General features: G+C 71.5%; 46 protein-coding genes (2 of these 46 cut by a window edge). 16 read left to right on the forward strand and 30 right to left on the reverse strand.

Annotation, left to right across the window (positions count from 1 at the left end):
• Positions 1–641: the 5' end (the start) of a Xaa-Pro dipeptidyl-peptidase gene (locus tag I4Q55_RS29740; RefSeq protein ID WP_206792239.1), read on the reverse strand. The gene continues 1,159 nt to the left of window position 1, outside the view; 641 of the gene's 1,800 nt are visible here — the first part of the coding sequence; the start codon lies at positions 639–641; the stop codon falls past the left edge of the window.
• Positions 642–725: 84 nt separating this feature from the next.
• Between I4Q55_RS29740 and I4Q55_RS29745 the strand changes: the two genes are divergently transcribed.
• Both I4Q55_RS29745 and I4Q55_RS29750 read left to right on the forward strand, forming a co-directional pair.
• Positions 726–2,270, forward strand: a complete 1,545-nt coding sequence (locus I4Q55_RS29745; protein ID WP_206792241.1) for a mucoidy inhibitor MuiA family protein — start codon at positions 726–728, stop codon at positions 2,268–2,270.
• Complete coding sequence (locus I4Q55_RS29750; protein ID WP_206792243.1) at positions 2,267–2,416, forward strand: hypothetical protein; 150 nt, start codon at positions 2,267–2,269, stop codon at positions 2,414–2,416. The genes I4Q55_RS29745 and I4Q55_RS29750 overlap by 4 nt, the downstream gene beginning before the upstream one ends.
• Here I4Q55_RS29750 and I4Q55_RS29755 read toward each other — a convergent pair.
• The 3 genes from I4Q55_RS29755 to I4Q55_RS29765 all read right to left on the reverse strand — a co-directional run bounded on the left by I4Q55_RS29755 (position 2,398) and on the right by I4Q55_RS29765 (position 4,787).
• Positions 2,398–2,829 (reverse strand): CBS domain-containing protein, encoded by a 432-nt coding sequence (locus I4Q55_RS29755; RefSeq protein WP_206792245.1) that lies wholly within the window; start codon positions 2,827–2,829, stop codon positions 2,398–2,400. The genes I4Q55_RS29750 and I4Q55_RS29755 overlap by 19 nt on opposite strands.
• 102 nt (positions 2,830–2,931) lie before the next feature.
• Positions 2,932–3,378, reverse strand: a complete 447-nt coding sequence (locus I4Q55_RS29760) for a hypothetical protein (protein WP_206792247.1) — start codon at positions 3,376–3,378, stop codon at positions 2,932–2,934.
• Positions 3,375–4,787, reverse strand: a complete 1,413-nt coding sequence (locus I4Q55_RS29765) for a PLP-dependent aminotransferase family protein (RefSeq protein ID WP_206792249.1) — start codon at positions 4,785–4,787, stop codon at positions 3,375–3,377. Before I4Q55_RS29765 ends, I4Q55_RS29760 begins: the two co-directional genes overlap by 4 nt.
• Positions 4,788–4,869: 82 nt before the next feature.
• On the opposite strand from I4Q55_RS29765, the gene I4Q55_RS29770 reads away from it, so the two are divergent.
• Positions 4,870–5,442, forward strand: a complete 573-nt coding sequence (locus I4Q55_RS29770; RefSeq protein ID WP_206792251.1) for a TIGR03086 family metal-binding protein — start codon at positions 4,870–4,872, stop codon at positions 5,440–5,442.
• On the opposite strand, the gene I4Q55_RS29775 is transcribed toward I4Q55_RS29770, so the two are convergent.
• A complete protein-coding gene (locus tag I4Q55_RS29775; protein ID WP_206792253.1) occupies positions 5,435–6,412 on the reverse strand; it encodes a neutral zinc metallopeptidase in 978 nt (325 codons plus the stop codon). The two genes, I4Q55_RS29770 and I4Q55_RS29775, sit on opposite strands and share 8 nt — an antisense overlap.
• 112 nt (positions 6,413–6,524) lie before the next feature.
• Here I4Q55_RS29775 and I4Q55_RS29780 point away from each other — a divergent pair, with 112 nt between their 5' ends.
• Complete coding sequence (locus I4Q55_RS29780) at positions 6,525–8,537, forward strand: prolyl oligopeptidase family protein (RefSeq protein WP_206792255.1); 2,013 nt, start codon at positions 6,525–6,527, stop codon at positions 8,535–8,537.
• A 25-nt stretch (positions 8,538–8,562) separates the two neighbouring features.
• Here the strand turns inward: I4Q55_RS29780 and I4Q55_RS29785 are convergent, their stop codons facing one another.
• Positions 8,563–9,237 (reverse strand): ferritin-like domain-containing protein, encoded by a 675-nt coding sequence (locus I4Q55_RS29785; RefSeq protein WP_206792257.1) that lies wholly within the window; start codon positions 9,235–9,237, stop codon positions 8,563–8,565.
• A 109-nt stretch (positions 9,238–9,346) separates the two neighbouring features.
• Entirely contained in the window at positions 9,347–10,030 is a 684-nt protein-coding gene (locus I4Q55_RS29790; protein ID WP_206792259.1) for a DNA-processing protein DprA, read from the reverse strand.
• Positions 10,031–10,372: 342 nt separating this feature from the next.
• Here I4Q55_RS29790 and I4Q55_RS29795 point away from each other — a divergent pair, with 342 nt between their 5' ends.
• Positions 10,373–11,197, forward strand: a complete 825-nt coding sequence (locus I4Q55_RS29795) for a ComF family protein (RefSeq protein ID WP_206792261.1) — start codon at positions 10,373–10,375, stop codon at positions 11,195–11,197.
• 1 nt (position 11,198) lies between these two features.
• Here I4Q55_RS29795 and I4Q55_RS29800 read toward each other — a convergent pair whose 3' ends face one another.
• The gene (locus I4Q55_RS29800) at positions 11,199–12,131 is read right to left on the reverse strand and encodes a LysR family transcriptional regulator (protein ID WP_206792263.1); all 933 of its coding nucleotides are present in this window, start codon (positions 12,129–12,131) and stop codon (positions 11,199–11,201) included.
• Between the two features lie 76 nt (positions 12,132–12,207).
• Between I4Q55_RS29800 and I4Q55_RS29805 the strand changes: the two genes are divergently transcribed.
• Positions 12,208–12,999, forward strand: a complete 792-nt coding sequence (locus I4Q55_RS29805; RefSeq protein ID WP_206792265.1) for an oxaloacetate decarboxylase — start codon at positions 12,208–12,210, stop codon at positions 12,997–12,999.
• 34 nt (positions 13,000–13,033) lie between these two features.
• Here I4Q55_RS29805 and I4Q55_RS29810 read toward each other — a convergent pair whose 3' ends face one another.
• The 3 genes from I4Q55_RS29810 to I4Q55_RS29820 all read right to left on the reverse strand — a co-directional run bounded on the left by I4Q55_RS29810 (position 13,034) and on the right by I4Q55_RS29820 (position 18,381).
• On the reverse strand, positions 13,034–16,915 hold the full coding sequence (locus tag I4Q55_RS29810) for a vitamin B12-dependent ribonucleotide reductase (RefSeq protein WP_206792268.1): 3,882 nt from the start codon (positions 16,913–16,915) through the stop codon (positions 13,034–13,036).
• Positions 16,916–16,945: 30 nt separating this feature from the next.
• Positions 16,946–17,440, reverse strand: a complete 495-nt coding sequence (nrdR, locus tag I4Q55_RS29815) for a transcriptional regulator NrdR (RefSeq protein ID WP_206792270.1) — start codon at positions 17,438–17,440, stop codon at positions 16,946–16,948.
• 467 nt (positions 17,441–17,907) lie between these two features.
• Positions 17,908–18,381: a LysM peptidoglycan-binding domain-containing protein gene (locus I4Q55_RS29820; RefSeq protein WP_206792272.1), complete on the reverse strand. Its 474-nt coding sequence runs from the start codon at positions 18,379–18,381 to the stop codon at positions 17,908–17,910.
• Positions 18,382–18,739: 358 nt separating this feature from the next.
• Here I4Q55_RS29820 and lexA point away from each other — a divergent pair, with 358 nt between their 5' ends.
• Complete coding sequence (lexA, locus tag I4Q55_RS29825) at positions 18,740–19,399, forward strand: transcriptional repressor LexA (protein ID WP_167384977.1); 660 nt, start codon at positions 18,740–18,742, stop codon at positions 19,397–19,399.
• Between the two features lie 78 nt (positions 19,400–19,477).
• Here lexA and I4Q55_RS29830 read toward each other — a convergent pair whose 3' ends face one another.
• From I4Q55_RS29830 to I4Q55_RS29840, 3 genes are read right to left on the reverse strand one after another with little or no spacing between them, the layout of a single operon-like run.
• Complete coding sequence (locus I4Q55_RS29830) at positions 19,478–20,491, reverse strand: hypothetical protein (RefSeq protein WP_206792274.1); 1,014 nt, start codon at positions 20,489–20,491, stop codon at positions 19,478–19,480.
• 52 nt (positions 20,492–20,543) lie between these two features.
• The gene (hflX, locus tag I4Q55_RS29835) at positions 20,544–21,986 is read right to left on the reverse strand and encodes a GTPase HflX (protein ID WP_206792276.1); all 1,443 of its coding nucleotides are present in this window, start codon (positions 21,984–21,986) and stop codon (positions 20,544–20,546) included.
• 42 nt (positions 21,987–22,028) lie between these two features.
• Positions 22,029–22,532: a transcriptional regulator gene (locus I4Q55_RS29840; protein WP_206792278.1), complete on the reverse strand. Its 504-nt coding sequence runs from the start codon at positions 22,530–22,532 to the stop codon at positions 22,029–22,031.
• Between the two features lie 64 nt (positions 22,533–22,596).
• Between I4Q55_RS29840 and I4Q55_RS29845 the strand changes: the two genes are divergently transcribed.
• Positions 22,597–23,850, forward strand: a complete 1,254-nt coding sequence (locus I4Q55_RS29845) for an MFS transporter (RefSeq protein WP_206792280.1) — start codon at positions 22,597–22,599, stop codon at positions 23,848–23,850.
• A gap of 9 nt (positions 23,851–23,859) precedes the next feature.
• Entirely contained in the window at positions 23,860–26,373 is a 2,514-nt protein-coding gene (gene valS, locus I4Q55_RS29850; protein ID WP_206792282.1) for a valine--tRNA ligase, read from the forward strand.
• Positions 26,374–26,392: 19 nt separating this feature from the next.
• Here valS and dapF read toward each other — a convergent pair whose 3' ends face one another.
• Positions 26,393–27,220 (reverse strand): diaminopimelate epimerase, encoded by an 828-nt coding sequence (gene dapF / locus I4Q55_RS29855; RefSeq protein ID WP_206792284.1) that lies wholly within the window; start codon positions 27,218–27,220, stop codon positions 26,393–26,395.
• Between the two features lie 10 nt (positions 27,221–27,230).
• Positions 27,231–28,142, reverse strand: a complete 912-nt coding sequence (gene miaA / locus I4Q55_RS29860) for a tRNA (adenosine(37)-N6)-dimethylallyltransferase MiaA (protein ID WP_206792286.1) — start codon at positions 28,140–28,142, stop codon at positions 27,231–27,233.
• Positions 28,143–28,360: 218 nt separating this feature from the next.
• Between miaA and I4Q55_RS29865 the strand changes: the two genes are divergently transcribed.
• Together I4Q55_RS29865 and I4Q55_RS29870 are read left to right on the forward strand one after the other, a co-directional pair.
• A complete protein-coding gene (locus I4Q55_RS29865) occupies positions 28,361–29,674 on the forward strand; it encodes a DUF349 domain-containing protein (RefSeq protein ID WP_206792288.1) in 1,314 nt (437 codons plus the stop codon).
• Between the two features lie 152 nt (positions 29,675–29,826).
• The gene (locus I4Q55_RS29870) at positions 29,827–30,285 is read left to right on the forward strand and encodes a hypothetical protein (RefSeq protein WP_206792290.1); all 459 of its coding nucleotides are present in this window, start codon (positions 29,827–29,829) and stop codon (positions 30,283–30,285) included.
• A 21-nt stretch (positions 30,286–30,306) separates the two neighbouring features.
• Here the strand turns inward: I4Q55_RS29870 and I4Q55_RS29875 are convergent, their stop codons facing one another.
• The 3 genes from I4Q55_RS29875 to I4Q55_RS29885 form a co-directional block, all read right to left on the reverse strand.
• Complete coding sequence (locus I4Q55_RS29875; RefSeq protein WP_206792292.1) at positions 30,307–30,780, reverse strand: hypothetical protein; 474 nt, start codon at positions 30,778–30,780, stop codon at positions 30,307–30,309.
• Positions 30,777–32,270, reverse strand: a complete 1,494-nt coding sequence (gene miaB, locus I4Q55_RS29880) for a tRNA (N6-isopentenyl adenosine(37)-C2)-methylthiotransferase MiaB (RefSeq protein ID WP_206792294.1) — start codon at positions 32,268–32,270, stop codon at positions 30,777–30,779. Before miaB ends, I4Q55_RS29875 begins: the two co-directional genes overlap by 4 nt.
• A 66-nt stretch (positions 32,271–32,336) precedes the next feature.
• A complete protein-coding gene (locus I4Q55_RS29885) occupies positions 32,337–32,636 on the reverse strand; it encodes a hypothetical protein (RefSeq protein ID WP_206792296.1) in 300 nt (99 codons plus the stop codon).
• A 233-nt stretch (positions 32,637–32,869) separates the two neighbouring features.
• Between I4Q55_RS29885 and I4Q55_RS29890 the strand changes: the two genes are divergently transcribed.
• Entirely contained in the window at positions 32,870–33,046 is a 177-nt protein-coding gene (locus I4Q55_RS29890) for a hypothetical protein (RefSeq protein WP_206792298.1), read from the forward strand.
• A 4-nt stretch (positions 33,047–33,050) separates the two neighbouring features.
• Here the strand turns inward: I4Q55_RS29890 and I4Q55_RS29895 are convergent, their stop codons facing one another.
• Positions 33,051–34,016 carry a LuxR C-terminal-related transcriptional regulator gene (locus tag I4Q55_RS29895; protein ID WP_206792300.1) on the reverse strand — a complete coding sequence of 322 codons (966 nt, stop codon included), beginning with the start codon at positions 34,014–34,016 and terminating at the stop codon, positions 33,051–33,053.
• Between the two features lie 76 nt (positions 34,017–34,092).
• A complete protein-coding gene (locus I4Q55_RS29900; RefSeq protein ID WP_206792303.1) occupies positions 34,093–35,202 on the reverse strand; it encodes an NAD(P)/FAD-dependent oxidoreductase in 1,110 nt (369 codons plus the stop codon).
• A 67-nt stretch (positions 35,203–35,269) separates the two neighbouring features.
• Between I4Q55_RS29900 and I4Q55_RS29905 the strand changes: the two genes are divergently transcribed.
• Positions 35,270–35,947 (forward strand): TetR/AcrR family transcriptional regulator, encoded by a 678-nt coding sequence (locus I4Q55_RS29905; protein WP_206792305.1) that lies wholly within the window; start codon positions 35,270–35,272, stop codon positions 35,945–35,947.
• Here I4Q55_RS29905 and I4Q55_RS29910 read toward each other — a convergent pair whose 3' ends face one another.
• Positions 35,948–37,051, reverse strand: coding sequence for an NAD(P)/FAD-dependent oxidoreductase (locus I4Q55_RS29910; protein WP_206792307.1), 1,104 nt, complete (start codon positions 37,049–37,051; stop codon positions 35,948–35,950).
• Positions 37,052–37,134: 83 nt separating this feature from the next.
• Between I4Q55_RS29910 and I4Q55_RS29915 the strand changes: the two genes are divergently transcribed.
• Positions 37,135–37,791, forward strand: a complete 657-nt coding sequence (locus I4Q55_RS29915) for a TetR/AcrR family transcriptional regulator (protein WP_206792309.1) — start codon at positions 37,135–37,137, stop codon at positions 37,789–37,791.
• Positions 37,792–37,854: 63 nt separating this feature from the next.
• Here the strand turns inward: I4Q55_RS29915 and I4Q55_RS50260 are convergent, their stop codons facing one another.
• The 3 genes from I4Q55_RS50260 to I4Q55_RS29930 all read right to left on the reverse strand — a co-directional run bounded on the left by I4Q55_RS50260 (position 37,855) and on the right by I4Q55_RS29930 (position 42,522).
• Positions 37,855–39,606 (reverse strand): cellulase family glycosylhydrolase, encoded by a 1,752-nt coding sequence (locus I4Q55_RS50260; RefSeq protein ID WP_206792311.1) that lies wholly within the window; start codon positions 39,604–39,606, stop codon positions 37,855–37,857.
• Between the two features lie 80 nt (positions 39,607–39,686).
• On the reverse strand, positions 39,687–41,123 hold the full coding sequence (locus I4Q55_RS29925; RefSeq protein ID WP_242547002.1) for an RICIN domain-containing protein: 1,437 nt from the start codon (positions 41,121–41,123) through the stop codon (positions 39,687–39,689).
• Positions 41,124–41,145: 22 nt separating this feature from the next.
• Positions 41,146–42,522, reverse strand: a complete 1,377-nt coding sequence (locus tag I4Q55_RS29930) for a glycoside hydrolase family 43 protein (protein ID WP_242547003.1) — start codon at positions 42,520–42,522, stop codon at positions 41,146–41,148.
• A gap of 268 nt (positions 42,523–42,790) precedes the next feature.
• Between I4Q55_RS29930 and I4Q55_RS29935 the strand changes: the two genes are divergently transcribed.
• A complete protein-coding gene (locus I4Q55_RS29935; RefSeq protein WP_206792314.1) occupies positions 42,791–46,837 on the forward strand; it encodes a family 43 glycosylhydrolase in 4,047 nt (1,348 codons plus the stop codon).
• 211 nt (positions 46,838–47,048) lie between these two features.
• On the forward strand, positions 47,049–47,747 hold the full coding sequence (locus tag I4Q55_RS29940; RefSeq protein WP_206792315.1) for a serine/threonine protein kinase: 699 nt from the start codon (positions 47,049–47,051) through the stop codon (positions 47,745–47,747).
• Here I4Q55_RS29940 and I4Q55_RS29945 read toward each other — a convergent pair.
• The 5 genes from I4Q55_RS29945 to I4Q55_RS29965 all read right to left on the reverse strand — a co-directional run.
• Entirely contained in the window at positions 47,732–49,060 is a 1,329-nt protein-coding gene (locus I4Q55_RS29945; protein WP_206792317.1) for a jacalin-like lectin, read from the reverse strand. The genes I4Q55_RS29940 and I4Q55_RS29945 overlap by 16 nt on opposite strands.
• On the reverse strand, positions 49,057–50,907 hold the full coding sequence (locus tag I4Q55_RS29950) for an autotransporter-associated beta strand repeat-containing protein (RefSeq protein ID WP_206792320.1): 1,851 nt from the start codon (positions 50,905–50,907) through the stop codon (positions 49,057–49,059). Before I4Q55_RS29950 ends, I4Q55_RS29945 begins: the two co-directional genes overlap by 4 nt.
• Before the next feature lie 158 nt (positions 50,908–51,065).
• Positions 51,066–55,472, reverse strand: a complete 4,407-nt coding sequence (locus I4Q55_RS29955) for an NEW3 domain-containing protein (protein ID WP_206792322.1) — start codon at positions 55,470–55,472, stop codon at positions 51,066–51,068.
• Positions 55,473–55,480: 8 nt separating this feature from the next.
• Positions 55,481–56,794 carry an ABC transporter substrate-binding protein gene (locus tag I4Q55_RS29960; protein ID WP_206792324.1) on the reverse strand — a complete coding sequence of 438 codons (1,314 nt, stop codon included), beginning with the start codon at positions 56,792–56,794 and terminating at the stop codon, positions 55,481–55,483.
• Positions 56,795–56,829: 35 nt separating this feature from the next.
• Positions 56,830–57,501: the 3' portion of a carbohydrate ABC transporter permease gene (locus I4Q55_RS29965; protein WP_206792326.1), read on the reverse strand. The gene runs 177 nt beyond the window's last position; the window shows 672 of its 849 coding nt (coding positions 178–849); its start codon lies off the right edge, out of view — the gene reads right to left on this strand; it ends in the stop codon at positions 56,830–56,832.

A 57,501-nucleotide genomic window follows, 5' to 3' on the forward strand; every position in this document is an offset into this window, starting at 1 on the left:
AGCGTCCCGTTGTAGGAGACGCCCATCATGCCGGTCTTGCCCGTCGTCCAGTCCGCCTTCGCCGCGGCGCCATTGGCGTCCTTCGCGGCGGCGCGGCCGTTGAGCCAGTCGACGACCGAGCGGGCGCCGATCGTCTCGTTGACGTCGCCGGTCGTCGGGCAGCCGGTCGAGAACCCGGTGCCGAGCGACTCGCCGTAGACGACGGCGAACCCACGCGCGGTGAAGTAGTTCTGATAGCGCCAGCCGATCGGGACGGCCGGGCCGACGCCGTGCCCGGCGACGCGCGGGCCTTCCGGGCCGCGGGCGTACCCGGGCGCGTAAAGCTCGACGTCGACGTTGTGGTTGGCGATGTCGTTGCCGCCGGCGTAGTACGGGCTGGCCTGGTAGACGACGGGCACCTTCAGGCCCTGCTCGGTCGCCCGCGGGCGCACGACCTGGGCGTGCACGAGGTCGTCGGCGCCGTCGTGGTCGCTGTCGACGGGCGCGGTGACCCAGACGTCTTCGCGGATGATGTCGGCCGGGTCGAACACCGGCTGTGCCTGGCCGTCGGTGAACACCGGGGCCGGCGGGGCGGCGGCTTCCGCGGTGACCGCGGTCAGCGGAAGGGCGAGGACGGCGGCGAGCAGGACTGCGGCTTTCACTCAAACCCCCAAGCCGGGCGAAGCGGACGCTTCAAGACACTTCCGGTCCGCCCGCGGGGGTGTCAAGAGACTAACGTCGGAGGCATGCCGACCGTGGATGCGCCGATCACCGCCGTGACCGTCTACCCGCAGCAGGCGCGGATCACCCGCCGGGGCACCACCCCGCTCGACGGCGGGCCGCGCCTGGAGTTCGCCGGGCTGCCCCCGGCGCTCGACCCGGGCTCGGTGCGCGTCACCGGCAGCGGGCCGGCGCTGATCACCGGCGTCGACGTGCGCACCGCATGGCACGCCGCCCCGGCGAGCGCGGAGCTGGAGGCGCTCGTCGAGCGGCGGCGGACCGATCAGGCCACGCTCGACGGCGTCCTGGACGACGAAGCGGCCGAAACGATGAAGGTGGATCTGCTGACTTCGCTCGCGAAGCGCAGCGGCGGCAGCTTCGCGAAGGCCCTGGCCGCCGGCACCGCCGACCCTTCGCGCGTTGCCGAAGTCACCGACGCGCTGAGTGCGCGGCTGGCGTCGGCGTTGAAGGCGCGCCGGGTGCTGAGCGAGCGGATCGCGCGGCTGCGCGAGGACCTCGCCGCGCTCGACCGGCGGATCGAGGCGCACCGCGCGCAGTCCGGGCAGGACAGCACGTCGGTGATCGTCGAGCTGGAGATTTCCGACACCACCGCGGAAGCCGAGCTGGAACTGTCCTATGTGGTCCCCGGCGCGAGCTGGGAACCGGGCTACGACATCCGGGTGCGCGGCACCGACGTCACCGTGGTGTCGTACGGGCTCGTCAGCCAGCACACGGGCGAGAACTGGCCGGAGTGCGAGCTGGCGCTGTCGACGGCCCGGCCCGCGGTGTCGGTGGTGGTGCCGGAACTCCAGCCGTGGTACCTGGACCGCGTGCTCCCGCAGCCGGGCGAGTGGGTGGCCTCGGCGGCGTACGGCGGGGCTCCCGAAGGCGCACGGCAGTTCGCGCCGGCGGCTCCGGCCATGGTGAACAAGGTGGCGACCGTCGAGCAGGGCACGACGGCGGTCACCTACCGGCCTTCGCGGCCGGTCGCGGTGCCGTCCGGGGCTTCCGGCCATCGGACGACGCTGGCGCAGCTTTCGCTGACGGCTTCGCTCGGGTACGTCACCGCGCCGGTCCTGGCGGAGGAGGCGTACTTGCGCGCCACGGTGGTGAACACGTCGGAGCAGGCCCTGCGGCCCGGGCGCGCTTCGGTGTTCCACGACGCGGAGTTCGTCGGGACGACGGTGCTCGAACCGTGGGCGCCCGGGGAGGAGCTGGAGCTGGCGCTGGGGGTCGACGACCGGATCCGGGTGGAGCGCGAACTGGTGCGGCGGACGGCTTCGAGGGCAACGCTGTCCGGGCAGAAGCGGCGGGAGGCGGAGTACCGGATTTCGATCGGCAACCACGGGCCGCGGCCGGCGGTGGTGACGGTGCTGGACCAGGCGCCGGTGTCGCGGGACGACACGATCACGGTGCGGGACGTGAAGACTTCGCCGGAGCCGGTGGAGACGTCGGCACTGGGCGAGTTCACGTGGCGGCTGGCGCTGGAGCCGGGTGAGACCGGCAAGGTGACGCTTTCGTATCGGGTCGATGTCGCGAAGGGCGTGGAGCTGTCGGGCTGGCGGGAGTGAGCCTCAAGCGCCCCAATGTGGCCTTCGGTGCGTTCAACGCACCCAATGTGGCCTTCGGTGCGTTCAACGCACCCAAGGCGGCCTTCGGTGCGTTCAACGCAACCAAGGCCACCTTGGGGCGCTTGGCTCAGCCCTGGGAGATGTAGGCCTGCAGCTGTTCCTGGCTCTGCTCCAGCTGTTCCATCCGGTTCTTCACCACATCCCCGATGGACACGATCCCGGCCAGCCGGCCGCCGGCGAGGACGGGGACGTGGCGGATGCGGCGTTCCGTCATCAGGACCGACAGCTGGTCCACCGAGTCGTCCGGGGTGCAGCTCGCCACCAGTTTCGTCATGATCTCCGACACCGGGCCGTCGAGGAGGGCCGGGCCGCGTTCGTTCAGGCGGCGGACGACGTCGCGTTCCGAGACGATTCCCGCGATCGTCCCGTCCGGCGCGACCACCACCATCGCGCCGACGTTGTGTTCGGCCAGTCCGGCCAGCAGCGTGGTCACCGTCGTGTCGGGGGTGACCGTCGCGACCGCCGACCCCTTCTTGCGCAGCAGATCCGCAATCCGCATGGCGATCCTTCCCGTCGGTGAGCTGGATCACCACAGGTTAGGGCCCTCCGGCGCCCCGCGAAAGTCCGGCAAACGGGGCGTCTTCGTGGTATTTGCACCGATTCAGCCGAGCCGTTCGGCCAGCCCGTCCAGCGCCAGCCGGATCCCGGCCGCGTAGTCGTCGTCGCCGAGGGCGTCCAGGCGCGCCCGCGCCAGGGCCAGCTGTTCGCGGGCCGCCGCGAGGTCGCCGAGCTTGCGGTAGTCCTCGCCGAGGTTGAGGTGCAGGGACGGGTAGAACCCGCGCACGGCCAGGGACGAGTGGTACTCCTGGGCCCGCGAGTCGGTCAGCGAATCGGCCGCCGCCAGGGCGCGCAGGTCCCACTCGAGCTCTTCGGCGGGGTCGTCGCAGACGTCGGCCATGTGGTGGGCCAGCGCGACGCGGTGCAGCGGGTCGCCGTCTTCGCCGATCGAAGACCACAATTCGGTGAAGGTTGCGTACGCGCCGGCGCGGTCGCCGCCGATGTGCTGCCGCAGACCGGCGTCGATCGCCACCATCACGTCGTCGGTCATGCCGCTCCTTCGTCCGCCAGTGCCCGCAGCCGGGCCAGTCCGGGCTCGATCCGCTCGGTCGCGACCGCACCGTAACCGAAGACGAGGCCGTGCCGCCGCTCCCCCACCCCGAAGTCCGCCAACGAGTACAGCCGGACGCCGTGCCGCCGGGCCGCCCGGACCAGTCCCCCGCAGTCGGTCGCGGCCACCGCGCTCAGGTGCAGGCCCGCGGACGACGGCAACGGCGTCAGGAAGTCCCCGAACGAAGCCAGCGAGCGGGACAGGATCTCGTGCCGGGCGCGGTAGACCTTCCGCATCCGCCGGACGTGCCGGGCGAAGCCGCCTTCGGCCATGAACGCCGCCAGCGCCGCCTGCTCGACGTTCGGCGCGTGCCAGTCGGTCAGGTAGCGGGCTTTGACCAGGGCGGGCACCAGCGACGGCGGCGCGATGAGGAACCCCAGCCGCAGGGCCGGCGAAAGCACCTTCGAAAATGAGCCGACGTACACGACTCGGCCGCGGGAATCCAAGCTGTGCAACGGCTCCAGTGGCCGTCCGGTGTAGCGGAACTCGGTGTCGTAGTCGTCCTCGACGAGCACGGCGTCGTTCCGCTCGGCCCAGTCGAGCAGCTCCAGCCGGCGGTCGAGCGACATCGGCAGACCGAGCGGGTACTGGTGCGACGGCGTCACGTACACCAGCCGCGTCCCGGCCGGGATGGCGTCGACGACGATCCCGGATTCGTCCACCGGAACCGGGGCGACGCGGACGCCGCGCGCGCCGAGCACCAGCCGCGGCGGCGGGTACCCGGGGTCTTCGACGGCGGCGAGGTCGCCGGCCCGCAGCAGCACCCGCGCGACGAGGTCGGTCGTCTGCTGGGCGCCGGCGGTGACGACGACCTGCGCCGCGCTCGCGCGGACGTCCCGCGAAATGCCGGCGTGCCGGGCGATTTCCGCACGCAGCGCAGCGTGGCCCTGCGGGTCGCCGTACGTCATCAGGTCGGCCTGGCCGACCCGCAGGCGCTGCGTGACCAGCCGCCGCCAGGTGTCGAACGGGAACCGCGAGAGGTCGGGGACGCCCGGCCGGAAGTCGAACTCCGGCGCCGGGGCGAACGGCGCGGGCGGCGGCGGGACGGCGTCCCACTCCGGCAGCGGCCGCACGCCCGCGCCGTCCGGGGCCGGCGAAGGGTGCTCCGCCGGCGAAGCCGTGACGAACGTGCCCGCGCCGACGCGCCCGGCGAGGAACCCCTCGGCGGTAAGCCGGTCGTAGGCCGCGCTGACCGTCGTCCGGGAGACCGCCAGCCGCTGCGCGAGCTCGCGGGTGGGCGGCAGGGCCTCGCCGGGCCGGATCCGGCCGGCCAGGATCGCCGCGCGGAGCTGCCGGTAGATCGCGTCGCGGTGGCCACGCGTCCCGGTCAGGTCGATGTGGATCTCCACGGCGCCAGTCTAGATTGGCCCACGAAGGTTGCCGCGATTTTGGCACTGTTCGTGATCCGCTGGCCCGCCTAACGTGCCCGGCATGGATCTTCGCGAACTCGACCGCCGCACCCTGCTCGTCCTCGACAAGATGGTCGCCGGCGTGACACCCGCCGACCTCGCCCGCCCCACCCCGTGCGCCGGCTGGACGCTCGCCGACCTCCTCCGCCACCAGGTCAGCGAGAACCACGCCTTCGCGACGGCGGCCCGCGAAGGGGCGGCCCCGGACTGGGACGCCGGCGTCCTCGGCGACGACGCCTACGCCGCCTACCGGACGTCCGTCGACGACTTCCTCGACGCCTTCGCCGACGACGCCGTGCTGAACCGGCCGCTCGTCATCAACCACTTCGGCACGTTCCCCGGCGCGATCGCCGCGCACATGCACCTGGTCGACACGGTCGCGCACGGCTGGGACCTGGCCCGCACGCTCGGCCTGCCCTACGAGCCCGACGCCGAAGCCGTGTACATCGCCACGAAGCTGGCCGAGCGGATCCCGGACGAAGGCCGCGAGCAGCACGGTTCGTTCGCCCCCAGCGTCGAGGTGCCCGCGGACGCGAGCGAGCTCGACCGGTTCCTCGCTCTCCTCGGCCGCGACCCCGCCTGGACGCTCAGCTGACCTCTTCGACCGGGGCGCTCCACGTGTTGCACGCCTTCGTCGCCTTGCCGTCGTACCCGGCCTTCGCCCAGGACAGCTGGTGCTCGCGCGAGCCGTGGGTGTCGCTGTCGTTGGCCCGGCCGTAGTCGGCGACCGCGGCGTTCGCCAGCGACCGGCTGATCGAACCCGAGCCGGCGACGGCGGTCAGGAACAGCGCGCCGAAGCAGTTGGCCTGCAGCTCGATCCGGCGGACGACCTCCTTGTCGGCCGCGCTGTTCTCGTCCGGCGAGGTCATCTTGTCCGCCGCCGCGGAGAGGATGCCGCTTTCGCGCTGCACGTGGTGGCCGTACTCGTGGGCGATCGTCGCGATGTGCCGCGCCTTGTTGAGCCCGGCGTCCGAGAGCATCCAGTCGGTCGGGGCGTAGATCGTCGTGTCGCCGCCGCAGTAGTAGGCGACGGCTTCGTTTTCCGCGGGCGCCTCGCCGCACGCGCTGTGCTCCGGCAGCGTCACCGACACGGTCGCGGTCAGCGTCGGCTCGTTCGCCTTCTCCAGCGCCGGGCGCCACGACTGCTCCAGGCAGCTGACGAGCGCGCTGTAGTAGGCCTTGAGCTGCTCGGGGGCGCGGCCGAGGTCGGGCAGGGTGCACGTGGCGGGCCCGGGGCTGATGCCGTCGCCGAGCAGCGGGTTGGCCGCCAGCTCCGGCACGGCCTTCGGGGGCTTGCCGCTGTCGCCGTAGGCCCGGCCGGCGTCGGCGCCCGCCGCGGCGAACGCCTGGCCGTCCACCCGGCGCGGGATGGTGGCGGCGATCAGGGAGAACGACACCACGACGATCAGCACCCCGGTGACGGCACCCCAGAGCCGGTTGCGCGGCGGCGCGACCGGGACGGGCGGGGCCGCGGCCCAGGTGGGCGCCCACGGGTTCGGCTCCGGCGCCCACGCGGGCTCCGGCGGCCGACCCGGCCCCGGCCAGGACGGCTCGGTGTCGTTCACGTTCTCCCCCTGCTGTGTGGCACCAGCATACGGACACCCCGGGAGGCAGGGATCACGAAACGAAAACGCCACCGGGTGGCCTTGATGCCGTCAACCAGGCAAGACTGAGGGCATGAGTGTGGAGGATCCCTACCTGTGGCTGGAAGACGTGACCGGCGACGACGCCCTGGACTGGGTGCGCGCCCGCAACGACGAGACGCTGGCCGAGCTGACCGGCGGCGCGCGGTTCGCCGAACTGCGTGACCAGCTGCGCGAGGTGCTCGACGCCGACGACCGGATCCCGTACGTGCGCCGCCGGGGCGCCTACTTCTACAACTTCTGGCAGGACGCGAGCCACCCGCGGGGCCTGTGGCGGCGGACCACGCTGGAGTCCTACCGCACCGACGAACCCGACTGGGAGCTGCTGCTCGACGTCGACGCGCTGGCCGAGGCCGAGGGCGAGAACTGGGTCTGGCAGGGCGCGACCGTGCTGCGGCCGGACTACCGGCGCGGCCTGGTCGAGCTGTCCCGCGGCGGCGCGGACGCCACGGTCGTCCGCGAATTCGACCTCGACGCGCACGAGTTCGTCGAGGACGGCTTCACGGTCCCGGAGGCGAAGACGCGGATCGGCTGGATCGACGAAGACCGCGTCTACATCGGCACCGACTTCGGCGAAGGCTCGCTGACCAGCTCCGGGTACCCGCGGCTGGCCAAGGAGTGGCGCCGCGGCACGCCGCTCTCCGAAGCCGTCACGGTCTTCGAGGGCAAGCCCGACGACGTCTCGATCGGCGCGTCCCACGACCCGACCGAAGGCTTCGAACGCGACTTCGTCAGCCGCGCGATCGACTTCTACCGCTCGGAACTGCACCTGCGGACGCCCGGGGGGCTGGTCAAGATCGACATCCCGGACGACGCGAGCGCGTCCGTGCACCGCGAGTGGCTGCTGGTGCGGCCGCGGACGGCGTGGACCGTGGGGGGCGAGGAACGCCCGGCCGGTTCGCTGATCGCCATCCTCTTCGACGCCTTCCTGGCCGGAGACCGGGACTTCACGACGCTGTTCACCCCCGACGAGCACACCTCGCTCGAGTACTGGGCCTGGACGCGGCACCACCTGCTGCTCGGCACGCTGCGTGACGTCCGCAGCGAGCTGCGCACGCTGACGCCGGGCCCGGACGGCTGGCAGGAGGCGCCGCTGACCGGCGGGCCGGAGTTCGGCAGCGCGGACATCTTCGACACCGACCCCGACACGAGCGACGAGTACCTGATCGACTCCAGCAGCTTCCTGCAGCCGTCGACGCTCAGCTACGGGCACGTCGGTGACGAGGTCGAAGTGCTGAAGCAGGCTCCGGCGTTCTTCGACGCTTCGGGCATGAGCGTCGCGCAGTACTTCGCGACGTCGGAGGACGGGACGAAGATCCCCTACTTCGTCGTCCGGCCGTCCGGCGCCGAAGGCGGCCCGACGCTGCTGACCGGCTACGGCGGCTTCGAGATCTCGCTGACGCCGTCCTACAGCGGCATGATCGGCCGCGGCTGGCTGGCCCGCGGCGGCACGTACGTCGTCGCGAACATCCGCGGCGGCGGCGAGTACGGGCCCGGCTGGCACACCCAGGCCATCAAGGCCGAGCGGCACCGCGTGTACGAGGACTTCGCCGCGGTGGCCGCGGACCTGGTCTCACGGGGCATCACGACGCCGGCGCGGCTCGGCATCCAGGGCGGCAGCAACGGCGGGCTGCTGATGGGCGTCATGCTGACGCGCTACCCGGACCGGTTCGGCGCGATCGTCAGCCAGGTGCCGCTGCTGGACATGCGCCGCTACCACCTGCTGCTGGCCGGCGCGTCCTGGATGGCCGAGTACGGCGACCCGGACGACGCCGCGGAGTGGGAGTTCATCTCGCGGTACTCGCCGTACCAGAACGTCCACAGTGGACGTACATACCCACCGTCGCTGTTCGTGACGTCGACGCGCGACGACCGCGTGCACCCCGCCCACGCCCGCAAGATGGTGGCACGGATGCGTGAGCAGGGGCACGACGTCCGGTACCACGAGAACATCGAGGGCGGCCACGGCGCCGCGGCGGACAACGAGCAGCTGGCGTTCAAGTGGGCGCTGGTGTTCGAGTTCCTGTGGGAGCAGCTCACGAAGTGACCCGCGCGAGCACGACGCCGCCGAGCTACTCGAGTGTCACGAGGGCGGCGTCGAAGGCGGTCAGGACGTCCGCGACGAACTCCTTTCGCCGGACGCCGAGTTCCCGCAGCGCGGGCCCGTGGTCGACGGCGACGGTGATCGCGACGCCGAGCAGCAGGGCCCGCCACGCGCCGAAGACGAGCCCACGCACGGCTTTCGGAAAACGGCCGCGGAGCCGGTGGCAATGGAACGGCACGTGCCGCTGTTCGTCGGCGAGGATGCGCGTGGCGACCTGCGTGACCAGCGGGTCACCGGTGCCGTCCCGCAGGGCGCGGTAGTACCGCAGCGCGACGACCTCGGCGATGAGCAGCACCATGAGTTCCAGCCGCAGCCCGAGCGCCCGCCGCAGCGTGACGAACACGGTGTCCGACCAGTGTTGCCGGATGGTGGGTACCCCGGCGGCGGCCAGGAGCGCGGCGAGCATCCGGGCATGGTTCTGTTCCTCGGCGACGAACAGCTTGACGGCGGCGAGGTAGGTGTCGTCCCCGGCGGCCTTCGCGATGAGGTTGGCGCCGTCGCCGGCTTCGCCGACCTGGAACCGCTGGATGCTCTTGGCGATGTCGGGGTGGAGTCTCGCGCCCTGTTCCCAGGGTGGGTCTTCGCGCTGGGCGCGGTGTTTGGCCTCGGCTTCGAAGTCCTGGAGCCAGTCTGCGTGAGTCATCCCGTCGATGATGCCGCTCGGGCCGTGGATTTCGTGGGCGGCAACCGTGGAGATTCGGTGAGGATCAAGCCGGTAAGGGCATCGTCAACGGGTAGGACCGGGTGACCCGTCACTGTTCGAAAAGACTCGGTGGCGCTACCTCACCGCTCAGCCGTCGCAGCTGATCAAGAAGCTCTTGCCGGTCCTTCACCGAGCGGGCGCCGGCCGCGACGAGCAGCTTGCTGCCCGGCGTTTCGTCCGGTGGGCTGCTCGGCACCAGCACCGGCCGCTTCCCCCGGAGTGCCGTTTCACCGGCCTTCACCGTGCCGCCCGTTTCCCCTGCCTCGATGGCAACCAGCCCCAGGCTCATACCGACGATCACCTGGTTCCGGGCCATCGCGGCCCCGGCAGACCACCGCTGGGCCGGCGCGAACTGGGAAACGACCAGCATTCTCGTGCTCAGCCTGTCGGGCGAGACTTGCTCGCGATAGGCCTTCTTCAGGACAAAGCGCTCGATCCCTTCCGCCAGAACCACGACAGTGTGCCCACCCGCCTCGAGCACCGACAAGTGTCCGGCGGTGTCGACGCCTTTCGCATACCCCGAAACCAAGGCGAGGCCCTCTTCGGCAGCGAGCCGACCACACACCCGGGCCGCGTGAAGGCCGGCCTCCGTGACGTTTCTGGAACCGCACAAACCGACAGCCGCCATCCCGAGCAACTCCAGCGGCCCGCGGAGATACAACGCGGGCGGCGCGCCCGGAAAACGCCTCAACCGCTCGGGGTACTGCGGATCGTCGCACAGTACGGCGCGCACCCCAGCGTCACGGAGCCTCGCAGCCGTCTCGCGTGCGTCGGCAAGGATCTCTCGGGGCAGCTCATCGATCGCGCGGAGCGAAGCGGCACGCCCCGGGCCCAGCAAGCCGCGGACTGCACGGCGAGGTCCGCCGGCGACACGGGGCGCCAACAGAGCGAGGACCAGATCAGTGATCTCAGGGGTGCGATCGGCTGAAGGAATGGGCACGTCCCGTCGGTCCGATGCCGGACTTGGTCACATCGGCAGCGTATCCTCGCCGCACAGTTTCGGAAATTCGACCGCACTGCTTGCCGAGATATGGAAAAGTCGAACCGAACACCGTCGACGATGGGGAGTCCGCCGTTGTCCCACGCAAGCGGAACAGAACGTTACCGTCCTGACAAGCGCGCGAGCCGGCTGGAAGCGTGGAAGCTGGAAGAGTCCGAAACATGCTGGTACCTATGGTACCGCAGTTCCTCGGAAACCACCCAGCACATCATCGGCGCGCTCCCCCGCGCGAAGGCCGTGCGAACACTCCACCACGACCCGGAATGGCCCTACCGGATCCGCCTGGACTTCGCACCATCCGACGCTCTGACCGACTTCCTCCGCATCCTGGAGAACGTACTGGTGATCGAGAGGGAATACCAGTTTTCGCTCGATGCGGCGGTCGCCTTGGACTTCTACAGCCGACAGGACGCGGCCGGCGACGTGCAGTACACCGACATCGGCCGGCTGCTCCGCCGGATCAAGGGATACGAAGCCGTCACGCGAGACGACGCCGAATCGGCTGGGCGTCAGGTGATCGACTTGATGGAAGGAGTCGTCAGCGACCACGCATGGCTCAGCACGGCCACTCGGATCATCCCGGTCCCCGGCCACTCCGTCACCGAGGTCGCGACCAGCGTGCGGATCGGGGCGGCACTCGCCGGCAGCTTCGGCATACCCCTGACCCAGGTCACCACTCGCAGCAGGGACCGGAAACCCGCCAAGCACATGCCTCCCTCGGAGCGAAAAGACCTGCTCGACGAGTTCCGGATCGAAGAATCGCTCGCCCATCGCACCGTCCTCGTCGTCGACGACGTCTATCACACCGGTCGCACCATGGCCGGGGTCGCCCGTGCGGCGAAAAGGGCGGGAGCCGACGTCGTACTGGGCCTCGCGGGAGCTCGCAACTTCCGACGTTGATCTACCTGGCCGGACCATCTGTCCCCGGCGGGCCGGCTCCGGCGACCTCAGTGGCGTCGTCGGCTGGATCCGGCGCGCCGAGCGCGGCGAGGAACGCGGCCGTCACCGGGTCCGGCCGGCCGGCCGGGCGGCGGACGGCCACCACCGGGACGCGCGCGTCCATGCCGGACACCTCCACCGTGCGGAGGCTGCCGATCCGCAGTTCCTCGCGGATGCTCGCCAGCGGCATCAACGCCACGCCCAAGCCGGCCTCGATCAGGCGTTTCTGCGCCGTCAAGCTGTCCACCGTCGTGATCGATGGGTTCGGCAGGCCCGCTGCCGCCAGGTGGTGCTCCAGCAAGCCGCGGAAGGAGCCGCCGCCGCGTTCCGCCGGGAAGCCCAGCCACTTCTCGTCCCGCAGTGGCCCCAGGTCCGGCAGCCGGGCGGCCGTGACGTGGTGGCTCGCCGGCAGCACGACCTGGAGCTTCTCCTCGCCCAGCGGGATCGACTCGAGTTCGGCGTCGGGGTGGTAGCGCACGCCGAGGTCCGCCTCGCCACTGCGGACGAGCGCACTCACTTCGCGGCTGGTGGCCGTGCGCAGGTCGACCTCGACCTCGCGCTGCGCGGTGAACTCGCGCAGCGCGTCCGCGATGCGCGAGTCGGCGAGGGTGCCGACGAGGGCCAGCCGGAACGTGGTGCCGCGCTGCCGGACAGCCCGCTCGCCGTCGCGGATCGCGGCGAGCGCGGCCTCGGCGTACGGCAGCAGCGCGCGGCCGGCGTTCGTGAGCGTCACCCTGCGGCCGGTCCGCTCGAACAACGACGCGCCGAGGCCGTGTTCCAGTTCGTGAATCCGGCGGCTGATGGCGGGCTGCGACCGATGCAGCCGGCGGGACGCCTCGGTGAACCCGCCCACCTCGGCGATGCAGACGAAGGCTTCGAGCTCGTCGACCGTCATCCGATCAGTATTCCTGATGGCCAGCTCGGACAACTATGCATTTGTCCTATCCATGTGGCCGCGGGAAGCTGGCTCCATGACGACAGCCGAGCGATTCCGCGCGCTGCACGAGCGTCCCGAGCCCTTCCTGCTGCCGAACCCCTGGGATGCCGGGACGGCCCGGTTGCTGGCCGGGCTCGGCTTCGACGCCTTGGCGACGACGAGCCTGGGCGTGGCCAACGCGGTGGGCCGGACCCGCGCGACCCGGGCGGAGATCCTGGCGAACGTCCGCGAGATCGCCGAGGCGACGTCGTTGCCGGTGAACGCCGACCTCGAAAACTGCTTCGCCGACGACCCGGCCGAAGCCGCGAAGATGATCGACGCGGCAGCCGACGCCGGTGCGGTCGGCGCGTCCATCGAGGACCACACGGGTGACATGCGCACGCCGATCTACGACTTCCGGCTGGCGGTCGACCGCGTCCGCGCGGCCGCGGAGACCGCGCGCGCCCGGTCGGTGGTGCTCACGGCCCGCTGCGAAAACCTGTTGCTGGGCGTGAACGACTTCGGCGACACGATCCGGCGCCTGCAGGCGTACGAAGAAGCGGGCGCGGACGTGCTGTACGCGCCGGGGTTGCGGACGCTGGCGGAAATCCGCGCGGTGGTGACGTCGGTGGGCAAGCCGGTGAACGTCGTGATGGGGTTCGCCGATCCGTCGATCACCCTGGACCAGCTGGCCGAGGTCGGGGTCCGCCGCGTCAGCATCGGCGCGGCGCTCTCCCGGCTCGCTCTGAAGTCCTTCATGGACGGAGCCCGCGAGATGCGCGCGGGCCGGTTCGGGTTCGTCGCCGGCCTGCCGCCGGTCGCCGAGGTGCAGCGGTTCTTCGGCTGAACCGGGCAGGTCGCCCGGTTCAGCCGAAGGAACGTCAGCTACAGCCGGACGTGGCGCCGCAGCCTTCGCAGGCGTAGCACGAACCTGCCGGACGCATCTTCGTTCCGCACGTCATGCAGAGCGGGGCGTCCGCCGCCTTGCCGAGGCGGAGCTCCATCAGCTCCGTTGTCGTCTGGGCTTCGCGGTGGGGGTGCTCCGGTGCGTCCGCGTGCGGCTCCGGCGAGGCGTCCACTGTGGACTGCAGGGCCTCCAGGTCGACGCCCGGGTTGCCGTACGTCGCCTCGACTTCGGCCGATCGCTCGTCTGCCGAGAGGATGCCCAGCTGGGAGCGCTTCTCGTACGGGAGGTAGTCCAGGGCGAGGCGGCGGAACAGGTAGTCCATCACGCTCGTCGCGATGCGGATGTCCGGGTCGTCCGTCATGCCCGCCGGCTCGAAGCGCAGGTTGGAGAACTTCGAGACGTAGAACTCGAGCGGGATGCCGTGCTGGAGGCCGACCGAGATCGACATCGAGAACGCGTCCATCACGCCGGCCAGCGTCGAACCCTGCTTGCCCAGCTTGACGAAGATCTCGCCGAGGCCGTCGTCCGGGTACGAGCCCGCCGTCAGGTAGCCCTCCGCGCCGCCGACCGTGAACGACACCGTCTGGCTCGGGCGCTTCTTCGGCAGGCGCTTGCGGACCGGGCGGTACTCGACGACCTTCTCCGGTTCGGCGGCCGCCGACTCCTTCTTCGCCGTCGACAGCGGCTGGCCGACCTTGCAGTTGTCGCGGTAGATCGCGAGGGCCTTCAGGCCGAGCTTCCAGCCCTGGAAGTAGATCTCCTCGACCTCTTCGACCGTCGCCGACTCCGGCATGTTGACCGTCTTGGAGATCGCGCCGGAGAGGAACGGCTGCACCGCGGCCATCATCCGGACGTGCCCCATCGGCGCGATCGACCGCTCGCCGACCGCGCAGTCGAACACCTCGTAGTGCTCCGGCCGCAGCCCCGGGGCGTCGACGACGTGGCCGTGCTGCGCCACGTACTCGACGATCGCCTCGACCTGCTCGGCCGGGTAGCCCAGCGCTTCCAGCGCGCGCGGCACCGTCTGGTTGACGATCTGCATCGAGCCGCCGCCGACAAGCTTCTTGAACTTCACCAGCGAGAAGTCCGGCTCGATCCCGGTGGTGTCGCAGTCCATCATGAAGCCGATGGTGCCGGTGGGCGCGAGCACCGACGCCTGCGCGTTGCGCCAGCCGTGCTTCACGCCGATTTCGATGCCCTTCTGCCACTCCTCCGTCGCCAGCGCGCGGACCGCGGCGTCGTTGGCGTGGTAGGTGCGGACGAGCTCGTTCGCCGCCGCGTGCTTGCGCATCACGCGCTGGTGGGCTTCGGCATTGCGCGCGTAGCCCTCGTACGCGCCGACGACCTGGGCCAGCTCGGCCGAACGCCGGTACGACACGCCCGTCATCAGCGACGTGATCGCCGCCGCGAGCGCGCGGCCGCCGTCGGAGTCGTACGCGTGGCCCAGCGCCATCAGCAGCGCGCCGAGGTTGGCGTAGCCGATGCCGAGCTGGCGGAACTTCCGCGTGGTGTCGGCGATCGGCTCGGTCGGGAAGTCCGCGAAGCAGATCGAGATGTCCATCGCCGTGATGACGAACTCGACGGCGCGGGCGAACAGCCGCGCGTCGAAGTTGCCCTCGCGGGTGACGAACTTCAGCAGGTTCAGCGACGCCAGGTTGCAGCTGGAGTTGTCGAGGTGCATGTACTCGCTGCACGGGTTCGACGCGGTGATCCGGCCCGACTCCGGGCAGGTGTGCCAGTCGTTGATCGTGCCGTCGTACTGGATGCCGGGGTCGGCGCACTCCCACGCGGCCTGGGCCATCGTGCGGAAGAGCTTCTTCGCGTCGGTGCGGTCGATGACCTCGCCGGTGAGCCGGGCACGCAGGCCGAAGTCGGTGCCGTTCTCGACCGCCTGCATGAACTCGTCGGACACGCGGACCGAGTTGTTCGCGTTCTGGTACTGCACCGAGGAGATGTCCGCGCCGGAGAGGTCCATGTCGAACCCGGCGTCGCGGAGGACCTTGATCTTCTCCTCTTCGCGCGCCTTGGTCTGGATGAACTCCTCGATGTCCGGGTGGTCGACGTCGAGCACGACCATCTTCGCCGCGCGCCGGGTGGCGCCGCCGGACTTGATGGTGCCCGCGGACGCGTCGGCGCCGCGCATGAACGAGACCGGGCCGGACGCGGTGCCGCCGGAGGTGAGCAGCTCCTTCGAGGAGCGGATGCGGGAGAGGTTCAGCCCGGCACCGGAGCCACCCTTGAAGATCAGGCCCTCTTCGCGGTACCAGTTGAGGATCGACTCCATCGTGTCGTCGACGGCGAGGATGAAGCAGTTGTGGACACGAAGGTTTCCGGACAGGTACTCCCCGGATTCCGTCTGGATGTCGTAGACCGGCATCTCGCCGCGGCTCTCGATCGCGGCGATCTCCAGCCGCTTCCTCTCGTGGGCGGGCAGGCCGGGCTTCTCGAACGACGCCTCGAGCTTCGCCGTCTTCACCGGATCGATGAAGCCGATCTCGTCCGCGAAGATCCGCCGGTCGCCGGCGTTCTGGATCCGGATACCCCAGAGGTCGTGCCGGTTCGGACGGCTCTCCTTCTTGCGGCCCACGCGAGCGAAGATGCCGAACCGGGCCAGCAACTGCTGGAGGCCACGAACGAGATCTTCGCCGATCATGTCCAGCGCGACCAAAGTGGACCGTTCCCGCGCGGAGACATAGCCCTCGGCCTGGAAGATGCTCCGGAGATACGCGGCCACGACCGGAAGCGGCGCCGTGTGCAGGAACTCCGGCACCTTCATGTCGACGCCGCGAGCGCGCAAGCCCCAGGTTTCCACGAAGTTCTCGAGGACGTGGCCGTAGAGCCGGGTTCGACGGCAGTCGAGTGCCTCGTCCTGGGTTTCGACGGCACGTTCGTGGCGGTGGACGCCCGGGAAGACCCGGTCGAGCGCCGTACGCACCCAGGCCAGCTCGGCGTCGTTCACGGTCATCGCTTCGATCGTGAGCGAACGGTTCGTCCCCTCGTACTGACCGACGAAGCCGTCCGACTGCAACCAGCCCGCCAGCGCGGCTTCGGCGATGTCGGTTTCCCGGATCTCCTCCTCGCCGAACGCGCTGCGGCGGTGCCATTCGAGCTGGTCTCCGACCCGCAGCTCGCCGGCGGGCACGAACTTCCCGCCGCCCGCGCTCGCACGCCACACGAGGTGGTCGGCCGTGACGTCGAGGACGTGGCCCGACTTCGTCGTGACCCGCAGGACTTCCTTGTTGCCGTTCGCCTTGGTGGCGACGACCTTGGTCAGCCCGTGCGCGTCGTAGACCTTGGCACCCACGGCGTTCAGCTCTACGAAGCGGCCGATCGGCACGGCGCCGCCGGGCGTGCTCACCAGGGCGTCGTACGGCTGGCAGGCGCTGACCTGCTGCTTCGACGGCGTGCCGACGTTGAACCAGACCGGGGAGTTGAAGCTGAAGACCTGGTGCAGCAGCATCCAGGTGAGTTCGTGCTCGAAGATCTCGAGGTCCTGCGGGGTGGCGAAGTAGCCGTGGTCGCGCGCGGCCTTGACGTAGGTGTGCACGACCCGGTCGATGAGCTGCTTGAGGCTGCGCTCGCGCTGCGGGCTGCCGACGGCGCCGCGGAAGTACTTGCTGGTGACGATGTTAGTGGCGTTGACCGACCAGAACTCGGGGAACTCGACGCCGCGCTGCTCGAAGTTGACCGAGCCGTCGCGCCAGTTGGTCATGACGACGTCCCGCTGCTCCCAGGTGACCTGGTCGTACGGGTGCTGGCCCTCGGTCGTGAAGACGCGCTGCACACTCAGCCCGCCGGCGGCCTTGCTCTTCTTGCCGGCGGCCGCGCGGGCCCCCGTTCCCACGGTTTCCGTCATCGGTTGAACCCTCTCCCGCAGCGGGACGGCTCAGTCGCCGTCTTCGCGCTGATCGCTGACCTTCTGGGCAGCAGCACCCGCCATGGCCTCACGGAGATCGGCGATTTCCTTCTCGAAGTCTTCGACCGAGGAGAAGGAGCGGTAGACACTGGCGAACCGGAGGTAGGCGACCCCGTCGAGCTCACGCAGCGGGCCCAGGATGGCCAGGCCGACCTCGTGGCTCGGGATCTCCGCCAGCCCGGCGGAGCGGATCGACTCCTCCACGCGCTGCGCGAGCTGCTGCAGCGCGTCGTCGTCGACCGGCCTGCCCTGGCAGGCGCGGCGGACGCCGCTCACCACCTTGTCCCGGCTGAACTGCTCGGTGACCCCGGACCGCTTGACGACGGCCAGCACCATCGTCTCCGAAGTCGTGAACCGCCGTCCGCACGACGCGCACGAGCGCCGCCTGCGGATCGCCTGGCCTTCATCCACCTCTCGGGAGTCGACGACCCGAGAGTCCGCATGCCGGCAGAACGGGCACCGCATCCGCCGATCACCTTCCCCTCCAAGTCGGCCGCCCCGGTCGACGCCCCGCGGCCACCACGCATCCGGCGCACCTGGTGATCGTTTTGTGGACATCCGGTGGGTAAAGCCGACCAGCTGTGGACAACTGCTGCCCAGTCTACCCCAACCTGTGGACCAACTACAGCGGTGTAACTACTACATATAGCGGCGAAGGGTAGAACTCGGCGGGAGGGTGCGCAAGCGGCACGCCGGACGCGATCCCCGCCCGGGTGAGGTCTCGGCGGTCCGGTTGCGACGGGTGGAACACCCGTGGCCGGGAGCCGGGGTGCCGGGGCGAGGACGTCACGGTAGCGCCCCCCAGGTGGACCGGCTCGGCGGGCACCGGGCAGCGGAAAACACGGGAAGACGGAGGCGCCGCTTCCGGACGGCCGCAGGTTCACCGAGGCGAGTGATCTTCGAAGGCACCGCCAGGAGCCGGGGGACGGCAGTCACGGCGCGGGCGCGGCGGCCGGGTCCGCGACCGGGACCGTCAGCGGCAGCCCGGGCACCAGGACGGCTTGGTCCAGCCGGTTCAGCTCCTTGATCCGGGCGACGACCGCGCCCGGATCGCTGTCCGGCGCGAAGCGGGCGGCCAGCGAAGCGAGCGTGTCGCCCTGGCCGACGGACACCGTCGCGGTCCGCTCGGGCACCGGGGCGCCGGACGCGCCGCTCCCCAGAAGACCCAGCCCCGCGATCATGAGGCAGCTTCCGACGGCGAGCGCCACCAGCCACGGCCACCGCACCGATACCCGCCGCGGCGCCGCGCAGGGCGCGCCGGCCGATCGGCGGCCCGCCACCACCTTCGCGCGTGTCGGCGGGCGGTGCACCTCGCCGCGGCGCCCGCGCAGGAGGCGCACCGGCCGGAGTGGTGCCGGGACCGGGGTCGCCGGGCGCACGTGCCCGCGTTCGGCCAGAATGGACATCCGAACCTCCTCGAAACCCTGGTGTCCGCCCGTTTCCCGGACCGGGAGCGGCCCGTGGATCAAGGTCGAACAGGCGTTCTATCGAACGCTCGTGCGAAGGTCTACCACCTACCACCGACAAAATCGAGCGGACACGGCGTGTCGATCGAACAGATGTTTGAAATCGTCGTGCCCGGGGGCTAACGTCGGTGACCAGGGCATCTGCCGGGCAGATGCCGCCGGCGAGCTGCCCGCACCCGGCGGGCGGCGGCCGGCGCGCGATACGTGCAGCGAACGTCTGGGAGGCGACGCAGTGGCGAAGGAGAACAAGGCGGGCAGGACCAGCGGGTCCCCCGGCGGCTCGGGCAAGGTGCACGCCATGCCCGAGGTGTACGACGTGGACGAGACCCTCACCGTCCGCCAGCAGCAGGTGCTCGACGTGATCCGCACGTGGGTGAGCCGGTTCGGCTACCCGCCGAGCGTGCGCGAAATCGGCGAGGCGGTCGGGCTGACGTCGACGTCGTCGGTCTCGCACCAGCTGCGCGCGCTGCAGCGCAAGGGCTACCTGCGCCGGGACGCGAACCGGCCGCGCGCGGTCGGCGTGCTCGCGGCGACCGACGACAACCCCATGGGCATCGAGATGGACCAGCAGCCGGTCATGCCGAAGGCGGCGTACGTGCCGCTGGTCGGCCGGATCGCCGCCGGTGGCCCGGTGCTGGCCGAACAGGCCATCGAGGACGTCTTCCCGCTGCCGCGGGAGATCGTCGGCGAGGGCGAGCTGTTCCTGCTGAAGGTCACCGGCGACTCGATGGTCGACGCGGCCATCACCGACGGCGACTGGGTCGTGGTCCGGCAGCAGCCGGACGCGGACAACGGCGAGATCGTCGCGGCGATGATCGACGGCGAGGCCACGGTCAAGACGTTCAAGCGCAAGGGCGGCCACATCTGGCTGATGCCGCACAACGAGGCGTACGAGCCGATCCCCGGCGACGACGCCACCGTGCTCGGCAAGGTCGTCGCGGTCCTGCGCCGCCTTTGAGACGGCGCGATCCCGGGCTTTCGCACGGCCCGGGAGAACCACCGGATCGGATGATTTTCGGCTGTGGGGAGCCGAAGGTCAGCGGCGGGCGCGGCGACGCAGCTTGCTGAAGCCGAACCAGCCCAAACCGACCACCGCGAGCGTGATCCCGGCGGCAGGCAGGACGGGGAGCCCGGCTCCGTCCGCTGCCGAGCCGGACGACGCGCTCGTTCCGGTCGAGGTCGTTCCCTCCGCCGGTGCGCCGGACTGCGCGGCCAATGCCGCCGCGCCCCGCACCGTGCGGAGGGGCTGGCCCACGCCTTCGCTGCCGGAGAGCAACGTCCCGTCCGGGTCGAACGCGATCGCCTCGCCCTGCTTCTCCCCCGGCAACGGGATCCGCACGGGATTGCGCTGCAACGCCGCCAGCACGTCGCCGTCCGGAGCCGCGTACACGTACGCGTCCGTGTAGGTCCGCAGCGCGACCGCGCTGCCGTCGGCCATCGAAGCGCCGCCCGTCACCAGGACCGAGCCGATCGAGCCGACCGGGCCGCCCTGGGTGTCCGTCGTCGCGATCTTCACCGTGCCGACTTTCTCCAGCGTGGTCGGCCCCGGGCTCGTCAACGGCCCCGACGGCCGGTACACCTTGGCCTCGCCGAGGATGTCCTTGGTGATCAGGTACGGCGTGCCCGCCTTGTCCATGACCAGCGCTTCGGTGTCGTGCTGGCCGTCCGGGTACGTGAGCCGGTGCAGCGTGACCTTGCCTTCGGGACTCATCTCCAGCAGGGCGACCGTCAGCCGGCCCTTCTGGTTGTCGCCGGTGTCGGACAGCCACAGGCGCCCGTCGGGCGTGCGGGCCAGGTCCTCGACGTCGAACGGGTCCGTGCGATCCGTCAGCACCTTCTGGACCTTGCAGTCCCGGCCCAGCACGAACACCTGGACCTTGCTGCCGCCGTCGTTGATCGCGTACAGCTTGGACCCGTCGGAGACCAGGCCGGACAGCTCGCCGATGCGCGAGTCCTTCATCGTGCACAACGGCTCCGGAGCCGGAGCCGCCCAGGCGGGAACCGCCCCGCCCAGCACGGCCATGAAGACAAACGCGACGACCCAGCGCACCCAGCCACCTCCGTAGTGTGCGACCACTCCGGTCGCACACTACGGAGACGTGTCAGGCCCTGGTCGAGTTGGTCTCGTACTCGCGCAAAGCCGCCGCGAGGTCCGGGCGGACCCGCACCAGCAGGCGCGTGCCCTCCTCGGCGTGCTCCTCTTCGAGGACCTCGCCGTCCGCGTGCGCCCGCGCGACCAGCTCGCCGCGCGAGTACGGCACGAGGACCTCGACCGTGACCTCCGGCCGCGGCAGGCGGTCGGCGATCACCTCGACGAGCTCCGGGATGCCCGCCCCGGTCCGCGCCGAGACCTGCACCGACCCGGCCAGCGCGTGCCGCAGGCGAGCCAGGCTGACCTCGTCGGACGCGTCGGTCTTGTTGATCACCAGCAGCTCCGGCGGGAGCGGCTCCTTGCGCTTGCGGGTGATCTCGCCGAGCACCTCGCGCACCGCGCTGACCTGCTCTTCGGGTGCCGGGTCGGACCCGTCCACCACGTGCACGAGCAGGTCCGCGTCGGCGGCCTCCTCCAGCGTTGAACGGAACGCGTCCACCAGCTGGTGCGGCAGGTGCCGCACGAACCCGACGGTGTCGGTCAGCGTGTAGCCGCGGCCGTCCGGCGTCGACGCGCGCCGGGTGGTCGGGTCGAGGGTGGCGAACAGCGCGTCCTCCACCAGCACCCCGGCCCCGGTCAGCGCGTTGAGCAGGCTCGACTTGCCGGCGTTGGTGTAGCCGACGATCGCCACGCTGGGCACCTCGTTGGCCAGCCGCCGCCCGCGCTTGGTCTCGCGGATGGTGTCCATGGCCGCGATCTCCCGGCGCAGCTTCGCCACACGCTTGTTGATCCGCCGCCGGTCGGTTTCGAGCTTGGTCTCACCGGGACCACGCAGGCCGACGCCGCCGTTCGCGCCGCCGGCGCGCCCACCGGCCTGCCGGGACAGCGAGGCACCCCACCCGCGCAGCCGCGGGATCAGGTACTGCAGCTGGGCCAGCTCGACCTGCGCCTTGCCCTCCTTGGACCGGGCGTGCTGGGCGAAGATGTCGAGGATCAGCGCGGTCCGGTCGATGACCTTGACCTTGACCTTCTCCTCGAGCTGCCGCAGCTGGCCCGGCGAAAGCTCGCCATCGCAGATCACGGTGTCGGCGCCGGTGGAACCGACGATGTCGCGCAGCTCCCGCACCTTGCCCGAGCCGATGTAGGTGGCCGGGTCCGGCTTGGTCCGCCGCTGGATGAGGCCTTCGAGGACCTCCGAGCCCGCCGTCTCGGCCAGGCGCGCCAGCTCGGCCAGCGACGCCTCGGACTGCAGGGCCGTGCCCTCGGTCCACACGCCGACCAGCACGACGCGCTCGAGCCGCAGTTGCCGGTACTCGACCTCGGTGACGTCGTCCAGCTCCGTGGACAGTCCCCTGACCCGGCGCAGCGACGCGCGGTCTTCGAGCTCCATCTCGCCGGTCGACGGGTCGTACAGGTCGTCGTCGTGGTCTTCGGTGTGTGTCAGTTCTGTCATCGTGCCTCCATGTTCCCACGATTCGCCGCGGGAACCGAACTATTACGTGCTGGGATAGGTGGCGAGGTAGATCGCGGTGCGCTCGGCGCCGGGACGGCGGGGACGCGCGCGGAACTCCTCGAGCAGGGCGTTGAGCCGGGTTTCCAGCTCCGCCCGCTCCTCGGGGGCCACCTGGACGACGAGGCGTGTCTGGTGCACGCCGTCGAAACCTGTCTCGGCGATCTCGGCCAGATACGCCTCGAGCATCGCCTGGTCCAAGCCCTTGTCACCGCATGAGTCGAGTGTCCACGAAAGCCCGGTCGAAAGATACGGAATTTCCCGGGCGCCCCGTGCCCCGCGGCGCGGCGGCTGCGCGGCGAGGAAGCCGGTGTCGACGAGCTTGCGCACGTGGTGCAGCGTCGTCGCCGGATCCCGGCCCAGCCTTTCGGCCAGCTCCTTGTTCGTCAGCGCCTCCGAAAAAGTCAACCGGATGATGCGCAGCCGTATTCCGGAGGCCAGCGCGGCGGCCTCGGCTTCGGTCGCGGGACGTCGTTTCTCGGGGGGCACGCGGGACAGCCTAGAGCGAACAGTGATTGACAGTTTCCAATCACTCCCGCCACACTCGGGGACCATGCACCGGGGGTCACTCTTCCGCCACGCCGACTTCAGGCGGCTCTGGGCCGGCGACACGGCCAGCCAGTTCGGCACGGCCATCGGCTACACCGCCATCCCGCTGCTCGCGGCCGTGACGCTGGCCGCGACACCGTTCGAGATGGGCCTGCTGACCGCGGCCGAGACACTCGCTTTCCTGCTGATCGGCCTGCCCGCCGGGGTGTGGGTGGACCGGCTGCGCCGCCGCCGGGTCATGCTCACCGCCGACTTCACGCGGGCGGCGCTGCTGCTGAGCGTGCCGATCAGCTGGTGGGCCGGGGTGCTGACGTTCGCCCAACTGCTGGTCGTCGTGCTCGTCGTGGGCATCGCGACGGTGTTCTTCGACGTCGCGTACCAGTCGTACCTGCCCTCGCTCGTCGGCCGGGAGCACCTTCTGGAAGGCAACGCCAAGCTGCAGGCCGTCCAGTCGGTCGCGCAGATCGCCGGGCCCAGCGCGGCCGGCGTGCTGGTCCAGTTGGTCAACGCGGCCAGCACCGTGCTGCTCACCGGCCTCGGCTACCTCACGTCGGCCCTGTTCTTGCTGCGCATCCGCACCGTCGAGCCCGAGCCGGTCCGCGAGGGCCACGCCAAGCTGGTGTCGCAGGTCGCCGAAGGGCTTCGGTTCGTCTTCTCCGACCGGCCGCTGCGCGCGATCGTGGCGACGACGTCGACGTCGAACTTCTTCAACAGCGCGTTCCTGGCCGTACAGGTGCTGTTCCTGACCCGGACGGCCGGCCTGCCACCGGCCGCGGTCGGTGTGCTGCTGGCCGCCGGCGGGGCCGGCGGCATCCTCGGCGCGCTGTGCTCGGGCGCGCTGACCCGGCGGATCGGCCAGGCCCGGGCGATCTGGCTGGTCCCGCTGCTGACCATGCCCGGCCACCTGTTGATCCCGTTCGCCGCGCCCGGATGGCGGCTCGGCCTCGCCGGGCTGGGCGCCGTCGCGGGCGGCTTCGGGATCATCGTCTACAACGTCGCACAGGTTTCGTACCGGCAGGCGATCTGCCCGGACCGGCTGCTCGGCCGGATGAACGCGAGCGTGCGGTTCGTCGTCTGGGGCACGATGCCGCTCGGCGGGCTGCTGGGCGGCGGGCTCGGCGAGTGGCTCGGGCTGCGGGGTGCGATATGGGTGGCGCTCGCCGGCGAGGTCGCGTCGGTGCTGTGGGTGGTCTGCTCGCCCCTGCGGCACATGCGCGACCTGCCTACCGAAGCGAAAACCGGTTCTCCCGCCGCCTAGAGTTGCTTCATGAGTACCCCATACGAGCGCCCACAAGTCCCGGACAAGGTCGGTGTCGACGGTCTGGAGGCCAAGTGGGTACCCGTATGGGAGTCCACCGGCGCCTACCGCTTCGACCGCACCAAGACCCGGGCCGAGATCTACTCGATCGACACTCCCCCGCCGACGGTCAGCGGTTCGCTGCACATCGGGCACGTCTTCTCCTACACCCACACCGACGTCCTCGCGCGGTTCAAGCGGATGCGCGGGCTCGAGGTCTTCTACCCGATGGGCTGGGACGACAACGGCCTGCCGACCGAACGCCGGGTGCAGAACCACTTCGGCGTCCGCTGTGAGCCTTCGCTGCCCTACGACCCGGACTTCCGGCCGCCGGAGAAGCCGGGCAAGGACGTCGTCGCGATTTCGCGGCGCAACTTCGTCGAGCTGTGCGAAACCCTCACCGAGACCGACGAAAAGGTCTTCGAGCAGCTGTGGCGGCAGCTGGGGCTGTCGGTCGACTGGACGATGACCTACCAGACGATCGGGCACGACTCGCGGCTGATCTCGCAGCGCGCGTTCCTGCGGAACCTCGAGCGCGGTGAGGCCTACCAGGCCGAAGCGCCGACGCTGTGGGACGTCAGCTTCCGCACCGCCGTCGCCCAGGCCGAGCTGGAGGACCGCGAGCGCCCGGGTGCCTTCCACGACCTCGCGTTCACCGGGCCCGACGGCGCCGACGTCGTGATCGCGACGACCCGGCCGGAGCTGCTGCCCGCGTGCGTCGCGCTGGTGGCCCACCCCGACGACGAGCGGTTCAAGCCGCTGTTCGGGAAGACCGTGCGGACGCCGGTGTTCGGCGTCGAGGTGCCCGTCGTGGCGCACCACCTGGCGGATCCCGAAAAGGGCCGGGGCATCGCGATGGTGTGCACGTTCGGCGACACCACCGACGTCACGTGGTGGCGGGAGCTGCGGCTGGCGACGCGGGTGGTGCTGGGCCGCGACGGCCGGTTCCTGCCCGAGGCGCCGTCCGGGGTGTCTTTCGACGCCTACGCGCCGCTGGTCGGCAAAACCGTCCACACGGGACGCGAGATCATGGTGCGACTGCTGCGCGAGGCCGGGGCCCTGCGCGGGGAACCGCGGCCGATCACGCACGCGGTGAAGTTCTACGAAAAGGGCGACAAGCCCCTGGAAATCGTCGCCAGCAGGCAGTGGTACCTGCGCAACGGCGGGACCGACGTCGCGTTCCGGGAGAAGATGCTCGCCCGCGGCGAAGAGCTGAACTGGGTGCCGAAGCACATGCGCGTCCGGTACTCGTCGTGGGTGGAGAACCTGGCCGGCGACTGGCTGATCAGCCGCCAGCGCTTCTTCGGCGTGCCGATCCCGCTGTGGTACCGGCTCGACGACCAAGGCGAGCCCGACTACGCCGCACGCCTGCTGCCGGCCACCCTGCCGGTCGACCCGAGCAGCGACGTCCCGCCGGGGTTCACCGAGGAGCAGCGCGGCGTGCCGGGCGGGTTCGCCGCCGATCCCGACGTGATGGACACCTGGGCGACGTCGTCGCTGACGCCGCAGATCGTCGGCCGGTGGAGCGTCGACGACGACCTGTTTTCCCGCGTGTTCCCGATGGACCTGCGGCCGCAGGCGCACGAGATCATCCGCACCTGGCTGTTCTCGACGGCGGTGCGCGCGGAACTGGAGCACGGCGTGCTGCCGTGGCGGGAGGCGTCGATCGCGGGCTGGGTGCTCGACCCGGACCGCAAGAAGATGTCGAAGTCCATCGGCAACGTGATCACCCCGGTGGACCTGCTGGAGCGGTTCGGCTCGGACGCGGTCCGCTACTGGGCGGCGAGCGCGCGTCCCGGCGTCGACACGGCGGTGGACGAGGGCCAGATGAAGGTCGGCCGGCGGCTGGCGACGAAGCTGCTCAACGCGAGCCGGTTCGTGCTCGGCCTGGGTGTGCCCGCGCCGTCCTCGGTGGCCACCGAGCCGCTGGACCGGGCGCTGCTGGCGGCGCTGGCGGTCGTGGTCGAGCAGGCGACCGCGGCGCTGGAGGCCTCGGACTACGCGCGGGCGCTGCAGGTGACGGAGACGTTCTTCTGGACGTTCTGCGATGACTACGTCGAGCTGGTGAAGGGCCGCGCGTACGGCGACAGCGGTCCTTCGGGTGCGGAGTCCGCGCAGGCGGCGCTGGTCACGGCGTTGTCGGCGGTGCTGCGGCTGTTCGCGCCGTTCCTGCCGTTCGCGACCGAAGAGGTCTGGTCGTGGTGGCGGGACGGGTCGGTCCACCGCGCCGAGTGGCCCGCCGCACCGGGTGTCGAAGGGGATCCGGAGCTGCTCGCGCTGGCCGGCCAGGTGATCGCGGCGGTGCGCCGGGCCAAGACGGACGCGAAGGTGTCGATGCGGTCCGCCGTCGAGACGCTCACCGTGACCGGCCCGCCCGAGCTGCTGGCGCGGTTCGCGGACATTCAGGCGGACATCCGCGTCGCGGGCGTGATCACGGCGGTGGAGACCCGCGAAGGCGACTTCGCGGTCGAGGCCAAGGTCTGATGCGGGTGGGCCGCTCCGGTCACGAACCGGCGGCGGCCCACCAGGCTTCGTCGATCTCGCCGCGCGCCACGATTTCGGCGGGCCCGGACAGCGTCGACGCGCCGCGGGACACCGTCACCTCGACCCGGCCGCCCGGGATGTCCACAGTGGACGTGCCGGTGTCGGTGCCCGCCAGGTGGAACGCGGCCGCCACCGCGGCGACCGTGCCGGTGCCGCACGCCCGCGTCTCCCCCACCCCGCGCTCGTGGACGCGCATCCGCAGCGCGCCCTCGCCGAGCCGGTTGACGAACTCGAGGTTGACCCCGTGCGGGAAGACGTCGTGGTCGAAGTCGGGCTGGTCGCGCAGGTCGAGGCCGGCCACGTCGTCGTCGAGCAGCGACACCAGGTGCGGGTTGCCGACGTTCACCGCGACGCCCGAAAACGGGCGGCCGGCGACCACCGTGACCGAGGTGCCGGTGATCGTCGCCGGTCCCATCTGGACGGTCACCGAGCGGTCGGGGTGCACCACCAGCGGCCGGTCGCCCGCGCGGGTGCCGATGACGAACTCGCCCTCGGTCTCCAGGCCCGCTTCGACGAGGTAGCGGGCGAAGACGCGGGTGCCGTTGCCACACATCTCGGCGATCGACCCGTCGGCGTTGCGGTAGTCCATGAACCACTCGCCCGCGGACGGCTCGTCGAGCGCGGCGGCCCGCACGACGCGCAGCACGCCGTCGGCCCCGAGGCCGCGGCGGCGGTCGCACAGCGCGGCGACCCTGGCCTCGGTCAGCTCGAGGCGGCCCGCCGGATCGGGGAGCAGCACGAAGTCGTTCTGCGTGCCGTGCCCCTTGAGGAACTCGATTCCGCCCATGGGGGCAAGATTACCGGCCCAGGGTATCCAGGACGCGCGCGGCCAGCCCCGGATCGGCGCCGTCGAACCAGTGGATCCGCTGGTCGCGCCGGAACCAGGACCGTTGCTTGCGGACGAAGCGCCGGGTGGCCTGCGCCGTTGCCGCGGCGGCCGCGTCGAAGTCGCCGTCGCCGGCCAGCTCGGCGAGCACCTGCTGGTAGCCGAGTGCCCGCGACGCCGTCTTCCCCTCGCGCAGGCCCCGCTTCTCCAGCTCGCGGACTTCCTCGACCAGCCCGGCCTCGAACATCCGCACCACGCGTTCGTTCACGCGCTCGTCGAGCTCCTCGGGCGCGCGGTCGACGCCGATGACGACGGTGCCGTAGCGGGCGGGGCCCGGCGCGGGCAGGTTCGCCGAGAACGGTTCGCCGGTGATCTCGATGACCTCGAGCGCGCGCACGATCCGGCGGGTGTTGGTCGGCAGGATCTTGGCGGCGGCGACCGGGTCGCGCTCACCCAGCCGGGTGTACAACGCGGGGGTGCCGAGCTGCTCGGCTTCGGCGTCGAGCCGGGCCCGGACGGCCGGGTCGGTGCCGGGGAACCGCAGGTCGTCGAGCACGGCCTGGACGTAGAGGCCGGACCCGCCGGCCAGCACCGGCACCTTGCCTTCGGCCAGCAACCGCTCGATCTCGGCCCGCGCGTGCCGCTGGTAGGCCGCGACGGACGCCGTCTCGGTCACGTCCAGCACGTCGAGCAGGTGGTGCGGGACGCCGCGGCGCTCGGCTTCGGTGGCCTTGGCGGTGCCGATGTCCATGCCCCGGTAGAGCTGCATCGCGTCGGCGTTGACGACTTCGCCGCCGAGTTCGCGGGCCAGGTCCACGGCCAGCGCGGTCTTGCCGGTGGCCGTCGGCCCGACCACCGCGAGCGGGACGACGGGGCTGTTCACGGCGGCTGACGATACCGGCGGACCAACACGGAGCGTCCACCGGAAGTAGGATCACGAGCTTCGAGTGGCCCATCCAGTACCACGGTGCGCGCTGAGCTGCTTGAATGCCGCCTAAGGGACGTAGCATCCGAGCACGGCCCGTGACGACCGCATTACCCGGCCCCGCTCCACGGCGGGGCGCCCGCGCGAGCGGGCGTACAGGCGATAAGGAGCCTGCGATGGCCCAGGAGAACACTTCCACCGGTACCCCGGCCCCGCACCCGGTGCCGCACGCGCTGCACGCCGGGCACGCCGCCCCGCCCGTGCCGCCCGCCGAACCCACCCCGTCCACCTGGGGCCGGATCGACGAGGAGGGCACCGTCTACGTCGTCACCGCCGAGGGCGAACGCGCCGTCGGCGTCTGGCAGGCCGGCAGCCCGGACGAGGGGCTGGTGCACTACGCGCGTCGCTTCGACGACGTGCGCACCGAGGTCGAGCTGCTGGAGACCCGGCTGATCTCCGGGGCCGGCGACCCGAAGCACGCGCTGTCGAGCGCCACCCAGATCCGCGACGGCCTGGCCGAGGCGGCCGTGGTCGGCGACCTGGCCGCGCTCGCCGCCCGGCTGGAGTACGTCATCGGGCACGCCGAGAAGGCGCTGGCCAGCGCGAAGGCGGAGCGCGAGGAGGCACGGGCGGCGGCGGTCGCGCGCAAGCAGGCCCTGGCGGAGGAGGCCGAGAAGATCGCGGCGGACTCCACCCAGTGGAAGGCGGCGGGCGACCGGCTGCGCGCGATCCTCGACGAGTGGAAGACGGTCAAGGGCGTCGACCGCAAGACCGACGACGAGCTGTGGAAGCGGTTCTCGAAGGCCCGCGAGGCGTTCAACCGCCGCCGCGGGTCGCACTTCGCCGAGCTGGACAAGCAGCGCGCGTCGGCCAAGCAGCGCAAGGAAGAGCTGATCGCCGAGGCCGAGGCCATCAGCGAGTCCGAGGACTGGGGCGAGACGGCGGGTCGCTACAAGGACCTGATGACGGAGTGGAAGGCGGCCGGGCGCGCGCCCAAGGACAGCGACGAGGCGCTGTGGCAGCGCTTCCGGGCGGCCCAGGACAAGTTCTTCGCGCGCCGGTCGGCGGTGTTCTCCGAGCGTGACGCGGAGTTCGGCGCGAACGCGGCCCGCAAGGAAGAGCTCCTGGTCGAGGCGGAGAAGATCGACGCGGCGGCCAACCTGGAGGCGGCGAAGAGCGCGCTGCGGCGCATCCAGGAGCAGTGGGACGAGATCGGCAAGGTCCCCCGCGAGCGGATCCGCGAGCTGGACGGCCGGCTGAAGGCGGTCCAGGACGCGGTCAAGGCGGCGGAGGACTCGCGGTGGCGGAAGACGGACCCGGAGGCCCAGGCCCGGGCGGCGCAGTTCCGGGAGCGGGTGGAGCAGTTCGAGTCCCAGGCCGCGAAGGCGCGGGCCGCCGGCGACGAGCGGCGCGCGAAGAAGGCGGACGAGCAGGCCGCGCAGTGGCGTGAGTGGCTGCAGGCCGCCGAGGCGGCGGTCGCCGACCGCTGAAAGGCGCTGAAGGCCGCCTCCGGGGACTCCGCGTTCCCCGGAGGCGGCCTTTGCCGTCCCGGCGCAAGCGGAAGCACCCGGACGGGTTCGGTCGGCGCCCCGACCGGGGGTCACCGCGCGCTTCGCTCCGCCGCCGGTGCTCCACTCTGATCATGACCAGGACACCCCACAGCGCCAGCAGGATCCTCTCCGCGCTGGTGATCAGCACCGCCCTCGCCGGGCTCGTCCCCGCGCTCGCCGCTCCCGCCGTGGCCGCGCCGCTCTCCGCTGCCGCCGGATCCGCCGTCGAAGCCGGCAAGGGGAAGGTGAAGCTCGACGGGAAGCTCGGCAAGGACCACGTCAAGGTCAACGAGAAGGTCGACCTCAAGGGCAACCTGAAGGTGCTCGACGCGGCCCGCTCCGAAGCAGTCCTCGAAACCGTCATCGTGCAGCAGCTGCGGGCCGGGACGTGGGTGAACATCGCCGACACCACCTGCCGGCCGAACGGCGGGTTCTCGTTCAGCCTCAGCTTCAGCCTGAGCGCCACGGTCTCGCTGCGGCTCTACCACCCCGAGACGACGTTGTACGCCGCCGCCTACTCGGCGAGCACCTTCACCCTGCGCGTGGGCTGAACCCGGTCCCCACCGGCCCGCTCAGGACCTCGAAAACGCCGTGCGCATCCACGAGACCGCCAGGCAGATCATCGCGATCCAGGCGATCACCATGCCGATGCCGGGCCCGCCGCCCGCGGAGCCGGGGGCGTGGGACGACTGCTGCGACCAGATCGCCAGCAGCCCGTCGACCGAGGCGAACCAGCCGCCCGCGGCGCAGACCCAGGACAGCCACCAGCGCCGGGTCACCAGGGCCAGTGCCGAGGCCAGGATGCCGACCGCGGTCGACGTCGCCGCGAACAGCTGCGGGATGCCGCCGCCCTCGCCGGCCAGCACCTGCCAGCCCGCGTGGTCGCCGACCCACGGCAGGATCAGGCAGACCAGCAGCACGAACGAGAACACCGCGATGGTGAACCCGCGGCGGCCCAGCTCCACCGTGCGGGACGCCCGCGCGCCCGCTTCGTCGATCTCGGCCGCCAGCTCGGCCAGCTCGCCGTTGCCTCGCGACTCGGTCACAGCGCACACCCACTCACCGGTTCGGGCTGGGCGGCCGGGGCACCGAAGCCCGGCAGGCCCAGCGTGACGCCGCTCGTCTTCGGCCGCAGCCCGGCCTCCGCGTTGTCGCCGGCGCGCGTCCGCCGGTGGGACAGCAGGTCGCCGTCGGCCACCAGGTGGTGCGGCGCACCGTAGGTGACGACCGTCTCGACGACGTCGCCGGGCCGGACCGCGCGGTCGACGTGGGCACCGGTCGGCGCGAAGTGGACCAGACGTCCGTCGCGGGCGCGGCCGCTCATCCGGTGCGTCTCGGCGTCCTTGCGCCCCTCGCCCGCGGCGACGAGCAGCTCGACGCGGCGGCCGACGATCTTCTTGTTCTCTTCCCAGGAGATCGCGTTCTGCAGCTCGACCAGGCGGTCGTAACGCTCCTGCACGACCTCCTTCGGCAGCTGGCCGTCCATCGTCGCGGCCGGCGTGCCGGGGCGCTTCGAGTACTGGAAGGTGAACGCGCTCGAGAAGCGGGCCTGCGCCACGACGTCCAGGGTCGCCTGGAAGTCCTCCTCGGTCTCGCCAGGGAAGCCGACGATGATGTCGGTGGTGATGGCCGCGTCCGGCATGGCCGCGCGGACCTCGTCGAGGATGTTCAGGAAGCGCGCCGAGCGGTAGGACCGCTTCATCTCGCGCAGCACCCGGTCGGACCCGGACTGCAGCGGCATGTGCAGCTGGTGGCAGATGTTCGGGGTCGCGGCCATGGCGTCGATGACGTCGGAGGTGAACGCCGCCGGGTGCGGCGAGGTGAACCGGACGCGCTCGAGGCCGTCGATCGTGCCGCACGCGCGCAGCAGCTTGCCGAACGCCAGCCGGTCGCCGAACTCGACGCCATAGGAGTTGACGTTCTGGCCGAGCAGGGTGACCTCGAGCACGCCCTCGGCGACGAGCGCCTCGACCTCGGCGAGGATCTCGCCGGGCCGCCGGTCGCGTTCCTTGCCGCGCAGGGCGGGGACGATGCAGAAGGTGCAGGTGTTGTTGCAGCCGACCGAAACGGACACCCAGCTCGCGTAGGACGATTCACGCCGCGCGGGCAGCGTCGAGGGGAACGTCTCGAGCGATTCGAGGATCTCGACCTCGGCCGCGGCGTTGTGCCGGGCGCGCTCCAGCAGCGTGGGCAGCGACCCGATGTTGTGGGTGCCGAACACGACGTCGACCCACGGCGCCCGCTTGACGATCTCCCCGCGGTCCTTCTGCGCGAGACACCCGCCGACGGCGATCTGCAGGCCGGGGTTGGCGACCTTGTCCGGGCGCAGGTGCCCGAGCGTGCCGTACAGCTTGTTGTCCGCGTTTTCCCGGACGGCGCAGGTGTTGAACACGATCAGGTCGGGCTTGGCCCCGGCGGCCGCCGGGACGTAGCCGGCGTCCTCGAGCTGCCCGGCGAGCCGCTCGGAGTCGTGCACGTTCATCTGGCAGCCGAAGGTGCGGATCTGGTACGCCCTGGGTGCCTGGTTCTCGGTCATCGGCTTCCAGGGTAGACCGGCTGCCGCCTGCGGTTCCGCGGTGCCCTGGGTCGCGCTGCCGCCGGGTCACGCCCCGGGCGCCGGGCGGGCGAGCGCGAGCTGCGCGTCGAGCAGCTTCACGCAGAGCGTGAGCGGCACCAGTCCGTAGACCGTCCCGGCCGCCGGCCCGTGGAGCTTGGTGGTGGTGATCCGCTTGACCGGGACGCCGCACGGGCACGGTCCGGCCGTCGGACGGCAAGGAGAACGTTCGATCCGGTGACGGGCCGGTGTTTCTCCGGCGTACGCGGCGGCCGGCTCGGCCACCGTGGTCGCGAGCACGATGGCCGCGGCCGCCACGGTCCTGGCGAGTCGTCTGCCGCTGATCACGCCGCTCCCTTTCCCCGGTGAGCCAACGTGTTCGGCGACGGCCGGGACGTGCTCGCGGACCACGTTAGGGAGGGGCGGCCGGGGCTCGCACCGGTCAAAAGCGGCCACGAGCCGGTTCCGGCCAGGGTGCCTGGCCGGAACCGGACGGTGGCCGCAACCGCCCCTTACCGGCGCCGCGGGAGAACGCCTACAGTCCGCAGCGCGGAACTTCACGACCAGGGGGAACGAAGACCATGCTCAGATGGACGGCCATCACCGCCGCCACGGCCGCCGTGGTGGCGGCGGCGGCTTTCGGAGCCGGGACCGGCGCGGACAAGATAGTCTCGGCCGACGACCCACCGACCGTCTGCCTTCGCCCGCACGCCTGGGGCTGCGATCCGGGACCGCCGGACCCGTGGGAGTGGGACTGACCGGTCAGGCGAGCCAGCCACGCCGGACCGCCGCGTAGACGGCGGCCACCCGGTTGTCCGCCTGGAGCGCCTCCAGCAGCCCGGACACGTGCCGGCGCACGGTCCGCTCGCTGCTGCCGAGGTGGCGCGCGATCGCGCCGTCGGTCATCCCGGTGGCCAGCAGCTCCAGCACCTTGGTCTGGGCCGGGGTCAGGCCGGTGCCGGCGTCCCGGGCCGTGTCGCCCAGCGGGACGGCCTGGGCCCAGATCAGGTCGAACAGGACACGCAGCGCCGCGACCAGGTTCGGGGTCCGCACCAGCAGGGCGCCGTCGGCCCCGGAGACGCCGAGCGGCACCAGCGCCGCGTGCCGGTCCGCGATGACCATCCGCATCGGCAGTTCCGGGGCGACGCGCAGTTGCCACCCCGCCGCGACCGAGGCCGCGACGATCTCCTGAGCACCCGCGAACTCCAGCGCCGAACGCTCGTAGACGTTGCGAAGCACCACCCCGCGGGCGGTCACGGCCGCCGGGAACGTCATCGCGGTCCGCCGGTCGGGTGCCTTGCGGTTGCGGTGCGTGGCGAACGAGAGGAACTCCTCGCGGGCCGACAGGCACAGCTCGACCGACATGGCGGCGACGCGGGCGGCGTCGTCGAGCACCTCGATCCCGCTGATCCCCGCCTGCCCATGGGCGGCCAGGTAGATCGCCTGCAGCACGTCGAGGTGCTCCCGGGCGGCCTGGATCTGCCGGCTCTGCTCGAGCACGGACTGCTGGGCGGCCAGGATGGCGTGGTCGACCGCCCGGGCCGGCTCGACGGCCACGACCTGCGGCGTGTCCGGGTCCGTCCGGTAGTCCCGCCGCGCGAACCCCTTCTCGAGCAGCTCGGCCATCGACGGCCCGCCTGCCGTGGGCCCGTCGAGCGGGATCGGGCCTTCCCGGAGCATCGACTCGTACAGCGCCACGGCACCGGGCGACAGCATTCCTTCGAGCATGAAACCCCCTCCGCCGCACTGGGGAGAGGATACGAAGATCGTCCGGTCGCGCGCAGCCCTCCGGGCGCCCGTCCCCTCACCCCGGCTGGAAGAACTCCAGCAACCTCCGGCTCGCGTCCGGGGACATCAGCAGCTCCTGCATGTCCGCCGACATCCGGGCGGCCGCACCCGTGCGCTCGAACATCTCCTGCTCGTACTCCTCGACCGCCGCGCCGAAATCCCCCGGGTGGGCCGCCACCGCCAGGCCGAGCACGGCGCCGTCGAGCAGGGCCATGTTGGCCCCCTCCCCCACCGGTGGCATCAGGTGCGCCGCGTCGCCGAGGAGGGTGATGCCCGGGTTCGAGGGCCACGTCAGGCCCGGTGGGAGCGTGGTGATCGCGCGGGGCACCACCGTGTCGCCGCTCGCCGCGATCAGGGCCGTGAACCTCGGGTCCCAGCCGGCGAGCAGCTCGATCAGCCGGGCTCGGGCGGCCGGCGGGTCGCCGAAGGGGATGCCGCTCGTCGTGAACCAGTCCTCTCCCGTGTTGTAGAAGCTGACGCCGATGCGGACGCAGCCGTCGCCGTTGCGCTGGGCGGCCAGTGACTTGCCGTCGCCCATGACCCAGTAGTTGCCGCGGCCGACCATGGCCGCGAGGTCCGGATGGGCCCGGTCGACGTCCGGGATGCACAGCTCGACCACGTTCTGGCCGAGGTGGACCGGCCGGGCGCCGGTGAGCAACGGCCGCACCCGGGAATTCGCCCCGTCGGCGCCGGCCAGCAGGTCGTAGCGCGCGCTGCGGCCGTCCGCGAAGTGCAGGACTCCCTCCTCGGCGTGGTCGAACGCGTGGCCCCAGCGGACCGTGCCGCCGGGGAGGGCGTCGAGCAGCAGGTTGCGCAGGTCCGTGCGGTCGATCTCCGGACGCAGTGCCGGGGCGTCTTCTGGGGTGTCCTCCTGGAGCAGCAGCGTGCCGTCCGGCTCCAGGAGGCGCATGTCCTGGCCTTCGCCCCGGGCGAGCGCCAGGAACTCCGCCAGCAGGCCCGCCTCCGCCAGGGCCCGCTGCCCGGAATGGATGTCGAGCATGCCGCCCTGGCGGCGGGCGTCGCGCGAAGCGTCCCGCTCGTACACGACGCTCTCGATGCCGTGGACGTGCAGCACCCGGGCGAGCGCCAGGCCGCCCAGGCCGGCTCCCACGATGACGATGGTCATGACTCCCCTTCGATACACCGTACTTCTCGATACAGTGTATCGCGGGAGCCGATGTATTGTCACGCCCATGTTGGTGTGGGAGCGGCCGGAGCCGCCGAACCGGCCGGCGCCGGCGCCGCTGAGCCGGGACCTGATCGTCCGGACGGCGGTCGAGCTGGCCGACGAAGCCGGCCTGGAGGCGGTGTCGCTGCGCAAGCTCGCCGGCACGCTGGACGTCGGGCCGATGCGGCTCTACGGCTACATCGACACCAAGGACGAGCTGCTCGACCTGATGGTCGACGCGGTCCACGCCGAGATCCGGCCGGCCGGCACCGGGTGGCGCGAGGTGCTGACCTCGATGGCCGTGGCCACCCGCGAGGCCGCGCACCGGCACGAGTGGTTCGCCGACCTGATCGGCGGGCGGCCCCAGCTCGGCCCGAACGCGCTGGCCCGGGGCGAAGCGGTGCTGGCCGCGCTGGACGGCGTCGACGTCGACCTGGTCATGCCGATGGTCACCGCCGTCGACGCCTACGTGATCGGCGCGGTCCGCCGCGAAATCGCCGAGCGCCGGGCCGAGCGGGCCAGCGGGCTGGACCAGCGGCAGTGGCAGGCCACCTTGGGGCCGTACCTGGTGCGGATGTTCGCCACCGGCCGGTTCCCCGCGCTGGAGAAGGTCGTCCGCGACGCCGCCCACCACGACGCCGACGCGACCTTCCGCATCGGCCTCGGCTTCCTGCTCGACGGCATCGGGGCGAGCATCGGGTAGCTACTCGCCGGCCAGCATGGCCACCATGCTGTGCGGCGCGTCGTCCCCGAACATGATCACGTAGATGTCCTCGCCTTCCGCCTCCGCGGCGGCACGCGCGAACATCGCCTGCTCGTACGCCGCGAGCGCCGCCTCGACGTCGCCGGGATGGGTGGCGAGGGCCTGCCCGAGCTCGGCGCCGTCCAGCATGGCGAGGTTGGCGCCCTCGCCGTTCGGTGGCATCAGGTGGGCCGCGTCGCCGAGCAGGGTCACCCCCGGCACGCGGGCCCAGCGGTGCCCGGCCGGCAGCGTGCGGAGGCGGCGCAGCACCGGCGGGGTGTCGCTGTCGGTGATCAGCGCGGTCAGCTCGGGCGCCCAGCCGTCGAACTCCTCGGCGGCGCGGGCCGTCACGGTTGCCGCGTCGGCACCGGCCAGCCAGTCCTGGGGCTTGAACAGCTGCGCGTACGTGTGCAGGGTTCCGCCGCTTTCGCGGTGGGCGACGATTCCCTTGCCCGGCGCCAACGCGCAGAGCGCACCGGCGCCGACCACCTTCGCGGCGGCGGGATACCGGACGTCGCCGTCGAACAGGAAGGTCTCGACGACCGTCACGCCGATGTACTCGGGTACCGCGCTCGAGACCAGCGGACGCACCTTCGACCACGCGCCGTCCGCGCCGACCAGCAGGCTCGTGACGAAGCTGCCGCCGCCGGCCAGGCTCACCTCGTGGCCGCCGTCGCCGAGAGCCCGCACGCCGGTGACCTTGTGTCCCCAGTGGACGGTGCCGGGCGGCAGCGAGTCCAGCAGCAGCTGCCGCAGGTCGCCGCGTTGCACTTCGGGACGTTCGCCGGTGCCGTCGTCGGGCCGGTCGAGCAGCACGGTGCCGTCGCGGTCGACGATCCGGGTGGATTCCCGGCCCGGCAGGACGAGTTCCCGGAACCCGTCGGCCAGGCCGGCCGCCTCCAGTGCCGGTTGGCCGTTCCACGGGTGGATGTCGAGCATGCCGCCCTGACGACGTGCGGACGGCGCCGCTTCGGCCTCGTGGACCTCGACCGGGATGCCGTGCCGGTGCAGGACGCGGGCCAGGACGAGACCGCCGAGGCCGGCGCCGATGATCGTGACAGTCATGGTTGCCTCCGATTGGATTGACGTTCCAATCACCACGGTAGCACGGGTTTGGATCGACGTTCCAACCATGCGATGATCAGCCCATGGCGAAACGGCGCGCGGACGGGCTGTCCAAGGAAGTGATCGTCCAGGCGGCAGCCGCGATCCTGGACGACGGCGGCGAGGCCGCGCTGACGTTCCGCGCGCTCACCGCCCGCCTGTCGACCGGCTACGGCGCGATCTACCACCACGTCGCGAACAAGAGCGACCTCCTGGCGGCGGCGACCGACGCCGTCATCGCCCGCGTCGTGGACGACGCCGTGGCCGAGGGCGAGCCGCGGGAAGCGCTGCGCACGGTGTCACTGGGCCTGTTCGACGCGATCGACGCCCACCCGTGGGTCGGCGCCCAGCTGTCCCGGGAGCCGTGGCGGCCCGCGCTGCTGGAGATCTACGAGCGGATCGGTGGGCTGCTCGTCGCGCTCGACGTGCCCGAGCAGGCGTTGTTCGACGCCGCGGGCGCGCTGGTGAACTACGTGCTCGGCGTCGCCGGCCAGAACGCCGCCAACGCCCGGCTGCTCGCCGCCGGCGAGGCGGACCGCTCGGCGTTCCTGGGCGACGTCGCCGCGCAGTGGGCGGCACTCGACCCGGAGAAGTACCCGTTCGTCCACCGGGCGGCGACCCGGCTGCGGGAGCACGACGACCGCGAGCAGTTCCTCGCGGGCGTCGACATCTTCCTGGCCGGGATCGCCACCCTGCGCTAGCCGATCGGGTCAGTCCACAGTGGATGGCGAGCGGGGACGGTACTCCGCGTGGGGACCACCCGGCTACTTCACCGCTGTGGGCGCCCACGCCGCCAGTTCCGCGCGGACCGCCGCCAGCTGGGCCGCCGTCGGGGCCGCCGACGGCTCGGCGATCAGCGCGTAGTGCAGGCCCGGGGTCGCCGGCAGGTGCAGGCGGTCGCCCACCCGGGTCGCCGACGGCAGGTCCGTCACCACCGTCGGCGTCATGCCCGCCGGGACGTGCAGCTCCGTCGGGGCGCCCGCGGCCGTCCCCTGCCACACCAGAACTCCGTAGCGTCCCGTGCCCGTCAGGGCCGCCGTGGCCGGCATCGTCGACGGGATCTGGTTCCACGTCAGGGTCTGGCTGCCGTCGCGGGAGCGGTCCTCGTACGTGAACGCCAGCGTGTGCCCCGCGACCGCCGCCGGGTAGAGGCGGTCGAGGAGGCGGGCGTCCTGGCGGAGCTGGACCGTCCCGTCGTCCGCCGTGCGGGCCGCCGAGAAGTCCTCGCCGTTCCAGGCGTCGCCTTCGGTCTTGACCTTGTCCGGGTTGTCGTTCATCAGCTCGTGGTGGCGGCCGCTGTAGATGTCCCACTGCCACTGCGTCGCCGACAGCACCGGGCCCGACTGCGCCGGCTGGCGCCACCAGTTCGCGCCCGACACCCGCGAGTCCAGCGCCTGGTACATCGCCTTGTCCACGGTCGGGGTCTTGTCCGAGGTGTAGCCGGTCATCGGGTGGCCGAACTCGGTGACGATCGCCGTCGTGCCCAGCGCCGTCGCGCGGTCGCGGACCGTGCCGAAGGTCGCGCTGTACTGGCCGTCGCCCGCCTTGCCCGGCATGAACACGCCGGACTGCGCGAGCTGGTCGTAGAAGTGCGTGTTGAACACGTACCGCGGGCCCATGACGCCGGTGTCCTGGAAGCCGCCGGGGTGCAGCTGGAAGGAGATGTTGGAGTTCCAGAACATGTTCGGCTCGACGAACGCGGGCTTGTCCTGCCAGCCGGCGGAATCCATCGCGGCGCGGAACCGCTTGAAGAACGGCCACAGCACGTTCTGCTCCCACGCCTTGCTGTCCTGGCCCGAGTCGTACCGCCCGGCGAACGGCTCGTTGTACGGGTCCATGCCCGCGATGCCCGCGAACTGCGCGGCACTCAGGTTGGTCCGCAGGTACGTCATCGTCTGGACGGCCTGGCCGACGAACTCGTCCTGGATGCCGCGGTTGTTGCGCCAGAAGTCCTTCGTGGCGTCCTGGACCGCCGCGTTCTGCGTGATGTTCTGGCCCCAGTGCGCGCAGATGCCGCAGCTCTCCGCGGGGTAGCCGCCGAGGTCGACGACCCACTTCGGCGCGCCGTCGCCGGTGTACCAGCTGCCGCGGTTGAACAGGTAGCGGGAGAACAGGTCCTGGTGGAAGTCCGGCAGGACGGTGAAGCCCTCGTCCAGGAACGCCTTCATCTGGTCGGTCAGCTTCGCCAGGTACTGCGTGTTCACCGGCCCGCGCACCGGCTGCGTGCCGGCCCAGGCGATCGGGATGCGCACGGCGTTCGCGCCGGTGAGCGCCCGCATCGCCTGGGCCGAGCGACGCGCGTCGGCCGTGTTGGCGAACGGCAGGAAACCGTTTTCTGCCAGCTTCACCTCGCCCGAGACGTTGAAGCCGCGCAGGACCACTTCGCGGCCGTACTCGTCGACGAACGCCGAGCCGCGTACCGTCAGCCGGCGCTGCGGAACGTCTTCGGCGGCAGCGGAGGCGACGACGCCGGAAGTCATCGCCACGGCGGTGAGCAAAGCCACGAGCATGCGCATGATGGCGGCCCCAAACGTGAAGGAGTTTCGCAAAAAGTTACCGAGCGGTCACCCCGTCGTCAAGGGCCGAAAGGAGCCGTTCAGGCCGCCTTCCGCTGCCATTGCTGGTTGGTCACGCCGGTACACGGGTACTGCTTGACCGCGGCACCGTCGGCCGTCGACGCCGAAACGACGTCCAGGCACTTCCCGCTGTGGCGCGCCACCCACCGGACATACCCGCCGCTGACGGCTTGTGCCTGCCACTGCTGGTTCGTGCCCGTGGTGCACGTGCTCTGCACCGCCGCCGCGCCGTCCGCCGTCGAGGCACCCGCGATGCCGAGGCACTTCCCGCTGTGCCGCGCGATCAGGTTGACGTAGCCGTCGCCGAGGTCGAGCACGCTCCACTGCTGGTTCCCGCCGTTGTTGCACGTGTACTGCGTGAGCGCGACGCCGTCGTTCCGGGACGAACTCGGGATGTCCGCGCACTTGCCGCTGTGCCGGGCCACCAAGGTCTCGTACGCGCTGCCGGTGCCGGCGCCCGCGACGACGCCGGTCGCCGCGTCGATGCTCACCTTGGGGTACCAGCTCATCGACATCGTCGTGGCGCTCGGGAACGAGAGCGGTAGCCACACGTACCGCGACTCGTTGACCGGACGCTGCCAGGCACCCGCCCACCGATCGCCGAGGTAGAGGTAGGACGTCGCCTGCGTGCCCTGCACCGGCTGCACGTACGCGGTCTGGCTGCCGAAACCGGTGGCGTCCCCGATGTTCGCCAGCCCGCTCCACGTGCCGGTGACGCTGGACGCCGTCGCGTACTTCTGCTGGTTCGGCTGCCAGCCCGTGGCGCCCGAAGTGAGCAGGAAGTAGACGCCGTCGCGCTTGAACATCGCCGGCGCCTCACGGTACGAGCCGGGCCACAGCGTCTGCACCAGCGCGGCGACGCCGGTGTAGTCGGCGGTGAGCCGGTAGACGTTGAGGTCGGCGTTCTCGCGGGCCGCCGACGCCATGTACGCGGTGCCGTCGTCGTCCTTGAACAGCGTGATGTCCCGCGACATGTGGGCGTTGAACGGGCGGAAGCTGCCGCGGTAGGCGTAGTTCCCGTCGACCGTCGAGGAGGTGGCGACGGCCGCGCGGGCTTCGGCGTAGTCGTCGCCGTTCTCCTTGTGCATCCACATCACGTACTGCCCGGTCGAGCTGTTGTAGATGACCTTCGGCCGCTCGATCTTCGCCCGGCCCAGCTCGGCCGCCGACGACTGCGTCAGCACGTCGCCCCGGAACTCCCACGTCTTCAGGTCGGTCGAGCGGTAGGCCGAGACCGCGCGGAAGGTGTCGTCGGCGTTGCGGTTCTCGCCGAACCAGTAGTAGTACGCGCCCACCTTGAGCATCCCGCCGCCGTGGGCGTGCACCAGCGCGCCGGAGGTGTCGGTGAACTGGCTGCCGTTGGTCACCGTCACCGGCGCGGCGTGCGCACCGGGCGCGCCGAGCAGCAGGGTGGCGAGCACGAGCAGGGACAACACCGCGCCACGTCGTCGTAGCATTGAAACTCCTTCGCGAAGGGGTTCAGTAGCCGACGCGGAAAGTCGCGTCCTGCTTGTCCACAGTGGAGGATGCCGTGCCCAGCGGGTCGATCCGGAGCACGGAGGAGTAGTGCCGGACGTAGCGGTCCGGGAAGTTGTGCGAGCGGAACGACGACCAGCTCGCGTCGGCGAGCCCCGCCGTCTGGTGGAAGGTGGCGTCGGCCTTGAACGTCGCCGAGCCGTCGTTCGCGGCGAGGCGCAGCTCGTAGTTGTAGTGCCGCAGGTAGCGGCCCGGGTAGTTGACCGACTCGAACGACACGCCGGCCGCGTCCGCCAGGCCGGGCACGAGCTTCCACAGCTGATCCTGGTACGGGTCGAACGGGTAGGCGTCGATGCGGCCCACGGAGTTCGCGTGCCGGACGTAGCTGCCGGGGAAGTTGTAGGACTTGAGCCGCCGCCACGCCGGGGCGCCCCAGCGGTCGACCAGGGCGGACCGCTCCGCGGCCGTGATCGGCGTGATGCCGGGGTGCTTGGAGTTCAGCGGCTGCGTGTAGGCGCGGTCGTTCAGCAGCGTCCAGTTCCCGGCGGCCACGTCGGTGGTCTCCCAGCAGAAGAACCGGCCGTTGGGGCTCCAGGTGTCACCCCAGAGGTACCAGCGGTTCCCCGACGCCGCCGGGACGATCTGCGGCGCCTCGACGCCGCGCCCGGGTGAGATCCCGGTCTTGTAGGTGGTGAAGCTGCCCGGAGCCAAAGATGCCGAGCGCTGGCCGACCAGCGTGCTGTTCGTGTTGTTCTTGACGTACAGGTAGTTGACGCCGCCGATGGTGGCCATCGTCCCGTCGATCGTCGCGTGGCCGGGGTCGAAGAACACCTGCGGCCCGCTCACCGTCGTGAAGTCGGTGGTGTAGTTGACCATGATGACGTCGTGGCCGCCGGAGGCCGCCGAGTAGATGATCGCGTACTGGTTGCGCGTCGGGTCCCAGAACGCCTCCGGCGCCCAGCTGTGCGTGGCCATCGAGTGCAGCTTGATCCGGCGGTAACCGGTGAACCCGCGCAGGTCCGCGGAATCCCAGACGTGGACGTACTGGTTCTGCAGCGACCAGTCGGTGCCCTTGAGGTCGGTCGCCAGCACCACGAACCGGCCGTCCTGCTTGCGCAGCACGAAGGGGTCGCGCAGCCCGCCGGTGCCCGCCGTCGGCGTCACCACCGGGTTGTTCTGGTTGAGCGGCAGCCAGTCCAGGCCGTCGGTGCTGACCGCCAGGTGCAGCCCGTAGTCGGCGCCCGCCATGGACGGCGACTCGGTGAAGTACGCCATGACGTACGCGCCGGCGGCCTGGGCGCGCGCCAGTGCGGTGCCGCCGAGCACGCCGGCGACCGCGGCTCCCGCCGCGCCCGTCATCAGTCCACGTCGACTGATCATCGTCCCACCCATCTCGTCGTCGAGCACCGGGCACAAACGGATTGTTAGCGCTAACAAGCGGTCGTAGTGTAGGTGACCCGCGCCACGGGGTGTCAAGGGGCCGATCGTCGGGACGCGGGACACCACCAGGCAAAACAGCCAATTGACCCCGCGGGGATCGGCAGCTATGTTAGCGCTCACTCCGCGCTCGGCGACCGTTCCCAGGTCCCGGAATCAGCCGCATCACCCTTTCCCGCGCCCGTCGGCGCCCAGCTCCTGGAGAACCGGTATGCCCGTTCGACTTTCGGCGACGACGTCGTCGCCGAAGTTCTTCCGGCGGTCCCGCCCGCTGACCGCGGTCCTCGCCACCCTGGCCGTGGCCGCGGCGTCCACCACCGCGCTCGCCGCTTCCGGCCACGCGGCGGCCCTGGACGACGGCCTGGTCGTCCGCTACGACCTCACCGGCGGCTCCGGCACCACCGTGCCCGACGCTTCCGGCCACGGGCGCAACGCCGGCGTCAGCGGCGACACGTCGTGGCAAGGCGACGAAGGCCTGCGCCTGGGCGGCACGAACGGGCACGTCCGGCTGCCGGACAACCTGATGCGAGGTCTCACGGACATCACGGTTTCGGTTCAGGTCAACATCGCCGCCGACCAGGGGACACCGTATTTCCTGTGGGGCATGGGCAACACGACGGGTGGCGCCGGGAACGGCTACCTGTTCACCACGGGCGACTCCTTCCGCGGCTCGATCGCCTCCGGCAACTGGTCCACCGAGCAGACCGCGAGCGCGGGCCGCAACCTCGCGCGCGGCAGCTGGCGCACGATCACCTACACCCTCGGCGGCGGCACCGCGATCCTCTACGAAGACGGCATCGAAGCCGCCCGCAAGACCGGCGTCACGATCACGCCCGGCTCGATCGGCGGCGGCACCACGACCGCCGGCTACCTGGGCCGGTCGGTCTACGACGGCGACAAGTACCTCAAGGGGAACGTCCGCGACTTCCGCGTCTACGACCGCGCGGTGACCGCCGACGAAGCCCGCGCCCTCGGCGAGCGCACCGCCGCCGGGCGCGCGACGGCCGACGCGGCCGCCCTCACCCTCGGCGACACCTCCGCCGTCACCGACAACCTCACCCTGCCCCGGACGGGCGCCGGCGGTTCGGCGATCGCCTGGTCGTCGAGCAACCCGGCCGTGGTCTCCACGACCGGTGTGGTGACGCGGCCCGCGCCCGGTGCCGGCAACGCGACGGTGACCTTGACGGCGGCCGTCTCCTATGCCGGCCAGAGCGCGAGCCGCGCCTTCACCGTCACGGTGCTGCAGGACATCACCGACCGGCAGAAGGTCGACGCCGCGCTCAAGGACCTCGTGATCCCGGACCAGGACGCGATCCGCGGCAACATCACGCTGCCGGTCAAGGGCGCCCGCGACGTCACGCTGACCTGGCGCAGCCACGACCCCCGGATCGTCACCGCCACCGGCGAGGTGACCCGGCCCGCGACCGGTTCGCGGCCGGCGAAGGCGCGGCTGACGGTCCGCGCGACGAAGGGTTCGGCGACGGCGGAACGCGCGTTCACCCTCACCGTGCTGCCGCTGCCGAAGAAGGAAGCGCTCGAGGGCTACATGTTCGCCTACTTCACCGGCGAGGCGACCCAGGACACCGAGCAGATCCACTTCGCGGCCAGCCGCGGCAACGACCCGCTGCACTGGGACGAGCTCAACGGCGGCAAGCCCGTCCTGCGCTCGAACTACGGCGAGACCGGCGTGCGCGACCCGTTCATCGTCCGCAGCCCGGAGGGCGACCGGTTCTACATCGTCGCCACCGACCTGCAGATCAACGACGGCCGCGGCTGGGACCAGGCGCAGCGGCACGGCAGCCAGTACCTGGAGATCTGGGAGTCGACCGACCTGGTGACCTGGTCGAACCAGCGGCACGTCCGGGTCTCCGACGACACGGCCGGCATGACGTGGGCGCCCGAGGCCACCTACGACCCGGCGATCGGCGCCTACGTCGTCTACTGGGCCACCAGCCCCTACTCCCCCACCGACGTCGACCACACCGGCTCGACGTACCCGCGGATGATGTACGCGACCACCCGCGACTTCCGCACGTTCAGCAAGCCCCAGGTGTGGAACGATCCCGGTGACGGCGTCATCGACTCCACGGTCATCAAGGACGGCGACTACTACTACCGGCTGACCACCGACGGCAAGGTCATCGGCTCCTGCGAGCGCGACATCGTGCTGGAGCGGTCGAAGAACCTGCGCGCGGTCGACCTCCCGACGACGAAGCCGCGCAACTGGGAGCTCGTCGGCGACTGCATCCGCACGAAGCTCGGCACCGACTGGGTCGAGGGCCCGACGGTGTTCAAGGCCAACGACAGCAACAAGATCTACGCCTTCATGGACGAGACGCCGCGCCGCGGGTACGTCCCGTTCGTCACCGACTCCCTGGCCAAGCCGAACTGGACGATCCCGGCCGAGTACCAGCTCCCGAAGAGCCCGCGGCACGGCACGGTGCTGCCGGTGACGAAGGCGGAGCTGGCCCGGCTGCGGCAGGGCCCGCCGCCGGTGACGGCCGGCAAGAAGGGTGTCGTCGCCGACTACGACCTCGCCGCCGGCTCCGGCGACACGGTCGCCGACGTCTCCGGCAACGGACGGGACGCCACCATGCACGGCGGCGTCACGCGCTCGGCGGACGGGCTGTCCTTCGCGGGCAAGGACGGGTACGTCGCCCTGCCGAACAACCTGATGAGCGGCCTGAGCGGGATCACGGTGTCGGCGCAGGTGTGGGTCGACCCCGGCCAGCAGACGCCGTACTTCCTGTGGAACCTGGGCAACAGCACGGACAACGCCGGTGACGGCTACCTGTTCGCGACCGGCGACACCTACCGGGCCGCGATCGCCGCGGGCAACTGGTCGACCGAGCAGAACGCCGACAGCAAGCGGGCGCTGACCCGCGGCGCCTGGCACACGCTGACGTACACCTTGGCGAACGGGACGGCGCGACTGTACGACAACGGCGTCGAAGTGTCCCGTGTGGACGGTGTCACGGCGAAGCCCGGCGACCTCGGCGCGGGCATCACGACGTCGAACTACCTCGGGCGCTCGGCGTACGGCGCCGACAAGTACTTCCAGGGCAAGATGCGGCGGTTCACCGTGTGGAACCGCGGCCTGAGCGCCAAGGAGGTGCTCGGCGCGCCGGGCAACGAAACGGCCGTCGGCTCGGTGACGCTCGACTCGCTCAAGGTGCCGGCGATCATCGACAGCGCGAAGGGCACGATCGTCCTGCCGGTGAAGCCGGGCACGGACGTGCGGCGGCTGGCGCCGGTGCTGCAGGTGGCCGACGGGACGCAGGTGTTCCCGCACAACGGGTCGCGGCAGGACTTCACCGGCCCGGTGGGCTATTCGGTCGTCGGCGCCGGCTGGCAGCGGCGGACGTGGACGGTCAGCGCGGTGGTGATGAACAGCCCGGTCCTGCCCGGCTTGAACGCCGACCCGAACATCGTCCGCTTCGGCGACACGTACTACATCTACGCCACAACGGACGGCTTCCCCGGCTGGTCGGGCACGACGTTCGACGCGTGGTCGAGCAAGGACCTCGTCACCTGGACGCGGCACCCGAAGATCCTCGACCTCGGCCCGGACGTGTCCTGGGCGGACAGCCGGGCGTGGGCGCCGACGATCACGGAGAAGAACGGCAAGTACTACTTCTACTTCTGCGCGGACGCCAAGATCGGCGTGGCGGTGTCTTCTTCCCCGGCCGGTCCGTTCACCGACGTGCTGGGCAAGCCGCTGATCGCGGCCAACCCGGCGGGCGGCCAGGCGATCGACCCGGCGGTGTTCACCGACGACGACGGGCAGACGTACCTGTACTGGGGCAACGGCGAGGCCTACGTCGTGCCGCTGAACGCCGACCTGACGTCGTACGACCCGGCGAAGATCACCCGCTTGACCGGCCTCGACGGCTTCCGCGAGGGGCTGTTCATGACCAAGCGCGCCGGCACGTACCACCTGACGTGGTCGATCGACGACACGGGCAGCGAGAACTACCGCGTCGGCTACGCGACGGCGACGAGCCCGCTGGGCGCGGGACTGGTGAACCGGGGCGTGATCCTGGAGAAGGACCCGTCGCTGGGGATCCTGGGGCCGGGGCACCACAGCATCGTGCAGGTGCCGGGCAAGGACGAGTGGTACATCGCCTACCACCGGTTCGCGATCCCGGGCGGCGACGGCACGCACCGGGAGGTGACGCTCGACCGGCTGCGGTTCGGTGCCGACGGGCTGATCGCGAAGGTGGTTCCGACGCTGGGGAGCGTGCGACCGCTAAAGTAGGTCCGGCAGGCAAGCGCCCCAATGTGGCCTTGGTTGCGTTCAACGCACCCAATGTGGCCTTCGGTGCGTTCAACGCACCGAAGGCCACATTGGGGCGCTGGGGGCCGGGCCGTCCACCCGGCTGGGGGAAATCGCGGCGATCGAGCGAACCGGATCCGCTTTCCGGCCGTATCTCCCTTCAGGACGGTGGACGACGCGGAGGGACGACGACGTGGCGCGTGAAGGGACACTGATCGGCGACCGGTACCGGCTGCTCGGCCCCGCGGGGCCAGGCACCGTCGTCTGGCACGCCCAGGACGAACGGCTCGACCGGATCGTCGCCGTCAAGCCGCTGTTCGACGAGCCGCCCGCGGTGCCCGCCATCCCCGCGCCGCGGGCGGCCATCTGTGATGTCGTCGACCAGGACAGCACCACCTACCTCGTGCTCGAGTACCCCGGCGCGCGGACGCTCACCGAGCTGCTCGGCGAGCAGGGCACGCTCGCCCCCGGGCTCGTCGCCCGGTTCGGGGCCCGGCTCGCCGCCGAACTGGCCGCCGCGCACGACGACGGCGTCCTGCACGCCGCCGTCGACCCGGACCACGTCGTCATCTCCGCCGAGGGGCACGCCGGGATCGTGGGCGGCGGGCGGGCCCTGCGTGCCTTCCTCGCGCCCGAGGTGCTCGACGGCGGCTTCCCCGACTTCCCGGCCGAGGTGTACTCCCTCGGCGCCACGCTGTACGCCGCGGTCGGCGGCGAGCAGCGCCACCCGCTCACCGAGGCCGTGGTGCACCTGCTCCACCCCGATCCCACCGCGCGGCCCACCATGGCCGTCGCCGAAGAGCTGCTGAACAGCGTGACGCCCCGTGGTCCGGAACCGGCTCCGGACCACGGGGCGCCGAGGGGCGTCGCGGGCGACTACCGCTGCGTGTAGACGAACCCGATCTTGTCGACCTCGTTGCCCGTGCGGCCGTGGAAGCCGGCGAGCTGCCAGCCGGCCGGGGCCGTGCGGGTGGCGCAGTCGCCGGTCGTCGAGCCGCCGGCCAGGACGCGGCCGAGGTTGGTCGTGAACCGGGCCGAGAAGATCCGGGTCGTGTTGTTGTACTTGCCCTGGCACAGGGTCGCCGTGGTGACGTACTCGCCGGTGCCGAGCGTGAGCGACTGCGCCGTTCCGCCCGAGCCGCCGTGGGTCAGGGTGGTGCCGTTCTCCAGGGTCACCCCGACCTGGTCGACGCGGTTGCCGCTGCGCAGCGACCACGTCCGCACCCGGGCACTCGCCGGCACCGCGGGGACGTCGGTGAAGTAGTCGCCGTGCGGGCCGCCGAACTGGTCCGACAGCTGCAGCGCGGGGTTGCGCGTCCAGGTGAAGCGCACGGTGATCGGGTCGTGGTCGGACAGCATCCGGCCCTGGTCGTCGAGGAACTTCGCGTGCTCGTTGTTGTAGAAGTTCGCGTCGAGGTTCACGAGCTTGCTGCCGCGGTAGAGCACCTTGTCGACGACCTCGCAGTCGTTGGTGACCGCCTGCGGGTCGCACACCAGCGCCGGGCTGCCCGGAGCCGGCGCGACGCCGCCGCGCACGAGCTTCACCCACGCGTCGGTCAGGCCGTTGTCCGCCCCGAACTGGGCGATCGTGTCGGCGGCGCGGGTGTAGCGCGTGTTCGTGTCACCCATGACGACCACGGCGTTGCCCGCCGAGTGCGACTTGATGAACGCGGTCAGCTGCGCGAGGTTCGACGCGCGCGAAGCCTGGTCGCCGTCGTTCGTCCCGGCGTTGGTGTGCGCGTTGTAGAAGTCGACGTACACGCCTTCGGCCAGCCGCACCCGCATGAAGGTGAAGCCCTTCGGGGTCAGGCAGTCACCCGAGTCGAACTGGCAGGAGTTCCAGCGGACGCGCTCGAAGTCGTCGACGTCGTACGGCAGCGAGGACAGCGTGTTCAGCCCGCTGCCGATGCCCGCGCCGCCACTGGTGGGCGTGCGGTACGGGTGGTTGTCGGCCGCGTAGAGCCTGGCGTGGTAGTTGAAGTCCTCCTGGACGTGCACGACGTCGTAGGGGGCGATCCGCTGCCCGATCGCGGTCGTCGCGGGCTCACGCGGCGTCGGCGCGCTGGAGATGATCTCCGGCAGGCCGGCGACGTTGTAGGCCAGGACCGAGAAGCTGCCGCCGCCGTCGGCCGCGTGCGCGGCCGCCGGACTGACCACTGTGGACAATGTGGCAGCGACGGCCAACGCGGCGATGCGTTTTCTCACGAGAACTCCCGCAGGATTCGGACGGACAAACCGGTGGACTTGTAACGCGGAACCACCCGGTGGCCCGGGCGGTCGACTCGGATGGCGGCGAACCGGCCACGCAGCCGCCGCGCGCACAGCACGTCGACCTCGTGCCACGGGCAGGAGCCGTCGATCCGCAGCTCCAGGACGCTGCCGCGCTCCAGCGTGGCGTCGCCGCGCACGACCAGGGCCGGTCCGGCGGCGACGGACAGCGTGCCGCCGGTCTGGTGGTAGCCGCCCGCGCGGAGGCCGGACACGCGCAGCGTGCCGCCGGCGAGCTCGACCGTGCCGGTGCCCAGCGCGCCCGGCGTCGCCGCGATCAGCGTGCCCGCCTCGACGCGGGTGCCGCCGCGGTAGCTGTTCGCGCCCGCGAGCGTCAGCGTGCCGGTGCCCGCCTTGACGAGCCCGCCGTCGCCGCCGATGGCGTTGTGCCAGCTGTCGTTCGCGCTGAACCCGCCGCGGCCGGAGTCCATCGTGACGCGGACGTTCGTGTCGAACGCGCCGTAGCCGTCGGCCGCGGCGAAGAGGTTCAGCCGTCCCCAGAGCTCGGGGCCGTCGAGCAGCGGGTTCCCGGCCGGGAACGCCGTCGTGCGCAGGACTTCCCGCCGCTGGGCCGCGTCGAGGTACGGCAGGCGCGTTTCGAGGAGCACCTCGGCGCCCTTCGGGACCTGCATCGCGGCACGCGTGGGCCGGTCGGGCAGGCCGTAGGTGGCCCGGCGGGCGATCATCGCGGCGTTGGCCCGGCGGTCGCCGTATTCGTCGGCGCCGGTGTGCGCCCGGGCGTAAAGCGTGTCGGGCGTGGTGCCGGTCTGCGTGGTGAAGTACTTCAGCGCCTGTTCGCGCGCCGCCGCCTTCAGCGTGGCGTTCGCCGGATCGGCCAGTGTCGCCGCGGTGAGCGCGGTGGCCAGGGTCCGGCCGCTGATGACGTCCACGGGCGAGTGCATCCCGGCGACGATCCGCGTGTCGGACAGGTCGTAGGCCCGCGCAACCAGCTCCTGGAACCGCTCCGGGACCGCGTAGGCCAGCGCGAGGCAGGCCAGGTGGAAGGCGTTGGTGTGGCCGCTGGGGTAGCCGCCGTCTTCGGCCGGGGTCGTGCTGCGCTGCCGCAGCAGCTGCGGTGCGACGACCACCTCCGACCGGTAGACCGGGAAGCCGAGCGCGTCGACCCGGCCGGTGTCCTCGACCCGGCTGTCCGCGGTCAGCCGCCACGGCCGCGGATACTGGTAGGCGGCCTTGCTCGGGTTGCCGGAGGCGAAGGTGCCGCGGACGGTGTCGACGAGCGTGGCCACCAGGCCGAGTTCCGAGTCGTGTGAACCGGCGCCGAGCGCCGAGCCCGCCGGCGCGTTCGCCGGGACGGCGTCGTCGATCTTCGCCGGCGGGGTGCCGTCGGGCGCCGCGGTGATGCTCGTGACGGCCTTGGCGCCGCTGCGGTAGAGCTCGGCCAGGGGGCCGAGGCCGCCGATGGCGGCGTAGGACTGGTGCTGGCGGTCGTAGACGAACGCGCGCTTCGCTTCGGCGTCGGTGCGGGCCCGGGTCACGGCGACGCAGTGCCGGACGTTCGCGCGCAGCAGGGCCGCGTCGAGCACGACCCCACTGTCCCATGTGGACCCGGTGCGCCACACGCGCTGCATCCCGCTCAGGATCCGCACCGCCGCGTTGGTCTCCGGTGTCTTGTTGGCCGGGACGTTCGTGCGGTAGGTGTCGACGAAGGCCGTCGTCGCCTCCGCCCAGGCGGGCACGCCCAGCACGGCGGGCAGGGCGGCGACGGCAGGGACGAGCGCGGACCAGCGCAGGAAGGTCCGCCGGTCCAAGGGAGCGATGCTCAACTGGTTCTCCTGGGAAAGGCCCGCGCCGCAGGAAAAGCGCGCGGGGGAATTCGCTGCGGGAATGATCAGCGCCCGGCGGTCGCCGGTCAAGGAGCGTCCGGAGTAATTCGCCGGGCAGTAACCTGTTCTTTTGCGGAAATACCGAGAATTCGACGAATTCACTCGATCCGGACTTCGACGGCGGGGCTGTACGCGAGCCGCCCGTGGGCGGTCACGCGGACGAGGACCCACCAGTGCGCCCCACGCCGCGCGGTGTGTCCCGCGCGGACGGTGACCGGCACGGTCGCCCGCGCCCCGGCGGCGAGCCGGAACGGCTGGGCCCGCGGCCCGATCGTCACCGCGTCCGCCCACGTGCCGAACGGGCTGATCGCCGCGATCCCGCCCCGGATCTCGCTCTGGGCCAGGTTCGTCACCGACACCGTCAGCTCGGCACGCCCGCCGGGGCCCAGGACGATCGGGCCGGGCGGGAGTCCGACGTCGACCAGGTCGTCGCGCGGCGGTGGCGCCCCGACCAGGATTTCGGCGGTGTCTTCGAGGAGTTGCCCGCCGTCGTCGGTGATCCGGGCGGCGACCAGGTACCGGCCGGGCGTTTCCGGCCCCCGCACCTCGACCGCGGTCGTCGCGTGCTCCCCCGGCGCCAGGTCGTAAGCCAGGTCCGGGCCGTGCTCGACCCGCCACCCCGGCGGCAGCTCCAGTGCGACGCGGCCGCGAGCCGGGCGGCCGCTGCAGCTCACCGTGACGTCGAACCGGGCCCGCCCGTCGTCGAGCTTGGCCCGCGTCGGCGTCACGTGCACGCTCACCGGCAGGTTGCCGACCGGTGCCGGGCCTTCGTTGTGCAGCCAGTACCGCGTGTGGACCGGCTGCACGGGTTCGGTGGCGAGCTCCCGGCCGGTTCCCCAGCGGACGGCGGGTTCCAGCCGCAGGGTCGCCACGTCCGCGGCGCCCAGCTCGACGCGCGCGCGTCCGTCGTCGACGTCGACCGGCTCACCGCGCTCTTCGAGGAGGTCGGTGCGCCAGGCCGACCGGATCCCGCCGTGGAGCGCGATCGACGCGGTGGCGAGCTCCCGGCCGGTTCCCCAGCGGACGGCGGGTTCCAGCCGCAGGGTCGCCACGTCCGCGGCGCCCAGCTCGACGCGCGCGCGTCCGTCGTCGACGTCGACCGGCTCACCGCGCTCTTCGAGGAGGTCGGTGCGCCAGGCCGACCGGATCCCGCCGTGGAGCGCGATCGACGCGGTGGCGGGCGACCCGGTGGATTCGTAGACCCGCAACGTGATCGCGTCCGCGGGCGGGATCTCCGAACCCGAGGCCAAGGGGTTGCCCGCGGGTTTCGCCGCCGTCAGCACGACTTCGGCCGGTTCGACCGCGATCAGGCTCAGGGTGGCCGGCAGCGCGCCTTCGCCGGCGGGCACCGGACGTGCCCGGAGCGGGTGCGCGGCTTCCTGCGCGCCACGCGGGAACCCGGCGGCCCGCCAGTCGCCTTCCCCGGCGACGATCGCGAAGTCGAAGGTGTGGGTCCAGTGCTGCCAGGCGAAACTGGAGCCGTCGGGCGCGGTCCGGCGGTCGCCGTCGATCCACACCCCGCTGGGCCAGCCGCTGCACGAGCGCATCAGCGACAGGTGCAGCGTGCCGCCCGGGTCGACGACGAACCCGGGCGTGCCGTGGTTGACGACGGCGACCGAGTAGCTGTCGGCGGGCTCGGCGGTGCCGGCCAGGCCGTCGGGGACCCGCACGGCGAGGGCGGCGTCCGCACGTAGCTCGGCGATGGCGGCCTCGACGTCGTCGACGATGACGACCGGCAGGTCCCGGAGGCCGCGCAGGTCGGCGTCGGGTACCCAGGTTTCGCGCCGGGTCCGGGTCGCCGGGACGAACACCCGGCCGTGGCGTTTCAGGGCGTCCCGGTAGCCGGGCTCGGCGGCGGCGAGGACTTCGGCGGCGTACGGGTTGTCCGCGCCGACGACGATCCGGACGTCGGGCAGGTTCGAGTCGGCGTCGAGAGCGCCGTAGCGCCGGCCGCCGGGGCGGGTGCACGTCGCCGTGACGCCCTTCGCGGCCAGTGCCGCCACCAGTTCCCGGACCTCGGGCCCGGGGGTGAGCGGCTCGACGACTTCGGCGACGCCCATGGCGTGCGTGGCGCGGGTGCCGTCGTCGTGGCCGAGCGCGATGCGGGCGGTCGCCGACAGCCCGGCCCAGGTGTGGGCCGGCGTGTCGAGGGTCCACAGGTGTTCGGCCGCGTCGACGTCCGGGAAGCCGAACGACCGGCCGATCGCGCCGAAGCCGACCTCGGCCACCGGAAGGGCACCCGGGACGGCGAAGTCGAACCGGGCCCGCAGGAGCCGGTCCTGCCCGAGCGAACCGTCGACCTCGGTGCGCACGTCCACTCGGGACACCCCGTGCCACAGCGTCGTGCGCTGGGTGATCCGCAGGTCGTCCAGCGTCGTGATCGCGACGAGCCGCTCCCCCACCGGGCTCGTCTCGACGGCCACGTCCGCCGCGCCCGGGCCGTGGCCGGGGCCCTTCGGCAGCAGGTGCCACGGGCCCTCGCCCCACACGGGGTGCTCGGCGTGCTCGTCCTGGACGACCAGTCCGGCGGCGAGCCCGCCGTCCCGGAGCAGGTCCCGGCCGCTGCGCCGGTCGTGGACGCGCTTGAGCGCACCCCCGCGCGCCGGGTCGGCTTCGACGGCGAAGACGTCGTTCTCGATCGACGGCGGCCCCGGCCGGACCGTCCACCCGGGTGGGACGTCAGCCGCGTCGACGACCCGGTAGACGCGGTACCCGAGTGCGGGCACGGCCGTCGCGAGGAAGGTCAGCGTGAGTTCGGCGAGTGAGCCGTCCGGGTGGTACGCCACCGCGTCGGTGACCGCCGGGACTCCACGGCCGTCCGGGTCGACGACCCGCGCGCCCGTGGTCCCGGGGGTCACGGTCACCGTCGTGATCGCGTCCCGGGTCCAGGACAGCGTGTTGAGCACGAGGACGGGCACGCCGTCGCCGGTCGTGTCGGCGTGGCGGGCCAGCTCGGTGATCGCGCCTTCGATGACCTCGCCGCCGCGGTCGGCCGCTTCGCGCCAGCCGGTGAGGAGGTCGAGGTAGACCTGGTCGGATTCGGTGCCGGTGATCGCGTCGTGGTGGGCGCCGTAGACCAGCTGCCGCCAGGCCTTGTCGAGGGCTTCGTGGGGGTACCGCGCGCCGAGCAGGGCGGCGAGGGTGGCCGCCCGTTCGCCGTCGAGCACCAGCACTTCCGCGGCGCGCTGGGCCTGCTTGGTGTCGATGTAGGAGACGTCCTTGCCGGTGTAGACCGGGTTCATGTCCCGGGTCTGCACGCTGATCGCCGTGCCGCGCGCCGCCGCGTCCGCGCGGACCGCGGCGAAGAAGTCGCGGGGCAGGCCGACGACGAACCGCGGCCAGACGTACCGGGCGTTCCAGGTGCGGTGGATCTCGGTGCAGAACCGCGAGGGGATGTTGTGGTCGTGCCCGACCGGCAGCAGCACGTTGCGCGTGGCGGCCACCTGCCGCAGCGTGCTGAACTGCCGGTAGGCCTCCTCCATCGCCTCTTCGAGGGTGTCCTGGCGCTCGATGCCCCAGCCGGCGACGTAGTGGTCGGCCATGTAGGCGGTCAGCAGGCCCCGCCCGCTCGGCGAGATCCACTCGAACTCCGACGGGAACTGCATCCGGCCGATGTCACCGGTGTGCCGCTTCGCCCCGACGTGGTGCCACGGCCCACGCGCCCAGGCGCTCGACTCCAGGCCCGCGTCGGCCATCAGCCCGGGGTAGGCCGGGTCGTGGCCGAACACGTCGAGCATCCACGCCGAGCGCGGGTCGCCGCCGAGGACGTCCCGCTGGTAGCCGACGCCGTAGACGGCGTTGCGGATCGTCGACTCCGGGTGGGTCAGGTTCGTGTTGGCCTCGTTGTAGTTGCCGCCGACCAGCTCGATCCGGCCGTCGCGGAGGAACCGGCGCAGGTCGTGGCGGTCGCCGGGGAAGGCGTCCCAGTGCGGCTTGAGGTAGTCGACCTCGGCGAGCACGAACCGGTAGTCCTCGTCGTCGCGGGCGGCTTCCAGGTGCGCGCGGACGAGGTCGAACGCCGACCGCTGGAAGTTCATCCGCTTTTCCTGCGCCAGCGGCAGGTCGAGCCAGGTGTCGGTGAAGCCGGCCTGGGTGTTCCACCACACCGGGTCGTAGTGGAAGTGCGAGACCATCCACATCGTCCAGCCGGTTTCCGCGACGACGAGGTCGGCCTCCGCCGTGACGCGCTGCCCGGCCGACTCCGCGACCACGGTGACCCGGTGTTCCGAGCCTTCCGGTGCCTGGAAGACCACGCCGACTTCGACCGTGACGCCGTCGGGAACGATGTCGGCGAGAACCGGCTCGGGCGTGAAGACCCGCTTGCCTTCGACGCGGATCCGCACCGGGGCCCGCGGCCCGCTGTGACATCCGGGGCTCCGCCCCGGGCCGGGGGCTTCGCCACCCGGAGCCCCCGAAAAGCCGCTCAAGGTCACTCTGACCACTTGGCGGGCCGCGGCGGCCGAGCCGACGAACAGATCGGTGCCCCGCACGGCCGTGATGCGCACGCTGCTCCCTACTTGGCGTTGGCGAGGGCGTTCTTGGCGTCGCTGAAGAACTGCGTGACGCCGGCCGCGATCGACAGCTTGCCGAACGCGATCTGCTTGGCCGCCGAGTCGAGCGCGGTCTTGACGTCGCCGTAGCCCGGGGGCGCGGTCGGCGCGGTGGGCAGTCCGTCCTTGGCGACCTCCGCGGCCACGTACTCGCCGAACTCCATGTCCGCCTTCTCGGGGGCCGTGGCGGTCGGGGCGAGGAGGTTCTTCGCCTTGTCCGACGGCGGAAGCCCGCGCTGGAGCTTCATCGTCTTGATCGCGTCGTCGTCGTTGAGGAAGAAGTTGATCAGCTTGGCCGCGCCCTCCGGGTTCTTGCTCTTCACCGGGATGCAGAGCAGCACGCCGCCGGACAGGGCCTGGCCGGTCTTGCCGTTCGCGCGCGGCACGACGACCAGCTTCAGCTCGTGCTGGGTCAGCGGCTGCATCTGGGCGAGACCCCAGCCGGTGGTCATCGCGATCTGCCCGGTGATCAGCGGGTGGTTGCCGGTCGCCGCGTCGGTGTTGCTCAGCATGGTCGGCGGGCAGATCGCGCCGGACTTGCGCAGGCCGTCCCAGAAGGTGAACCACTCGGTCAGGTCTTCGGGCCCGAACCCGAGGGTCTGGTCCGGCGTGTAGAGGTCCTTGCCGCGCTGGCGCAGCCACGGCTGCAGTGCGCCCGAGTCGTCCTTCGAGGCGTCCAGCGCGCCGTACTTGTTCGGGCCCCACGCCTTGGAGATCTCGCCGGCGAGGGTGCCGAAGTCCTGCCACGTCCAGTCGCTGGTGGGCGGGGTGATCTTGAGCTGGTCGAACACCGACTTGTCGTAGAGCACCGGGGCGTTGCCGGAGCCGGACGGAACGCCGTAGGTCTTGCCCTTGACCGCGCCCGCCCCGCGCACCGGCGCGTACAGGGTGTCCAGCCCGATCGTGCCCGGGATGAACGCACCCAGGTCGGTGAGCACGTTCCGGTTCGCGTAGGTGCTGACGTAGGCGGTGTCCATCTGGAAGATGTCGGGCGGGTTGCCGCCGGCGAACTCGGTGTTCAGCTTGTCGAAGTACCCGTCGTAGCCGGAGTACTGGGTGGTGACGGCGATCCCCGTTTTCTCGGTGAAGATCTTCACCGCCTTCTGGTAGGCGTCGTTGCGGGCGTTGCCGCCCCACCAGCGGAAGGTGAGGGCGTTGTTCCCGCCGCCGGACCCGCTGGTGCTGGGCGGCGCGAAACCGCAGCCGGCGAGCGCGGCCGAAGCCACCCCCGCCCCGGCGATCCCGAGGAACCCCCTCCTGGACAGGTGCTGTGCCATGGCGGTCTCACTTTCTTTCTGCTGGAGTTCGGGGTTCAGCCTTTGATGCCGGTGTTGGCCACGCCGTCGACCAGCCGCTTCTGGCAGATCAGGAACACCACGACCGTCGGCACGAGGGTGACGACCGACATCGCGAGCATTCCGCCGTAGCTGGACCCGCTCGCCCGGTCGATGAAGGAGTTGAGGCCGAGCGGGACCGTGTACCGGGATTTGTCGGACAGGTAGACGAGCTGGCGCAGGAAGTCGTTGAACGTCCAGATGAACGTCAGGACCGCGGTGGTCAGCAGGGCCGGGCGCAGGAGCGGGAGGATCACCGAGAAGAAGACGCGGACGTGCCCGGCGCCGTCGATGGCCGCCGCTTCGTCCAGTTCGCGGGGAATGCCCCGGATGAACTGCACCATGAGGAAGATGAAGAACGCGTCGCAGGCGAGCAGCTGCGGCACCACCAGCGGCAGGAACGTGTTGATCCAGTTCAGCTTGTAGAAGATCGTGTACTGCGGGATCATCGTCGCCTGGAACGGCAGCATCAGCGTGCCGAGCATCAGCCCGAACCAGATCTTGCGGAAGGCGAAGTCGAGCCGCGCGAACGCGTAGGCGGCGAGCGAGCAGGACGCGATGTTGCCGATCACCACGCAGACCGCGATGGTCGCCGAGTTCGCGAGGTAGACGGTGAACGACGTCCCCGTCGCGGTCCAGCCACTGAGGTA

It is taken from the genome of Amycolatopsis sp. MtRt-6 (genome assembly GCF_017308975.1).
Taxonomy (GTDB): Bacteria; Actinomycetota; Actinomycetes; order Mycobacteriales; family Pseudonocardiaceae; genus Amycolatopsis.

Excerpts from the sequence above, each read along its gene's own strand:
- I4Q55_RS29900 (WP_206792303.1), bottom strand. The coding sequence starts at position 35,202 with ATGACCATCGTCATCGTGGGAGCCGGCCTGGGCGGCCTGGCGCTCGCC.
- I4Q55_RS29895 (WP_206792300.1), bottom strand. The coding sequence starts at position 34,016 with ATGCTCGAAGGAATGCTGTCGCCCGGTGCCGTGGCGCTGTACGAGTCG.
- I4Q55_RS29915 (WP_206792309.1), top strand. The coding sequence starts at position 37,135 with ATGGCGAAACGGCGCGCGGACGGGCTGTCCAAGGAAGTGATCGTCCAG.
- I4Q55_RS29930 (WP_242547003.1), bottom strand. The coding sequence starts at position 42,522 with ATGATCAGTCGACGTGGACTGATGACGGGCGCGGCGGGAGCCGCGGTC.
- I4Q55_RS29910 (WP_206792307.1), bottom strand. The coding sequence starts at position 37,051 with ATGACTGTCACGATCATCGGCGCCGGCCTCGGCGGTCTCGTCCTGGCC.
- I4Q55_RS29770 (WP_206792251.1), top strand. The coding sequence starts at position 4,870 with ATGGATCTTCGCGAACTCGACCGCCGCACCCTGCTCGTCCTCGACAAG.
- I4Q55_RS29935 (WP_206792314.1), top strand. The coding sequence starts at position 42,791 with ATGCCCGTTCGACTTTCGGCGACGACGTCGTCGCCGAAGTTCTTCCGG.
- I4Q55_RS29905 (WP_206792305.1), top strand. The coding sequence starts at position 35,270 with ATGTTGGTGTGGGAGCGGCCGGAGCCGCCGAACCGGCCGGCGCCGGCG.
- I4Q55_RS29760 (WP_206792247.1), bottom strand. The coding sequence starts at position 3,378 with ATGACCGACGACGTGATGGTGGCGATCGACGCCGGTCTGCGGCAGCAC.
- I4Q55_RS29925 (WP_242547002.1), bottom strand. The coding sequence starts at position 41,123 with ATGCTACGACGACGTGGCGCGGTGTTGTCCCTGCTCGTGCTCGCCACC.
- I4Q55_RS29780 (WP_206792255.1), top strand. The coding sequence starts at position 6,525 with ATGAGTGTGGAGGATCCCTACCTGTGGCTGGAAGACGTGACCGGCGAC.
- hflX (WP_206792276.1), bottom strand. The coding sequence starts at position 21,986 with ATGACAGAACTGACACACACCGAAGACCACGACGACGACCTGTACGAC.
- miaB (WP_206792294.1), bottom strand. The coding sequence starts at position 32,270 with ATGACCGAGAACCAGGCACCCAGGGCGTACCAGATCCGCACCTTCGGC.
- I4Q55_RS29810 (WP_206792268.1), bottom strand. The coding sequence starts at position 16,915 with ATGACGGAAACCGTGGGAACGGGGGCCCGCGCGGCCGCCGGCAAGAAG.
- I4Q55_RS29745 (WP_206792241.1), top strand. The coding sequence starts at position 726 with ATGCCGACCGTGGATGCGCCGATCACCGCCGTGACCGTCTACCCGCAG.
- I4Q55_RS29890 (WP_206792298.1), top strand. The coding sequence starts at position 32,870 with ATGCTCAGATGGACGGCCATCACCGCCGCCACGGCCGCCGTGGTGGCG.
- I4Q55_RS50260 (WP_206792311.1), bottom strand. The coding sequence starts at position 39,606 with ATGCGCATGCTCGTGGCTTTGCTCACCGCCGTGGCGATGACTTCCGGC.
- I4Q55_RS29870 (WP_206792290.1), top strand. The coding sequence starts at position 29,827 with ATGACCAGGACACCCCACAGCGCCAGCAGGATCCTCTCCGCGCTGGTG.
- I4Q55_RS29865 (WP_206792288.1), top strand. The coding sequence starts at position 28,361 with ATGGCCCAGGAGAACACTTCCACCGGTACCCCGGCCCCGCACCCGGTG.
- valS (WP_206792282.1), top strand. The coding sequence starts at position 23,860 with ATGAGTACCCCATACGAGCGCCCACAAGTCCCGGACAAGGTCGGTGTC.
- I4Q55_RS29805 (WP_206792265.1), top strand. The coding sequence starts at position 12,208 with ATGACGACAGCCGAGCGATTCCGCGCGCTGCACGAGCGTCCCGAGCCC.
- lexA (WP_167384977.1), top strand. The coding sequence starts at position 18,740 with ATGCCCGAGGTGTACGACGTGGACGAGACCCTCACCGTCCGCCAGCAG.
- I4Q55_RS29785 (WP_206792257.1), bottom strand. The coding sequence starts at position 9,237 with ATGACTCACGCAGACTGGCTCCAGGACTTCGAAGCCGAGGCCAAACAC.
- I4Q55_RS29755 (WP_206792245.1), bottom strand. The coding sequence starts at position 2,829 with ATGCGGATTGCGGATCTGCTGCGCAAGAAGGGGTCGGCGGTCGCGACG.
- dapF (WP_206792284.1), bottom strand. The coding sequence starts at position 27,220 with ATGGGCGGAATCGAGTTCCTCAAGGGGCACGGCACGCAGAACGACTTC.
- I4Q55_RS29960 (WP_206792324.1), bottom strand. The coding sequence starts at position 56,794 with ATGGCACAGCACCTGTCCAGGAGGGGGTTCCTCGGGATCGCCGGGGCG.
- I4Q55_RS29845 (WP_206792280.1), top strand. The coding sequence starts at position 22,597 with ATGCACCGGGGGTCACTCTTCCGCCACGCCGACTTCAGGCGGCTCTGG.
- I4Q55_RS29800 (WP_206792263.1), bottom strand. The coding sequence starts at position 12,131 with ATGACGGTCGACGAGCTCGAAGCCTTCGTCTGCATCGCCGAGGTGGGC.
- nrdR (WP_206792270.1), bottom strand. The coding sequence starts at position 17,440 with ATGCGGTGCCCGTTCTGCCGGCATGCGGACTCTCGGGTCGTCGACTCC.
- I4Q55_RS29820 (WP_206792272.1), bottom strand. The coding sequence starts at position 18,381 with ATGTCCATTCTGGCCGAACGCGGGCACGTGCGCCCGGCGACCCCGGTC.